The sequence below is a fragment of the Curtobacterium sp. PhB190 genome, assembly GCF_004365385.1.
Lineage (GTDB): Bacteria > Actinomycetota > Actinomycetes > Actinomycetales > Microbacteriaceae > Curtobacterium.
In genome coordinates this window covers 115,343-172,192 of the sequence record NZ_SODN01000001.1, presented here as the reverse complement: position 1 = coordinate 172,192, position 56,850 = coordinate 115,343, and the positions used below count along the sequence as shown (strand labels likewise).

53 protein-coding genes and 2 tRNA genes (2 of these 55 only partly in view) are annotated in these 56,850 nt (G+C 71.0%); 14 read left to right on the top strand and 41 right to left on the bottom strand.

The genetic code is table 11. The features are described 5' to 3' along the window. Nucleotides 1-227, top strand: the 3' end of a protein-coding gene (locus EDF47_RS00750) for an alpha/beta fold hydrolase (RefSeq protein WP_133938242.1). The gene continues 1,360 nt to the left of window position 1, outside the view; 227 of the gene's 1,587 nt are visible here — the last part of the coding sequence; its start codon lies off the left edge, out of view; it ends in the stop codon at nucleotides 225-227. A 174-nt stretch (nucleotides 228-401) separates the two neighbouring features. On the opposite strand, the gene EDF47_RS00745 is transcribed toward EDF47_RS00750, so the two are convergent. Together EDF47_RS00745 and EDF47_RS00740 are read right to left on the bottom strand one after the other, a co-directional pair. Beyond that, nucleotides 402-1,328, bottom strand: a complete 927-nt coding sequence (locus EDF47_RS00745; RefSeq protein ID WP_166673163.1) for an alpha/beta hydrolase — start codon at nucleotides 1,326-1,328, stop codon at nucleotides 402-404. A gap of 53 nt (nucleotides 1,329-1,381) precedes the next feature. Beyond that, nucleotides 1,382-1,870, bottom strand: coding sequence for a peroxiredoxin (locus EDF47_RS00740; RefSeq protein WP_111085695.1), 489 nt, complete (start codon nucleotides 1,868-1,870; stop codon nucleotides 1,382-1,384). A gap of 241 nt (nucleotides 1,871-2,111) precedes the next feature. Between EDF47_RS00740 and aceE the strand changes: the two genes are divergently transcribed. The 6 genes from aceE (at nucleotide 2,112) to EDF47_RS00710 (ending at nucleotide 9,826) form a co-directional block, all read left to right on the top strand. Then, nucleotides 2,112-4,856: a pyruvate dehydrogenase (acetyl-transferring), homodimeric type gene (gene aceE / locus EDF47_RS00735; protein WP_123292581.1), complete on the top strand. Its 2,745-nt coding sequence runs from the start codon at nucleotides 2,112-2,114 to the stop codon at nucleotides 4,854-4,856. A gap of 37 nt (nucleotides 4,857-4,893) precedes the next feature. Beyond that, nucleotides 4,894-6,108, top strand: a complete 1,215-nt coding sequence (locus EDF47_RS00730) for a helix-turn-helix domain-containing protein (protein WP_111085717.1) — start codon at nucleotides 4,894-4,896, stop codon at nucleotides 6,106-6,108. Nucleotides 6,109-6,186: 78 nt separating this feature from the next. Continuing rightward, nucleotides 6,187-7,128: an ACP S-malonyltransferase gene (locus tag EDF47_RS00725; protein WP_133938238.1), complete on the top strand. Its 942-nt coding sequence runs from the start codon at nucleotides 6,187-6,189 to the stop codon at nucleotides 7,126-7,128. Beyond that, complete coding sequence (locus EDF47_RS00720) at nucleotides 7,125-8,129, top strand: beta-ketoacyl-ACP synthase III (protein WP_111085698.1); 1,005 nt, start codon at nucleotides 7,125-7,127, stop codon at nucleotides 8,127-8,129. Before EDF47_RS00725 ends, EDF47_RS00720 begins: the two co-directional genes overlap by 4 nt. 120 nt (nucleotides 8,130-8,249) lie before the next feature. Then, complete coding sequence (locus EDF47_RS00715; protein ID WP_017886710.1) at nucleotides 8,250-8,498, top strand: acyl carrier protein; 249 nt, start codon at nucleotides 8,250-8,252, stop codon at nucleotides 8,496-8,498. Nucleotides 8,499-8,581: 83 nt separating this feature from the next. Next, complete coding sequence (locus EDF47_RS00710) at nucleotides 8,582-9,826, top strand: beta-ketoacyl-[acyl-carrier-protein] synthase family protein (protein ID WP_133938236.1); 1,245 nt, start codon at nucleotides 8,582-8,584, stop codon at nucleotides 9,824-9,826. A 202-nt stretch (nucleotides 9,827-10,028) separates the two neighbouring features. Here EDF47_RS00710 and EDF47_RS00705 read toward each other — a convergent pair whose 3' ends face one another. The 6 genes from EDF47_RS00705 to EDF47_RS00680 form a co-directional block, all read right to left on the bottom strand. After that, the gene (locus EDF47_RS00705; protein ID WP_111085700.1) at nucleotides 10,029-10,508 is read right to left on the bottom strand and encodes a DUF3145 domain-containing protein; all 480 of its coding nucleotides are present in this window, start codon (nucleotides 10,506-10,508) and stop codon (nucleotides 10,029-10,031) included. Nucleotides 10,509-10,699: 191 nt separating this feature from the next. Then, a complete protein-coding gene (locus EDF47_RS00700; RefSeq protein WP_133938233.1) occupies nucleotides 10,700-11,530 on the bottom strand; it encodes a DUF1684 domain-containing protein in 831 nt (276 codons plus the stop codon). Continuing rightward, a complete protein-coding gene (locus tag EDF47_RS00695; protein WP_207896192.1) occupies nucleotides 11,527-12,651 on the bottom strand; it encodes an AI-2E family transporter in 1,125 nt (374 codons plus the stop codon). The genes EDF47_RS00700 and EDF47_RS00695 overlap by 4 nt, the downstream gene beginning before the upstream one ends. 7 nt (nucleotides 12,652-12,658) lie before the next feature. After that, nucleotides 12,659-12,733 (bottom strand) — tRNA-Ile (locus tag EDF47_RS00690). Between the two features lie 10 nt (nucleotides 12,734-12,743). Next, on the bottom strand, nucleotides 12,744-13,955 hold the full coding sequence (locus EDF47_RS00685; protein ID WP_131846208.1) for a glycosyltransferase: 1,212 nt from the start codon (nucleotides 13,953-13,955) through the stop codon (nucleotides 12,744-12,746). 148 nt (nucleotides 13,956-14,103) lie between these two features. Continuing rightward, entirely contained in the window at nucleotides 14,104-15,015 is a 912-nt protein-coding gene (locus EDF47_RS00680) for a DMT family transporter (RefSeq protein WP_181437562.1), read from the bottom strand. A gap of 39 nt (nucleotides 15,016-15,054) precedes the next feature. On the opposite strand from EDF47_RS00680, the gene def reads away from it, so the two are divergent. Further along, nucleotides 15,055-15,627, top strand: a complete 573-nt coding sequence (gene def / locus EDF47_RS00675; RefSeq protein ID WP_133938231.1) for a peptide deformylase — start codon at nucleotides 15,055-15,057, stop codon at nucleotides 15,625-15,627. Nucleotides 15,628-15,686: 59 nt separating this feature from the next. Here the strand turns inward: def and EDF47_RS00670 are convergent, their stop codons facing one another. Then, nucleotides 15,687-16,175 (bottom strand): hypothetical protein, encoded by a 489-nt coding sequence (locus tag EDF47_RS00670; protein WP_133938230.1) that lies wholly within the window; start codon nucleotides 16,173-16,175, stop codon nucleotides 15,687-15,689. A 141-nt stretch (nucleotides 16,176-16,316) separates the two neighbouring features. Here EDF47_RS00670 and EDF47_RS00665 point away from each other — a divergent pair, with 141 nt between their 5' ends. Then, the gene (locus EDF47_RS00665) at nucleotides 16,317-17,735 is read left to right on the top strand and encodes a hypothetical protein (RefSeq protein WP_133938228.1); all 1,419 of its coding nucleotides are present in this window, start codon (nucleotides 16,317-16,319) and stop codon (nucleotides 17,733-17,735) included. Between the two features lie 113 nt (nucleotides 17,736-17,848). Here EDF47_RS00665 and EDF47_RS00660 read toward each other — a convergent pair. The 10 genes from EDF47_RS00660 to dusB all read right to left on the bottom strand — a co-directional run bounded on the left by EDF47_RS00660 (nucleotide 17,849) and on the right by dusB (nucleotide 30,635). Continuing rightward, nucleotides 17,849-17,921 (bottom strand) — tRNA-Asn (locus tag EDF47_RS00660). A gap of 126 nt (nucleotides 17,922-18,047) precedes the next feature. After that, entirely contained in the window at nucleotides 18,048-19,049 is a 1,002-nt protein-coding gene (locus tag EDF47_RS00655; protein WP_243833982.1) for a D-isomer specific 2-hydroxyacid dehydrogenase family protein, read from the bottom strand. After that, nucleotides 19,046-19,975, bottom strand: coding sequence for an ATP-binding cassette domain-containing protein (locus EDF47_RS00650; RefSeq protein WP_123292572.1), 930 nt, complete (start codon nucleotides 19,973-19,975; stop codon nucleotides 19,046-19,048). Before EDF47_RS00650 ends, EDF47_RS00655 begins: the two co-directional genes overlap by 4 nt. 175 nt (nucleotides 19,976-20,150) lie before the next feature. After that, entirely contained in the window at nucleotides 20,151-21,827 is a 1,677-nt protein-coding gene (locus EDF47_RS00645) for an ABC transporter ATP-binding protein (protein ID WP_123292571.1), read from the bottom strand. Next, nucleotides 21,824-22,828, bottom strand: coding sequence for an ABC transporter permease (locus EDF47_RS00640; RefSeq protein ID WP_123292570.1), 1,005 nt, complete (start codon nucleotides 22,826-22,828; stop codon nucleotides 21,824-21,826). Before EDF47_RS00640 ends, EDF47_RS00645 begins: the two co-directional genes overlap by 4 nt. Nucleotides 22,829-22,830: 2 nt before the next feature. Continuing rightward, nucleotides 22,831-23,907: an ABC transporter permease gene (locus EDF47_RS00635; protein ID WP_123292841.1), complete on the bottom strand. Its 1,077-nt coding sequence runs from the start codon at nucleotides 23,905-23,907 to the stop codon at nucleotides 22,831-22,833. A 117-nt stretch (nucleotides 23,908-24,024) separates the two neighbouring features. Beyond that, nucleotides 24,025-25,656 carry an ABC transporter substrate-binding protein gene (locus EDF47_RS00630; protein ID WP_123292569.1) on the bottom strand — a complete coding sequence of 544 codons (1,632 nt, stop codon included), beginning with the start codon at nucleotides 25,654-25,656 and terminating at the stop codon, nucleotides 24,025-24,027. Nucleotides 25,657-26,207: 551 nt separating this feature from the next. Then, the gene (gene dnaG, locus EDF47_RS00625; RefSeq protein ID WP_123340415.1) at nucleotides 26,208-28,121 is read right to left on the bottom strand and encodes a DNA primase; all 1,914 of its coding nucleotides are present in this window, start codon (nucleotides 28,119-28,121) and stop codon (nucleotides 26,208-26,210) included. Between the two features lie 40 nt (nucleotides 28,122-28,161). Next, complete coding sequence (locus EDF47_RS00620) at nucleotides 28,162-29,484, bottom strand: deoxyguanosinetriphosphate triphosphohydrolase (RefSeq protein ID WP_133938226.1); 1,323 nt, start codon at nucleotides 29,482-29,484, stop codon at nucleotides 28,162-28,164. Then, nucleotides 29,481-30,635 (bottom strand): tRNA dihydrouridine synthase DusB, encoded by a 1,155-nt coding sequence (gene dusB, locus EDF47_RS00615; RefSeq protein ID WP_123292566.1) that lies wholly within the window; start codon nucleotides 30,633-30,635, stop codon nucleotides 29,481-29,483. Before dusB ends, EDF47_RS00620 begins: the two co-directional genes overlap by 4 nt. A gap of 47 nt (nucleotides 30,636-30,682) precedes the next feature. On the opposite strand from dusB, the gene EDF47_RS00610 reads away from it, so the two are divergent. Further along, complete coding sequence (locus tag EDF47_RS00610; RefSeq protein WP_133938225.1) at nucleotides 30,683-31,168, top strand: YbaK/EbsC family protein; 486 nt, start codon at nucleotides 30,683-30,685, stop codon at nucleotides 31,166-31,168. Between the two features lie 119 nt (nucleotides 31,169-31,287). Here the strand turns inward: EDF47_RS00610 and EDF47_RS00605 are convergent, their stop codons facing one another. From EDF47_RS00605 to EDF47_RS00590, 4 genes are all read right to left on the bottom strand, one after another. Next, entirely contained in the window at nucleotides 31,288-31,497 is a 210-nt protein-coding gene (locus EDF47_RS00605) for a hypothetical protein (RefSeq protein WP_123340411.1), read from the bottom strand. Beyond that, a complete protein-coding gene (locus EDF47_RS00600; protein ID WP_133938223.1) occupies nucleotides 31,494-32,228 on the bottom strand; it encodes a DsbA family oxidoreductase in 735 nt (244 codons plus the stop codon). The genes EDF47_RS00605 and EDF47_RS00600 overlap by 4 nt, the downstream gene beginning before the upstream one ends. A gap of 125 nt (nucleotides 32,229-32,353) precedes the next feature. Further along, nucleotides 32,354-33,739, bottom strand: coding sequence for a glycine--tRNA ligase (locus EDF47_RS00595; RefSeq protein WP_123938268.1), 1,386 nt, complete (start codon nucleotides 33,737-33,739; stop codon nucleotides 32,354-32,356). Between the two features lie 107 nt (nucleotides 33,740-33,846). Continuing rightward, a complete protein-coding gene (locus tag EDF47_RS00590; protein WP_133938221.1) occupies nucleotides 33,847-34,902 on the bottom strand; it encodes an aminotransferase class V-fold PLP-dependent enzyme in 1,056 nt (351 codons plus the stop codon). Between the two features lie 70 nt (nucleotides 34,903-34,972). Between EDF47_RS00590 and EDF47_RS00585 the strand changes: the two genes are divergently transcribed. Further along, entirely contained in the window at nucleotides 34,973-35,923 is a 951-nt protein-coding gene (locus tag EDF47_RS00585) for a LysR family transcriptional regulator (protein WP_133938219.1), read from the top strand. Nucleotides 35,924-35,931: 8 nt separating this feature from the next. Here EDF47_RS00585 and EDF47_RS00580 read toward each other — a convergent pair whose 3' ends face one another. The 15 genes from EDF47_RS00580 to hrcA form a co-directional block, all read right to left on the bottom strand. Next, on the bottom strand, nucleotides 35,932-36,729 hold the full coding sequence (locus EDF47_RS00580; RefSeq protein ID WP_133938217.1) for an isoprenyl transferase: 798 nt from the start codon (nucleotides 36,727-36,729) through the stop codon (nucleotides 35,932-35,934). Continuing rightward, nucleotides 36,726-37,592: a DNA repair protein RecO gene (recO, locus tag EDF47_RS00575; protein WP_131920522.1), complete on the bottom strand. Its 867-nt coding sequence runs from the start codon at nucleotides 37,590-37,592 to the stop codon at nucleotides 36,726-36,728. Before recO ends, EDF47_RS00580 begins: the two co-directional genes overlap by 4 nt. Before the next feature lie 309 nt (nucleotides 37,593-37,901). Next, on the bottom strand, nucleotides 37,902-39,677 hold the full coding sequence (gene leuA / locus EDF47_RS00570; RefSeq protein ID WP_123292557.1) for a 2-isopropylmalate synthase: 1,776 nt from the start codon (nucleotides 39,675-39,677) through the stop codon (nucleotides 37,902-37,904). Nucleotides 39,678-40,086: 409 nt separating this feature from the next. Beyond that, nucleotides 40,087-41,487, bottom strand: coding sequence for an ABC transporter permease (locus EDF47_RS00565; protein WP_123292556.1), 1,401 nt, complete (start codon nucleotides 41,485-41,487; stop codon nucleotides 40,087-40,089). After that, nucleotides 41,484-42,236, bottom strand: a complete 753-nt coding sequence (locus EDF47_RS00560) for an ABC transporter ATP-binding protein (RefSeq protein ID WP_133938215.1) — start codon at nucleotides 42,234-42,236, stop codon at nucleotides 41,484-41,486. Before EDF47_RS00560 ends, EDF47_RS00565 begins: the two co-directional genes overlap by 4 nt. Before the next feature lie 111 nt (nucleotides 42,237-42,347). Next, on the bottom strand, nucleotides 42,348-43,037 hold the full coding sequence (locus tag EDF47_RS00555) for a response regulator transcription factor (RefSeq protein WP_111085737.1): 690 nt from the start codon (nucleotides 43,035-43,037) through the stop codon (nucleotides 42,348-42,350). Then, entirely contained in the window at nucleotides 43,034-44,368 is a 1,335-nt protein-coding gene (locus tag EDF47_RS00550) for a histidine kinase (protein WP_243833981.1), read from the bottom strand. The genes EDF47_RS00555 and EDF47_RS00550 overlap by 4 nt, the downstream gene beginning before the upstream one ends. Before the next feature lie 67 nt (nucleotides 44,369-44,435). Next, on the bottom strand, nucleotides 44,436-45,374 hold the full coding sequence (gene era, locus EDF47_RS00545) for a GTPase Era (protein ID WP_123292554.1): 939 nt from the start codon (nucleotides 45,372-45,374) through the stop codon (nucleotides 44,436-44,438). Continuing rightward, nucleotides 45,371-46,690, bottom strand: a complete 1,320-nt coding sequence (locus EDF47_RS00540) for a hemolysin family protein (RefSeq protein ID WP_133938213.1) — start codon at nucleotides 46,688-46,690, stop codon at nucleotides 45,371-45,373. The genes era and EDF47_RS00540 overlap by 4 nt, the downstream gene beginning before the upstream one ends. A gap of 3 nt (nucleotides 46,691-46,693) precedes the next feature. Further along, nucleotides 46,694-47,155, bottom strand: coding sequence for an rRNA maturation RNase YbeY (gene ybeY, locus EDF47_RS00535; RefSeq protein ID WP_111085740.1), 462 nt, complete (start codon nucleotides 47,153-47,155; stop codon nucleotides 46,694-46,696). Next, nucleotides 47,152-48,213, bottom strand: a complete 1,062-nt coding sequence (locus EDF47_RS00530) for a PhoH family protein (protein WP_228505182.1) — start codon at nucleotides 48,211-48,213, stop codon at nucleotides 47,152-47,154. The genes ybeY and EDF47_RS00530 overlap by 4 nt, the downstream gene beginning before the upstream one ends. A gap of 70 nt (nucleotides 48,214-48,283) precedes the next feature. Then, complete coding sequence (locus EDF47_RS00525) at nucleotides 48,284-48,637, bottom strand: histidine triad nucleotide-binding protein (protein WP_123292550.1); 354 nt, start codon at nucleotides 48,635-48,637, stop codon at nucleotides 48,284-48,286. Nucleotides 48,638-48,677: 40 nt separating this feature from the next. Beyond that, on the bottom strand, nucleotides 48,678-49,415 hold the full coding sequence (locus EDF47_RS00520; protein ID WP_133938211.1) for a 16S rRNA (uracil(1498)-N(3))-methyltransferase: 738 nt from the start codon (nucleotides 49,413-49,415) through the stop codon (nucleotides 48,678-48,680). After that, nucleotides 49,415-50,527 carry a molecular chaperone DnaJ gene (gene dnaJ, locus EDF47_RS00515; RefSeq protein WP_111085744.1) on the bottom strand — a complete coding sequence of 371 codons (1,113 nt, stop codon included), beginning with the start codon at nucleotides 50,525-50,527 and terminating at the stop codon, nucleotides 49,415-49,417. The genes EDF47_RS00520 and dnaJ overlap by 1 nt, the downstream gene beginning before the upstream one ends. A 49-nt stretch (nucleotides 50,528-50,576) precedes the next feature. Then, nucleotides 50,577-51,599, bottom strand: a complete 1,023-nt coding sequence (hrcA, locus tag EDF47_RS00510) for a heat-inducible transcriptional repressor HrcA (RefSeq protein ID WP_123340397.1) — start codon at nucleotides 51,597-51,599, stop codon at nucleotides 50,577-50,579. 88 nt (nucleotides 51,600-51,687) lie between these two features. Between hrcA and EDF47_RS00505 the strand changes: the two genes are divergently transcribed. After that, nucleotides 51,688-52,095, top strand: a complete 408-nt coding sequence (locus tag EDF47_RS00505) for a DUF4870 domain-containing protein (protein ID WP_243648794.1) — start codon at nucleotides 51,688-51,690, stop codon at nucleotides 52,093-52,095. A 45-nt stretch (nucleotides 52,096-52,140) separates the two neighbouring features. On the opposite strand, the gene hemW is transcribed toward EDF47_RS00505, so the two are convergent. Beyond that, nucleotides 52,141-53,382, bottom strand: coding sequence for a radical SAM family heme chaperone HemW (hemW, locus tag EDF47_RS00500; protein ID WP_123292547.1), 1,242 nt, complete (start codon nucleotides 53,380-53,382; stop codon nucleotides 52,141-52,143). Between the two features lie 28 nt (nucleotides 53,383-53,410). Here hemW and EDF47_RS00495 point away from each other — a divergent pair, with 28 nt between their 5' ends. Further along, the gene (locus EDF47_RS00495) at nucleotides 53,411-54,103 is read left to right on the top strand and encodes an HAD family hydrolase (protein WP_159574057.1); all 693 of its coding nucleotides are present in this window, start codon (nucleotides 53,411-53,413) and stop codon (nucleotides 54,101-54,103) included. 81 nt (nucleotides 54,104-54,184) lie between these two features. Here EDF47_RS00495 and EDF47_RS00490 read toward each other — a convergent pair whose 3' ends face one another. Further along, complete coding sequence (locus tag EDF47_RS00490; protein ID WP_111085748.1) at nucleotides 54,185-54,832, bottom strand: DUF1990 domain-containing protein; 648 nt, start codon at nucleotides 54,830-54,832, stop codon at nucleotides 54,185-54,187. 140 nt (nucleotides 54,833-54,972) lie between these two features. Between EDF47_RS00490 and EDF47_RS00485 the strand changes: the two genes are divergently transcribed. Then, entirely contained in the window at nucleotides 54,973-55,464 is a 492-nt protein-coding gene (locus EDF47_RS00485; RefSeq protein WP_131878942.1) for a hypothetical protein, read from the top strand. 131 nt (nucleotides 55,465-55,595) lie between these two features. Here EDF47_RS00485 and lepA read toward each other — a convergent pair whose 3' ends face one another. Next, nucleotides 55,596-56,850: the 3' portion of a translation elongation factor 4 gene (gene lepA / locus EDF47_RS00480; protein ID WP_123292544.1), read on the bottom strand. Its footprint extends 593 nt past the window's final position; 1,255 of the gene's 1,848 nt are visible here — the last part of the coding sequence; its start codon lies beyond the right edge, outside the window; the stop codon is at nucleotides 55,596-55,598.

The window sequence follows — 56,850 nt, the reverse complement described above, 5'->3', positions numbered from 1 at the left end:
ACGGCACCGACGTCGTCGTGATCGCCGCCCCGGACGACGCCGCGCTGTTCGACCGGCTCGGCGGACAGAAGGCCCTGCGCCGCTACGGCGGTGTCGGTCGGCGCGGTTCGGTGTCGATCGTGCGGGTCGAGGACGGCGACCACTCACTGTTCTCCCCCGTGATGCGTCGCGCCGTGCGCGCCGAGGTGCGTTCCAGCGTCGCGGCGACGTTCCCCGTCCCCGCCTGACCCGTCGACCCGCTCTGGTGCGTGTGCATCGAGCGACGTTCCACGAGCGGATCGACTCGTGGTCTGTCGCAGTGTGCGCACGCATCAGGTGCGTGTGCATGTTCCGACGGTGCACCGGTCGATCGACGCGTGCTTCGTCGGAACATGCGCGCGCAACGACAGCGCGCGCGAGCGTCAGGCGAGCCCGAGCTCCCGGGCCACGGCGTCCGGGTGCTCGACGTGCGCGAAGTGCCCGCAGTCGTCGAGCAGCACCGTGCGGGTCTGCGGCACGAGCTCCCGCAGGGCCTTGAGGTCCGAGACGCGCGCGAACACGTCGTCGCGCCCGGCGATCGCGGTGACCGGGCAGGTGATCCCCCGCCAGCGGCCGAGGTCGTAGCCCGCAGCGGTCCGCGCCGCGTCGGTGAACCGGGTCGGCCGGAGTTCCCGGACGAAGGCGTCGAGGACACTGCGGTCGAGGCGTCGCACGTGCGTGAACACCGGCGCGGCGAGCAGCGGCAGCAGCCCGACGCGGGACAGCGCCCGGAGCATCTGCCGCGCGGCCTCGCCGGTGATCGACAGGCCCGCACGCAGCAGGGTGAACGACGGCAACGTCCGGAGCCCTCGGAGCGGGTGCCGTGCGGCGTCCGCGGTCGCGACGGTCGTGCCGGACACCAGGGCGACCGAGCGCACGCGCCGGGGTGCGACGACCGCCAGGTGCATCCCGACGAAGGCCCCCATCGAGTGCCCGACGACGTCCACCGTCGTGATCCCGAGTGCATCCAGCACCGTGACCGGCGACACGGCGACGTCGTCGAGGTCGAACGCACCGCTCGGCGCCGGCGACGATCCCCATCCCGGCAGGTCGACGAGCACGAGGCCACGGTCACCGACGCCGTGCGCCGCGGTCAGCAGCGGGGTCCACGTCGACCAGGAGCCCGCGACGCCGTGCAGCAGCAGGAGCGGGTCGGGACCCGGGCGGTGGTGCACCACGACGGGTCCGGCGGGCGTCAGGACCTCGGTGCGCCGGAGGTGCCACGCGGCGGGCGTGGGCGACACCGGGGAGGGAGCGTAGGCCTCGGTGGTGACCACACGGTCACGTGCATCCGTGTCGATGGCGTGCACCGGGCCTCCTGTCCGCTGTCGACGCGGATGCGTCGCAGGAGGGATTCGGAACGCTAGCCGACCGGGACGGGTGCGGTGCAGGCGGCGAGGCGGTCGAGCGCGGCCTTGTACTCGGCGACGTCGCGCTGCAGGCCGGGCTCGGTGATGATCGAGGCCTTGATGCGGCCCTGCACGTCGATGACGAAGGTCGCGCGGGTGGCGAAGCCCTTGTGCTCGAGGAAGACGCCGTACTCCTTCGAGACCGCGCCGTGCGGCCAGAAGTCGGCGAGGAGCTCGAAGTCGTAGCCGTTGAGCTCGGCGAAGGAGCGGAGCGTCGCCTTGGAGTCGACCGAGATGCCGATCAGCTCGACGCGCTGGTCCTGGAACATCGCGACGTTGTCCTGCAGGGCGCAGAGCTCGTTCGTGCAGTTCGACGAGAACGCGAGCGGGAAGAAGACGAGTGCGACCGGGCGGTTGCCGCGGAAGTCGCTGAGTCGGACGTGCTCACCGAACTGGTTCGGGAGCTCGAAGTCCGGCGCGAGAGAGCCGATCTCGAGAGCCATCGGGACGTGTGCTTCTTCCTCGGGTGTGGGGTGTACCCGTCGGGTCCGTGCGCACGCGGGTCGCGTGTGCACGATCGGCCATGCTACGCCGACCGCACCCGAATGCAAGCACCCGCCACGTGCACCGCACCATCAGCATCACCGTCGGTGCTGGGGCCTAGAGTGGACGGGGCCCCATCCGGTCGTGACCCGACCACCGGAGCCACCATGTCCACCACCACGAGAACGAACGAGGTCAAGGGTGACGGTGAACGACCAGGACCCGTACAGCACCGGGGCGAACGACCAGGACCCGCAGGAGACCGCCGAATGGCGTGAGTCCCTCGACGGATTGGTCCAGACCCACGGACACCAGCGCGGTCGCGAGATCATGCTGAGCCTGCTCAAGCGGTCCAAGGAACTGCACCTCGGTGTGCCGATGGTCCCGACGACGGACTACGTGAACACCATCGCGCCGGAGAACGAACCCGAGTTCCCCGGCGACGAGGAACTGGAGCGCCGGTACCGCCGGTGGATCCGCTGGAACGCGGCCATCACGGTGCACCGCGCGCAGCGTCCGGGCATCAGCGTCGGCGGCCACATCTCGACGTACGCGTCGAGCGCCGCGCTGTACGAGGTCGGCTACAACCACTTCTTCCGCGCGCAGGACCACGCGTCCGGCGGCGACCAGGTGTTCTTCCAGGGACACGCCTCCCCCGGCATGTACGCCCGCGCCTACATGGAAGGGCGTCTCGGCGAGGACCAGCTCGACGGGTTCCGGCAGGAGAAGTCCCACGCCGGTGGCGGACTGTCGTCGTACCCGCACCCGCGGCTCATGCCGCACTTCTGGCAGTTCCCGACCGTGTCGATGGGCATCGGCCCGATCAACGCGATCTACCAGGCGCAGCAGGCCAAGTACCTGACCAACCGCGGCATCAAGGACGCCTCCGACCAGCAGGTCTGGGCGTTCCTCGGCGACGGTGAGATGGACGAGGTCGAGTCGCGTGGACAGCTCCAGGTCGCCGCGAACGACGGCCTCGACAACCTGAACTTCGTGATCAACTGCAACCTGCAGCGGCTCGACGGTCCGGTGCGCGGCAACGGCAAGATCATCCAGGAGCTCGAGGCGTTCTTCCGCGGTGCGGGCTGGAACGTCATCAAGGTCGTCTGGGGGCGTGAGTGGGACGACCTGCTCGCCCGCGACACCGAGGGCGCGCTGCTCAACCTGATGAACCAGACGCCGGACGGCGACTACCAGACGTACAAGGCCGAGAACGGCGCGTACGTCCGCGAGAACTTCTTCGGGCGCGACCCGAAGGCGCTCGAGCTCATCGAGGGCTACAGCGACGACCAGGTCTGGAACCTCAAGCGCGGTGGCCACGACTACCGCAAGGTCTACGCCGCGTTCAAGGCCGCGACCGAGCACAAGGGCCAGCCGACGGTCATCCTGGCGAAGACGGTCAAGGGCTACGGCCTCGGCCCGAGCTTCGAGGGCCGCAACGCGACCCACCAGATGAAGAAGCTCACGCTCGACAACCTCAAGCAGTTCCGCGACGAGATGCGCATCCCGATCTCCGACGCGCAGCTGGAGGAGAACCCCTACACGCCGCCGTACTACCACCCGGGCAACGACGACGAGGCGATCCAGTACATGCACGAGCGTCGTCAGGCGCTCGGCGGCTACGTGCCGGAGCGTCGGACCAAGTACACCTCGATCACCCTCCCCGAGGACGCGAAGTACCAGGTCGTCAAGAAGGGCTCCGGCAAGCAGGAGATCGCCACCACCATGGCGTTCGCCCGACTGCTGAAGGACCTGCTCCGCTCCCCCGACTTCGGCAACCGCGTGGTGCCGATCATCCCGGACGAGGCGCGCACGTTCGGCATGGACGCGTACTTCCCGACGGCGAAGATCTACAACCCGAACGGCCAGCACTACACCTCGGTCGACCGCGAGCTGCTCCTGGCGTACAAGGAGAGCCCGCAGGGGCAGATCATCCACGTCGGCATCAACGAGGCCGGGGCCATGGCGGCGTTCACCGCGGTGGGCACCTCGTACTCGACGCAGGGCGAGCCGCTCATCCCGGTCTACGTCTTCTACTCGATGTTCGGGTTCCAGCGCACGGGTGACGCCATCTGGGCCGCCGGCGACCAGATGACCCGTGGCTTCATGATCGGCGCCACCGCCGGTCGCACGACGCTGACGGGCGAGGGACTGCAGCACGCCGACGGCCACTCGCTGCTCCTCGCGACGACGAACCCGGCCGTGGTGTCCTACGACCCCGCGTACGGGTACGAGATCGGGCACATCGTGCAGGCCGGCCTCGACCGGATGTACGGCACGAACGAGGACGGCTCGCCCAAGCACAGCGACCCGAACGTCATGTACTACCTGACGGTCTACAACGAGCCGATCGTCCAGCCGGCCGAGCCCGAGGGCATCGACGTCGACGGCATCGTCAAGGGCATGTACCTGCTCAAGCCGAGCGAGCACGACGGCCCGAAGGCCCAGCTGCTCGCTTCCGGGGTGGCCGTGCCGTGGATCCTCGAGGCGCAGCAGCTCCTCGCCGAGGACTGGGGCGTCTCCGCCGACGTGTGGAGCGTCACGAGCTGGGGTGAGCTGTACCGCGACGGTCTCGACGCGGAGCAGCACGCGTTCCTCAACCCGAACGAGTCGCCGCGCACGCCGTACGTCACCGAGCGACTGCTCGCCACCGAGGGGCCGGTCGTCGCCGTCAGCGACTTCATGCACCAGGTCCAGGAGCAGATCCGCCCGTTCGTGCCGACCGACTACGCCACGCTCGGCGCCGACGGCTTCGGCTTCTCGGACACCCGTCCGGCCGCTCGCCGCTTCTTCCACATCGACGGCCCCTCGGTCGTCGTGCGGACGCTGCAGCAGCTCGCCCGCCAGGGCAAGGTCGACGGCGCACTCGTCCAGCAGGCGATCGACAAGTACCGCCTGCACGACGTGACCGCCGGCACCACGGGCAGCGCGGGCGGCGAGAGCTGATCAGCAGGTGACGCCCGTCCAGCCGGACACCGAGGGCCTGTCGAAGGCCCAGAGCCAGGAGAGCGCGCGCGAGCGGGCGCTCTCCTGGCTCCGTCAGGTGTCCGGAGAACTCTCCACCGCCACGATCAAGCGGCTCGAGGACACCCTCCCCTGGTACAGCGAGATGCCGCCGGGGCGCCGCTCCGCCGTGGGCCTCGTCGCCCAGGCGGGCATCACCTCGTTCATCAGCTGGCTCGAGGGCACCGCGTCGACGCCGTGGATCGCCGCGGCCGACGTCTTCGGTTCGGCGCCACGTGAGCTCCTGCGCTCGGTGAGCCTGCAGCAGACCCTGCAGCTCATCCGCGTGGTCGTGACCGTGGTCGAGGAACGCGCCGCCGACGACGAGATGCTGCAGGAGGCAATCCTCAAGTACTCCCGCGACATCGCCTTCGCGGCGGCCGACGTCTACGCCCGTGCGGCCGAGGCCCGCGGGCTGTGGGACGCCCGGCTCGAGGCGCTCGTGGTCGACTCGATCCTGTCGGGCGAGTACGACGACGAGCTGCCGTCCCGCATCGCCGCCCTCGGGTGGCACGGGCACGGCGAGGTCGCGGTGCTCGTCGGCACCGCGCCGAAGCAGCTCGAGGTCGACCAGGTCCGCCGCACCGCCCGTCACATGGATGCCGACGTGCTCGTCGGCGTGCAGGGCTCGCGGCTCGTCGTGGTGATCGGCCGCTCGACCCCGCGGGACGACGTGCCCGAGGGCGAGGACCCGGTCTCGTTCACGGCGATCGCGCAGGCGCTCGAGCCGCTGTTCGGCGAGGGCCACCTGGTGCTCGGCAACGAGGTCCCCGGGGTCGTCGACGCCTCGACCAGCGCGAAGGCAGCCCTCGCCGGGTTCGCCGTCGCGCGGGCATGGCGCGGGGTCCCCCGTCCGGCGCTGGCCGACGACCTGCTGCCCGAACGCGCCCTGGCCGGCGACCCGCTCGCCCGGTCCGCCCTGGTGCAGCGCATCTACGTGCCGCTCAAGGACCAGTCCACCGAGCTCCTGCAGACCCTGTGGTGCTACCTGGACACCGGACGCTCGCTCGAGGCCACGGCACGCGAGCTCTTCGTGCACCCGAACACCGTCCGCTACCGCCTGCGCCGCGTCGCGGACATCATCGGGTGGGACGCCACGCACGCTCGGGACGCCCTGATCGTGCAGTCGGCCCTGATCCTCGGCGCGATGTCCGAATCGGCCACGGGTCGTCGCCGGATCACCCCACGCCGGTAGGGAACCGACAATGTCACGCGGGGTTTCGTGTGGGAAGCCCACACGGGCCCCGCGGTGCATGAGCGACAGGATTGTCCGGTGATCGTCGTCGTCGCGCCCGGACAGGGCTCCCAGACCCCCGGCTTCCTCGCCCCCTGGCTCGAGGACGCCGCCGTTCGTGAACGTGTCGGGCAGTGGTCCGAGTCGATCGGGGTGGACCTCGCCGCACACGGCACCACCTCGGACGCCGACACCATCAAGGACACCGCATTCGCGCAGCCCCTCATCGTCGCCGCCGGTCTCGTGACCGCCGACGCGCTGCTGGCCGACGGCCGCCGTGCGCTCGTCGGCGGGGTCGCCGGGCACTCGGTCGGCGAGTTCACCGCCGCTGCGGTCGCCGGGGTCCTCGAGCCGACCGACGCCGTGTCGCTCGTCGCCGAGCGCGGCCGGGCGATGGCGGACGCCGCTGCCCTCGAAGCGACCTCGATGGCCGCCGTGCTCGGTGGCGACGCCGAGGCGGTCGCCGCAGCACTGCAGTCCCACGGGCTCGTCCCCGCGAACCACAACGGCGGCGGCCAGACCGTCGTCGCCGGCACGGCCGCCGGCATCGCCGCGCTCGTGGCGGACCCGCCCGCCAAGGCCCGCGTGGTCCCGCTCGCCGTCGCCGGTGCGTTCCACACCCACTTCATGGCCCCCGCGGTCGAGCGCGTGGCCCCGGTCGCCGCGGCCGCCACGGTGCACGACCCGACCCTGCCGATCTGGACCAACGCCGACGGTTCACGGGTCGACGACGGTCGCCGGTTCGTCGACCTGATGGTCCAGCAGATCGCGAGCCCCGTGCACTGGGACGCCGTGATGGAGTCGTTCGCGGCCGCCGGCGTCACCGGCATCATCGAGCTCGCGCCGGCCGGCGCCCTGGTCGGGCTCGCCAAGCGCGGCCTGCGCGGCACGCCGTCCGTCGCCATCAAGACCCCCGAGGACCTGCCCGCAGCGATAGACCTGCTGCAGCGCGCAGACCAGGAAGCAGACGCCACCGCATGACCGAACGTCCCGCACTCTCCCAGCGCCGCGGCCACGAGTTCACCCGCATCCTGGCCTTCGGCGCAGCCCGCGGCGAGAACGTCGTGCCGAACGACGACCTGGTCGGCCCGATCGACTCGTCCGACGAGTGGATCCGCCAGCGCACCGGGATCATCACGCGCAAGCGTGCCGGCAAGGACGTCGAGGCCGTCGACCTCGCCGAGACCGCCGCGCGCGAGGCGATCGAGAAGGCCGGCCTGTCCCCCGACCAGATCGGTGTCGTGCTGGTCAGCACCGTGACGCACACCGTCGCGACCCCGTCGATGGCGTCGCTGCTCGCCGAGCGGATCGGCGCGACGCCCGCCGCCGCGTACGACATCAGCGCCGCGTGCGCCGGGTACGCCTACGGCATCGCCCAGGCCGACTCGTTCATCAAGTCCGGCCTCGCCGACCACGTCCTGGTCGTCGGTGCCGAGAAGCTCAGCGACGTCGTCGACCCGACCGACCGCTCGATCTCGTTCCTGCTCGGTGACGGTGCCGGCGCAGCCGTCGTCGGCCCGAGCGACTTCCCCGGCATCGCCCCGACCATCTGGGGCTCGGACGGCTCGAAGTGGGACGCCATCGGCATGACGGCGACCTACAACGAGTGGGAAGCCGGCGCACCCCGCCCGACCATGCGCCAGGCGGGCCAGACGGTCTTCCGCTGGGCCGTGTGGGAGATGGTGAAGGTCGCCCGCGAAGCGCTCGAGACCGCCGGTGTCCGACCGGAGGACCTCGCGGCGTTCGTGCCGCACCAGGCGAACATCCGCATCATCGACGAGTTCGCGAAGCAGCTCGGCCTGCCCGAGTCGGTCACGATCGCCCGTGACATCACCACCACCGGCAACACCTCCGCCGCGAGCATCCCGCTCGCCACCCACCGCCTGCTCGAGGAACACCCCGAGCTGTCCGGCGGGCTCGCCCTGCAGATCGGCTTCGGTGCCGGGCTCGTGTTCGGCGCCCAGGTCGTCGTCCTGCCCTGATCCCACCCGGCCGCGCATCCCGCGCGACCAGCGACCACCCCGACGAGTCTCCGGGCGCGAGCACGCTGCGTGCCCTAGGCTGGTCCACGGTCAAACGACACCCCCCTCAAGGAGAAACTCATGGCCCTGTCCAACGAAGAAGTCCTCGCCGGCCTGGCCGAGCTGATCAACGACGAGACCGGTATCGCCACCGACACCGTCGCCGCCGACAAGTCCTTCACGGACGACCTCGACATCGACTCCATCTCGATGATGACCATCGTGGTCAACGCCGAGGAGAAGTTCGACGTGAAGATCCCGGACGAAGAGGTCAAGAACCTCAAGACCGTGGGCAACGCGGTCGACTACATCGTCAAGGCCCAGGCCTGACACGAGCTTCCTGAGCGCCGCGGCCAGCGGTCACCGTCGGCCGCGGCGCTCATCTTGTTCCCCAACGAAAGAACCGTCGTTCCATGACCAAGAAGACCGTCGTCGTCACCGGGATCGGTGCGATCTCACCCCTCGCCGCGACTGCCCCGGAAACGTGGGACGCGCTGCTCGCCGGCAAGTCCGGCATCACCCGCATCGAGGACCCGCGCTACGCCGAGCTCGAACTCCCCGTGGAGTTCGCCGGCCAGGCACGTCGGTTCCTCACCGACCAGCTCACCCGCCCCGAGTCGAAGCGCCTGGACCCCTCGTCGCAGCTGTCGCTCGTCGCGGCGCGTGAGGCGTGGGCCGACGCCGGCATCGACGCCGAGTCCGTCGTCCCCGAGCGCCTCATCGTCGACTGGGCGACCGGCATCGGTGGCGTGAACACCCTGCTCGACGCCTGGGACACCCTGCGCGAGAAGGGCCCGCGTCGGGTCCTGCCGATGACGGTCCCGATGCTCATGGCGAACGGTCCGGCCGCTGCCATCGAGATGGAGTTCGGCGCCCGTGGCGGCGCCCGCACCTACCTGTCGGCCTGTGCCTCGTCGACCGAGTCGCTGGCCGAGGCGTACCGCCACGTCGCCGACGGGGACGCCGACATCGTCATCACCGGTGGCGCCGAGGCCGCACTGCACCCGCTGCCCCTGGCGGCGTTCGCGGCGATGCAGGCCCTGTCGCGCCGCAACGACTCCCCCGAGACCGCGTCGCGTCCGTACGACGTCACCCGTGACGGCTTCGTCCTCGGTGACGGCGCCGCGGCGCTCATCCTCGAGTCGAAGGAGCACGCCGAGGCCCGCGGTGCGACCATCTACGCCGAGGTCGCCGGCGCCGGCATCACCTCGGACGCGTTCCACATCACGGCACCGGACCCCGAGGGCAGCGCGGCCGCCCGTGCGGTCCTGCAGGCCCTCGACCACGCCGGAGCCAGCCGCGAGGACGTCGTGCACGTCAACGCGCACGCCACCTCGACCCCGGTCGGCGACGTCGCCGAGTACCACGCCATGCGCCGAGTGTTCGGTGACCACGTCGACGACATCGTCGTGTCGGCGACCAAGGCGTCCACGGGGCACCTGCTCGGTGGCGCCGGTGCGATCGAGGCCGCGTTCACGGTCCTCGCGCTGCACAACCGTGTCGCACCGCCGACGATCAACCTCAACGACCAGGACCCGGAGATCGTCATGGACGTCGCGCGCGAGCCGCGCGCGCTGCCCGACGGCGACCTCCTCGCGGTGAGCAACTCGTTCGGTTTCGGCGGCCACAACGCCGTGGTCGCGTTCCGCAGCGTCTGACCCGTCGCACCCTGCCAGGAGGCCCGTCCCGCGTCGTCGGGGCGGGCTTCCGTCGTGTGTGTTGCCGGCTTCAGTGCCGCGAAGGCGACAGTTCGCGGCCACACGTTCACGACCGCACCGCCAAAGCGACAGTCTGCGGCCGAATGTTGGCGGCACAGTGTCGCTTTCGCGAAACGGCGGAGACGCCAGCGCGGCCCGAGTCTCAGCCGACGCGGTGCAGCCAGACGACGGGGTTGCCCTCGGCCGCGTGCCGGAAGGGCTCGAGCTCGTCGTCCCAGGCCTGTCCGAGCGCGAGCCGGAGCTCACGGTGGAGTTCGAGCGCGTTGCTGCCCGCGACCTCCATCGCGTAGCGGACGCGGTCCTCGGGGATGACCATGTTCCCGGTGACGTCGGTCTGCGCGTAGAAGACTCCGAGGTCTGGCGTGTGCATCCAGCGACCGCCGTCGGACTCGGTCGTCGGTTCCTCGGTCACCTCGTAGCGCAGGTGCTCCCAGCCGCGCAGCGCGGAGGCGATCGCGGCACCGGCACCGACCGCACCGGTCCAGGTGAACTCGGTCCGCCGGGCACCGTCCTGTGCCGGCTGGTCGAGCCACGAGAAGTTCACGGCGCGGTTCATGGCGCGACCTGCTGCCCATTCGACGTGCGGGCAGAGCGCGCGGGGTGAGGAGTGCACGTAGAGCACTCCTGTCGTCGTTCCGTTCACGGTTCCTCCGATACGTCAGGTGCGACTTCCCCATCGACCTGGTGCGGAGGATCCGAGTGGCTGCGAGCCACGGAACCATTCGGTATGCGATTGTGATGTCCTGACAGGACACGCCCATTATGCAGCGTTCCGGCTGGGAACGGCAAGGACCCCGCCGAGCGCGGTCCGGTTCAGTGCAGGACGGTGCCCGCAGCGTCGACGGGGTGCCGCTCGCCCGCCGTGATCGGTACGGGCACGCGGTTCTCGGCCGGCGGGATCGGGCAGGCGAACTGGTACGAGAACGCGCAGGGCGGCAGCACGAGCAGGTTCCAGTCGAGCTCGACCGGGCCCGCGGTGCCGGGGTCGTCGAGGTACAGGAAGCGGCCCATCGAGTAGGTGCTGCCGGGGTCGTCCTCGGCGAGGACGCTCGTGGCGTCCTGCACGATGAGCTGCAGCCGCGGCGCACCCCGGAACGCCGCGGACCGGACCGCGACGAACCGCATGGTCGTGCTGCCGACGGCCGTCTCGATGTGCCCGGCGACCGGCAGGGCGTCGCCGGCGGCGTCGAGGACGCTGCCACGGGCCTCCCGGTCGTCGCCCGCACCGGCGTCCAGCGGGACGTACGTGCCGGAAGCCACCCAATCGTCGGACCGGTCGAACCGGGCGATGCGCGCGAAGCGGTGGATCGGCTCCGCTGCGGGGTCCCAGACGCGCAGCGTCGAACCGGACACCGTGCCCGCGAAGCCGTCGGGGAACGCGACGGCGGACGGGACCACGGCGGTGTCACCGGCGACGAGCACCGTGCCGTCCACCGGGACGCCGTCCACGACGACACCGTCGGTGGCGGCGGCCGTGACCGTGAGGCCGCCGACCGTCGGTGCCCAGGTACCGGGGACCGGCCACACCGGCTGCGGGTGGTCGACGTGCTGGGCGTTCACGAGGGCCAAGGGGCCACGAGGCCCGCGTGCCCAGCGATCGCGTTCGGCGACGTGATCGGCGAAGCCGGCGGCGGCGTCCGTCACGCCAGCTCCTGCCGCGGGTAGATGACCTTCTGCACGATGATGATGATCGACGCGGCGACGGGCAGGGCGACCAGGGCGCCGAGCACGCCGCCGATCGTGCCACCGGCCACCGCGGCGATGACCACGAGGGCCCCGGGCACCTGCACGGCACGCGACATGATGCGCGGCGAGATGAGGTACGCCTCGACCTGCATGTAGACGAGGTAGTAGATCGCCGCTGCGAGGGCGGTCGCGGGCGACGCGAACAGGCAGAGCAACGAGATGACGACCGCGGCGCCGAGGGTGCCGACGAGCGGGATGAGCGAGCCGAGGAACGCGAACGAGGCCAACAGCACGGGCAGCGGCGCACCGATGATGAGCAGGAACACCAGGCTCAGGATGCCGTTGATGAGCGCCTGCGACACCTGGCCGACGACGTACCGACCGACCGCCTGGGTGATCTGCTCGCTCACGTCGATGAAGTTCTCGCGGCGGGACGCCGGCACGAACCGGTACGCCGCACGCTTCATGCCCCGCATCGACGCGAGGAAGTAGAGCATCAGGATGAGGACGATCAGCACGCCGGTGAGCCCCGACAGGATGCCGCTGCCGACCGCCAGGATGCCGCCGCCGACGCTGAGCAGGTTGCCCGGGTTCTCGACGAACGACTGCACCGACTCGAGCGCGTGGTCGATGTCGAACGACCCGGCGAACTGCTTCGACAGGTCCTGCACCCACTGCTGCTTCGAGATGTCGTCGACGACCTCGGGGAAGTTCTGGATCAGGTTCGTCGCCTGCTCGACCAGGATCGGGACGACCGCGAAGACGACCCCGGCGAACGCCGCAAGGACCCCCACGACGACGACGGTGATCGCCGCCCACCGCGGGATGAGCCGCTCGAGGAACGAGACGAGCGGGTCGATGCCGAGCGCGAGGAAGAGCGCGACCCCGATGTAGACGAGGACGGTGCTGAGCTCGCCGATGATGGTGCCGGCGAGCAGCGCGACGAGCACACCGATGGCACCCATGAACCCGATGCGGAAGGCGTTGACGCGCACGCCGGTGCCACCACGGTTCACCTGGAACGTGACGTTCGGCGTCGGACCAGCTGCGTCGTGGTCGTCCTCGCGCTTGCGTTTCATCTGCACGTAGGGCGGGCGGGACTTGAACCCGCGAATCGTTCGGTTATGAGCCGACTGCCTTGACCAGCTTGGCTACCGCCCCTCGACGACCGTCAGGCCACCGGTTCCCCACGATACAGCGCCTCGAACGTCGTGAGCGTGCGGTTGATGTCGTGTGCCTCGATCATGGCCGAACTGCGCTCCCGCATGGCCGTGTACTCCGCTTCCGACGCCGTGAGCACCGCCTCGAGCTTGGCGGCGAGGTCGTGTTCGTCGCCGGGGGCGAACAGGTACCCGTTGCCGTCGATGAGGTGGGGCAGCGCCATCGAGTCGGCGGCGACGACCGGCAGCCCGGACGCCATGGCCTCGAGCGAGGAGATGCTCTGCAGCTCGGCGGTGGAGGGCATCGCGAACACGGTGCCGTTCGTCAGGGCGGTGCGCTTGACCTCGTCCGAGACGAACCCGAGGAACCGGACGCGGTCCTCGAGCCCGAGCTCCTTCGCCAGGGCGGTCAGCTTCGGGATCATCTCGCCGTCGCCGACGATCGTCAGGGTCGCCGCGAGCGAACCGGGCAGCAGCGCCACGGCCCGGACCAGCACGTCGAGGTTCTTCTCCGGCGCCACGCGGCCGACGAACACGATGTCGTTGTTGACCGGACGGCCCTCGCGCGCGACGTACCGCGACGCGTCGATCCCGCACGAGATCGCCAGCACCCGCTGACCGGCGATGGCCTTGCGCAGGTAGTCGGCGGCCAGGTTCGTCGGCGTCGTGATGGTGTCGGCGAGCCGGTAGGTCTTCGCGGCGTCGCTCCACGCGATCTTCAGCGCGATGGGCAGCGTCCACTTGCCGAACGGCGTGTACTCGAGCAGGTTCTCGGGCATGAAGTGGTTCGTCGCGATGACCCGGATGCCGCGCGCGTTCGCCTCGGGAACGATCCCGCGACCGATGACGACGTGCGACTGGATGTGCAGGACGTCGGGCTTCACGGCGTCGAGGATCGGGCCGGTCCACTTCTTGACGCTCCACGGCCACACGAAACGGAGCCAGGCGTGCAGCGGCCACTTGTACGACTTCAGGCGGTGCACGACGAGGGTCACGCCCTGGTGCTCCTCGTCGAAGGTGCCGTAGTTGCGGCTCGAGGCCGGGGCGACGACGTGGACCTCGTGCCCGCGCTCGGCCAGGCCGACGGCGAGCTGCTCGGCGAAGGTGGCGGCGCCGTTGACGTCCGGCGGGAAGGTGTCCGCGGCGATCAGGATGCGCAAGGGTCGGTGTCCGCCCGTCGCACCCGTCGGTTCGGCGGTGGCGGTGGTGACATCTCCTGACACGGCTGGCGTCGTCCTCTCGTGGGCGATTGCTGGTCGGACTGCCGACGGTACCGCACCTGGTTCCGCGGCCGCGTCAGCCGCGCGGAGGACCCCGTGCTCCCGCGGGGTGACGGGGCGACGGCGCGGCGCCGCCCCGCGGCCCGCGCGGTCAGGCGCGCGTCTGCGGGTGGTGCTTGGCGAGCAGGAACACCCCGGTGATGGCGATGCCGGCCGCGACCACGAACCCGGCGACCGCACCCCACGGTGCCCCGGACGCCTCGTCGAGCACGACCACGCCGATCCCGACGGCGACGATCGGGTCGATCACGGTCAGCCCCGCGATGACGAGGTCCGCCGAACCGGCCGAGTACGCGTTCTGCACGAAGTACCCGCCGAGCGACGCCGCGACGACCACCCCGATGATCGCCAGGACCGTCAACCAGTCGAACGTGCCGTTCACGAACCGGTTCAGCACGACCTTGGCGAGCGTCGCGACGAACCCGTAGAGGATGCCCGCGCCGACGATGTAGTAGAGCGCGCTCTTGTGCTTGGCCACGAGTCGGAACGACACCAGCACCAGCACGAGCACCACCGCCAGGATGATCAGGACGGTCACCAGCTGCTGCCGGGTGATCGCGCTCTCGTGGCCGACGAACGCCGCGATGCCGACGAAGATCGCGACACCGATGATGCAGGTCCACACCGCACGCTTCGCCCGACGGCCCAGCGGCACGCCCGACGACCGAGAGGAGAACCACGTGGTGATCACGAGCGCGACCGCCCCGAGCGGCTGCACGACGATCAGCGGCGCGTACGTGATGCTGATGAGCTGCAGCACGACGGCGATGCCGAGCATGAGCGTGCCGAGCACCCAGTAGCCGCTCGAGACCAGCCCGACGACGTGCCGGACGCTCAGCCCCTTCGACTGCCGCCCCAGCCGTGCCTCGACCCGCTGCACACCCCGGCTCTGGAACTGCGCTCCCAGCGACAGGAACACCGCACCGATGAGCGCGACGGGGATCATGAGGGCCTGGAACGGCGTCAGGTTCACTGCGTCGGGCAGCTGGAGGTCCGTCGTCACGCGTCGAGGCTACCGTCCACCGCCGGATAACCTGGGTGAATGGCCGTTCTCCCGATCCGCATCACCGGCGAACCCGTCCTGCACGAGCGTGCAGCCGAGGTCACCGAGTTCGATGACGACCTCCGTTCCCTCGTCGCCGACATGTTCGAGACCATGGACCTCGCCCCCGGCGTCGGGCTGGCCGGACCCCAGGTCGGCGTCGGCAAGCGCCTGTTCGTGTACTCGTACACCGACGACGACGTACTGCACCGCGCCGCGGCCGTGAACCCGGTCCTCTGGATCAGCCCGCCGGTCCCCGAGTCGGTCGACGAGCTCGACGAGGACGACGAGTCCGAGGGCTGCCTGTCCGTGCCGGGCGAGCGCTTCCCGCTCCGACGCTCCGGCAGCGCGCTGCTCCGGGCGTTCGACGAGCACGGCGAACCGTTCGAGGTCCGGGCCGACGGTTGGCTCGCGCGCATCTTCCAGCACGAGTACGACCACCTGGACGGCTGGCTCTACGCCGACCGCCTGGTGCACCCCTACGGCAAGCAGGTCGCCAAGGCCATCCGCAAGAACAGCTGGGGCGGCCCCGGCCAGTCGTGGCTGCCGGGTCGCGACCACCCCGAGGGCTGACGGGCCGGTCCGGCCGGCGCGTCGCCTGCCGTGGTCGGCTGACGGCCGGGAGGCCCGGCTCAGCTCCGGTACGTCGACAGCGCGTCGCGCAGGTGGTCGGTCTCCGGGTGCCCCGGGCAGTACTGCAGGAGGCCGGCGGCGACGTGCGCTGCGCCGTCGTCGGCGACGGCCGACGTCCACGGGTCCGTGCCGGTCACGGCGCAGGTGCTCGCGAGCTCGACGAGGGTGGCGTCGCCCCGGGTCGCATCGACCGCGGCCTGCTGCTGCGTCGACGGCACCGAGCCCGTGAGCCGCTTCGCGGTGCACGAGGTCCGCTCGTCCTCCCACACCGCAGAGTAGGTCGTGTAGGTCTCGGGGTCGCCGTCGTCGCACACGAAGGCGAAGACGACCGGCGAGGCACCCGACCCGAGCCCGGTCTCCGAGCTCGTGGGCTCCTCTGACGCATCGGTGTCGGGTCCGGCACCGCTGCACCCGACGAGCACGGGCGCGATGACCGCCGCGAGCATCACGCCGAGGAACACGGCGCGGGGCGGACGGGATCGGTGCACCTGTGAACGCTAACAGCAACTGCCCGGCAGGACCCGCACGGTCGCTCCTGCGATGATGGTCGGGCACGCCCCGCCCTGGAGGTCCTCATCCCCCGCCTGCACTCCCGCCCCGTCCGCGTCGCCGCCCTCGTGGTCGTCGCCGTGGCTGCCCTGTTCGTCGCCTTGTGGCACCTCGGCCGCCCGACCATCGTCAACGACGAGTTCGTCTACCTCCGGGCGAGCTGGGCGTACGTGCACGGCAACTTCTCGCTCAACCTCGAGCACCCGCCGACGGCGAAGTACCTGTACGGCATCGCGCAGCTCGTCGTCGGACAGGGGCCGCTCGGGCCCCGCCTGGTCGCCGCGACCGCGATGCTCGGCACCGGCGTGGTCCTGTTCGTCTGGTTGCGCCGCGAGGTCGGCTTCTGGACGGGACTCCTCGCCGCCGGTGCGTGGTGGCTGACGCCGCGCGGTTCCGGCGCCTCCTGGGCCGAGGCCGGTTCGGTGATCGGTGCGCGGATCGACCGCTTCGCGATGCTCGAGCCCCTCATGGTCTTCTTCGCGGTCGCCTCGCTCGCCGCCGCCTGGACCTGGATGCGGACCGGCAACCGGTGGTGGATCGCCGCAGCAGGGGCGCTGCTCGCGATGTCCGTGACGTCCAAGGTCTCGACCGCCGTGCTCGTGCTCGCGATCGGCGCCCTGCCGCTGCTGTTCCGCCGCTGGCGCGACCTGGGCGTGGGCGCACTGTACGGCGGCGTCGCGTTCGTGGTGGTCTTCGTGCTCCTGTACCTGCCGGTCGGGCTGTTCACCGCCATCGGGCACATGCTGAAGTTCCAGGCACAGCAGAACGCGCACGGACACCCGACGACGATCCTCGGCACGATCTACCCCCAGGCACCGTGGTGGGCGAACTTCGCGTTCCTGGCGGCGGGCACCGGCTGGTTGCTGCTCGCGGTGCTGGTCATCGGCGTCGTGTGCGCGGTGGCGATCCGGCCGGACCGGCTCGTCGCGTTCCTCGGCATCGCGCTCGGTGTCTTCCTCGTCTTCTACGTCATCGTCGCGAACGTCTCGCTCCCGTACTACTACGACGCCTGGATGCCGCTGATCATCGCCCTGGCCGCCATCGGGTACGGCCGGCTGGCATCGGTGCGGCCACCCGTCGGACGCATCGCGGCGGCCGTCCTCGTCGCCTGCCTGCTCGTGCCGGCCGTGCGGCTCGGGGTCGCGGTGGCACAGTCCCGCCCGAGCGGCATCGCCCTGCTCTCCGACGCCCTGCACGTCCGCGGCAAGGACTCCGAGGGCGTGCTGTTCGCCCGCTTCAGTGCGAACACCTGGCGCATCTACCTGCCCGACCGGGGCACGCAGAAGCCGCAGTACGGACCGTTCGACGCGATCGTGGTCGGCCACGACGACCGTCGGGCCATGCCCCACCAGGTCACGGAGTTCCTGTCCGAGTACGCCGATCAGCTCGACCATTTCCGGCTCGACTACCTCGACGTCTACGTGCCGAAGACCGGCACGATCGACGACAACAACCGCGACGGCACGCTGCACATCGAGCCGAGCACCCCCGCGTCCTGACCGGCGCGCCTGTGCGGCGCGCGGCTGTGCGGCGCGCGGCCGTGCGGCGCGCGGCCGTGGGCATCGCCCCGGGAACGCAAAAGGCCCGGATCCGTGAGGATCCGGGCCAGACGCTCCCCGAGTTGGACTCGAACCAACAACCTGCCGGTTAACAGCCGGCTGCTCTGCCAATTGAGCTATCGAGGATCACTGTCCGCTGGCGAATGTCGTGCGAACAACGGGTAACAGCATAGCAGCACCGCAGCGCCCCTCACCGCATCGGACACGCCGCCCGGGCGCGCCGCGCTGTGGCCCCCGGTGCAGCACTGCTCCTCAGTACCCGGCGACCGGGTCGACGACACCGACGAAGCCCTCGCCGCTGCCGTCGAGGAACGCCGTGGTGTTGAGTCGCACCCGCTCGGCGAGCAGCGGCGCGACCATCTCCGGGGTGTCCGCCTGGTGCGGCGTGATGACCGCGCCGGGCTCGGACCAGAGCGGGTGGCCGTCCGGCAACGGCTCGGGGTCGGTGACGTCGAGCCCTGCGGCGGCGATCGCACCGCTGCGCAGGGCCTCGACCAGGGCGTCGGTGTCGACGAGTCCCCCGCGGGCGATGTTGACGAGCCGGGCGGACGGCTTCATGATCGCGAACTGATGACCGCCGAAGAGCTTCGCGGTGCCCGAGGTCATGGCTGCTGCGATCATCACGACGTCGGCGTCGGGCAGGACCTCGTCGAGCTGGTCGGTGGTGACGGTGCGCGATGCGCCGGCCACCGGGTCGGCCGAGCGACGCACCACGGTGACGTCGACGTCGAACGGGGCGAGCAGGCGGATGTACTCGAGCGCGATCCCGCCGGCGCCGATGACGACGACGTTCCGGCCGTAGAGCGACACACCCTCGGGCTCGGTGGCCCACGAGTGTGCACGGGCACGCTTCTGCAGGACCCGCAGCGTCCCGAGCGTCAGCGCCAGGGCGTGCTCGGCGACGGGCTCCGCGTACGCGCCCTTCGCCGAGGTGAAGAGCACGCGGTCCCCGTGCTCCTGGATGAGGTGCGCGAAGGCGTCGACCCCGGCGAACGGCAGCTGCACCCAGCCGATCCCCGGTGCCGCGTCGAGCGCGTCCGCCAGGCCGGACGGGTCGCGGGGGTCGAGCCAGACGAGCCCGCGGGTGTCCGCGTCGAGCGGCGCGACGGTCCCGCCGGCCTCGGTCACGGCGGTGACGTGCAGGTCGGTCGGCTCCGGCAGCACGGCGACGGGGCCGGACTGCGGTGCGTCGATCGGCAGCGGGGCGCCGGAGGTGGGGACGACGGCGCGGTGGCCTCGGGTGGCGGTGCTCACGGGTTCTCCTGTCGGTCCGTGCGGGGGCCGGTGCCGGCGGCGACCGGTCGGCGTGGCGCCGTCGAGCGGCGCGGGGCGGTGGGTGCCGGGCGACGCTTCACGCCTCGGGCCGCGGTCGCGGCCAGGGTCTTGACGTAGGGGTCGACGGGGTTGTCGAGGACCTCGTCGAAGGTGCCGAGCCCGACCAGCCGGGCATCGGCCATCACGGCGACGCGGTCGGCCAGGGCCCCGGCTTCGCGCAGGTCGCTGGACACCACGACGGCGGAGAACTGCCGGTTGCGCTGCAGGGTCGCCAGGGCCTCGAGCACCGACTGGCGCACGAGCACGTCGACGCCGCGGGCGGGTTCGTCGGCAACCAGGAGCTGGGGTTCGAGCACGAGGGCCCGCGCCAGGGCGACACGCTGCCGCTGCCCGCTGGAGAGCTCCCAGGTGTTCAGCCGCATCACGCCGAGCGGCAGGTGCACGGCGTCGACCAGGCGCGCGACGATCAGGCCCGCCTCTTTCCGGTCGAAGCGGCGGTCGCGCTGGTAGATCGGTTCGGCGATGGCCTCGCCGACGGTGAGGTCCGGACTGAGTCGATCGGCGCCGTCCTGCGGCAGGTAGCCGATGCGGCCGCTCAGCCGCTCGAGCTTGCGGGACGAACCGCGCAGCCCGCGGGTCTTCTGGCCGAGGACGGTCAGTTCGCCCCCGACGATGTGCCGGCGCAGCGCACCGTCACCCTCGCCGTGTGACCCGAGCTGCCCCGCGATCGCGGCGGCGAAGGTCGACTTGCCCGACCCCGACTCTCCGAGCAGCGCGAGGATCTCGCCCTGCCGCACCGTCAGGCTGACCCCGTCGACCGCTCGGATCGACTCGGACCCCCGTCCGCCCCGGTACTCGATCGACACGTCGTCCGCGACGACCGCCGGTCCGTTGACCGCGATCATGGGTCCCCTTCCACGCCGCCCCCTGGCGGCGGTTCGCGACGGACCGCGCTGGCAGGACCGTCGTGCGTACAGCTGTGGAGGCGACCGTCCAGGAGGCCCGGCGTGCGTCGACGACGCTGGACGGGCCTCCTGGGCGGGTCGCGCCGGGTCGGGACCAGACGCGGGTCGCATCGGGTCAGGACCCGACGTTCTCCAGTTGCTCCAGCGTACGCCGTCGCTCGGCCTGCTCCGCAGGGTCCGGCACCGGGAGCGACGCCAGCAGGCGCTGCGTGTACGGGTGCTGCGGGGCGCCGAGGACCTGCGCCGTCGTGCCCACCTCGACCAGGTCGCCGCGGTACAGCACCGCGATCCGGTCGGACAGCGCGCCCACGACCGCCAGGTCGTGGCTGATGAACAGCGACGCGAAGCCCAGGTCCTGCTGGAGCTCGAGGAAGAGCTCGAGCACGCGGGCCTGCACCGACACGTCGAGCGCACTCGTCGGCTCGTCGGCGATGAGCAGCTTCGGCCGGAGTGCGAGCGACCGGGCGAGCGAGGCGCGCTGGCGCTGCCCGCCGGAGAGCTCGTGCGGGTAGCGGTCCCCGTACGCCTTCGGCAGCTGGACCGCCTCGAGGAGTTCGTCGACCCGCTTACGGGCCGCACGCGGGCTCGACACCTCCTTGTGGACGACCAGCGGCTCGGCGACGCACTCGGCGATCGTGAGCAGCGGGTTGAACGACGTCGCCGGGTCCTGGAACACGAACCCGATGTCCTTGCGCAGGTGCTTGAAGTCGCGCTCCCGGTAGCCGAGCATCTCGGCGCCCAGGACCTTCAAGGACCCGCCGGTGACCTTCGTCAGACCCGCCATGGCGCGACCGATCGTGGTCTTGCCGGAGCCGGACTCCCCCACCAGCCCGAGGACCTCGCCGGGACGGATCGCCAGGTCGACGCCCTTCACGGCGCGGAACGCGGGCGAACCGAGGCGGCCGGGGTACTCGATCTCGAGCCCCTTCGCCTCGACCAGCGGGGTGACGTCCTCGGTGATCGCGGCGCGGCGGGCGGTGCCCGTCGACGCCTCGAGCCGGGGCACGGCGGCGAGCAGCCGCTTCGTGTAGTCGGCCTGCGGACGCGCGAACAGGTCCGTCGCCGAGGCCTCTTCGACGATCTCGCCCTGGTACATCACGGCGACGCGGTCGGCCAGGTCGGCCACCACACCCATGTTGTGCGTGATGATCACGATCGCCGTGCCGAACTCGTCGCGGCAGCGGCGGAGCAGGTCGAGGATCTCGGCCTGCACCGTGACGTCGAGCGCCGTGGTCGGCTCGTCGGCGATGATCACCGACGGCTCGAGTGCGAGCGCGCTCGCGATGACGACACGCTGCTTCTGGCCGCCGGAGAACTGGTGCGGGTAGTGGTCGACGCGGGTCTCGGGGTCGGGGATGCCGACGCGGCCGAGGTAGTCGATGGCCTTCGCCCGCGCCTCCTTCTTGGACATGCCACCGTGGGCGCGGAGCCCCTCGGCGATCTGCCACCCGACGGTGAAGACCGGGTTGAGGGCGGTCGACGGCTCCTGGAAGACCATCGCACCGGCGGTCCCCCGCAGGCTGCGGAGCTTCTGCGCGCCGACGGTGACGACGTCGGTGCCGTCGAGCAGCACCGCGCCGCCGAGCGTCGCCGTCTCGGGCATCAGCCGGAGCATGGCGCGAGCCGTGACGGACTTGCCGGACCCGGACTCGCCGACCAGGGCGAGGACCTCGCCGGGGCGGACGTCGAGGCTGACGCCCTTCACCGCGTCGACGGCGCCGCCGTCGGTGGCGAAGGTGACGGTGAGGTCGTCGACGACGACCACGGGTGCGTTCTCGGTGTCGGTCGTCATGCGCCCGATCCTTCCGCGGTGGCCGTGTTGCGCGCGTCGCGCGTGGACACCAGCTGCTTCAGCCGTCGGCGCGCACGCAGACGGGGGTCGGAGATGTCGTTGAGGCTCTCGCCGATGAACGTCACACCGAGCACGAGCACCACGATCGCGACACCCGGGTAGACACCGGTCCACCAGACGCCGCTCGCGACGTCGGACAGCGCACGGCTGAGGTCGTAGCCCCACTCGGCGCCGGACGTCGGCCCGATGCCGAACCCGAGGAAGCCGAGGCCGGCCAGGGTCAGGATCGCGTCGCTGGCGTTCAGCGTCAGGATGAGCGGCAGGGACCGCGTCGAGTTCCGCAGCACGTGGCGGGTCATGATGCGCCACGGGTTCGTGCCCATCACGCGCGCCGACTCGACGAACGCGTCGTTCTTCAGACGCACGGCCTCGGCACGGACCACCCGGAAGTACTGCGGCACGTAGACGACGGTGATCGAGATCGCCGCCGCGATGATGCCGCCCGAGTAGCTCGAGTTGCCACCGGAGATCACGATCGACACGACGATCGCGAGCAGCAGCGAGGGGAACGCGTAGATCGCGTCGGCGACCACGACGAGGACCCGGTCGAGCCAGCCGCCCAGGTAGCCGGAGACCAGCCCGAGCAGCACGCCGACGATGATCGACACGACGACCGCGACGATCACGACGAGGACCGCGGTCCGGGCGCCGTAGACCACCCGGCTGAAGACGTCGAACCCGCCGACGGTGGTGCCCCAGATGTGCTCGGCGCTCGGTGCGCCCGTGCGCGGGAAGCTCTCGCCGTCCGCGCCCTGCAGCTGGCCGAAGCCGTACGGGGCCAGCAGCGGCGCGAAGACCGCGACGAGCAGGTACAGGGCGCAGATGACCACGCCGACGATGAGCATGGCGCGCTGCCAGCCGGTGCTCTTGCGGAGCTGGACCACCACGGGCAGCCGCTTCCAGAGCGGCTCGTGGCGGTCGACGAGGGTGGTGTCGGCCATCGTCAGAACCTCACTCTCGGGTCGATCAGGGCGGCGACGACGTCGACGATGAAGTTGGTCACCGCGACGATCACCGCCAGCATCGCGACGATGCCCTGGACCGCGACGAAGTCACGGGCCGACAGGTACTGGTTGAGCTCGAAGCCCAGGCCGCGCCAGCCGAAGGTGGTCTCGGTCAGGACCGAACCGCCCAGCAGCATCGCGATCTGCAGGCCCATGACCGTGATGATCGGCACGAGAGCGGGGCGGAACGCGTGCGTCCGCACCAACCGCGACTCGCGGACACCGCGGGAGCGGGCCGCGTCGACGTACTCGGAGCCGAGCGACCCGATCATGTTCGCGCGCACCAGGCGCAGGAAGATGCCGGCGGTCAGCAGTCCGAGGGTCAGCGCCGGCAGGACGGCGTGCTGCAGCACGTCGCCGATGACCGCCGCGTTGCCGGTCCGCAGTGCATCGATGATGTAGATGCCGCTCGCGCCGGGGATGCCGTCGAGGATGAGCTCCACCCTGGTCGACGCGCGGTCGCCGAGCGGCAGCCAACCGAGCCACACCGAGAAGACGAGCTTGAGCAGCAGGCCGCCGAAGAACACCGGGGTCGCGTACGTCAGGATCGCGAGGGCACGGAGCAGCACGTCGGGCCACTTGTCGCGCGTGTACGCGGCCAGCATGCCGAGCGGGATGCCGAGCACGAGCGCGACGACGAGGGCGTAGAAGACGAGCTCGGCGGTCGCGCCGCCGTACTGCAGGATGATCTCGGTGATCGGCCGGTTGTCGGTCGACGCGTTGCCGAAGTCACCGCGCAGGATGCCGCCGAGGTACTCGAAGTACTGCACGAGCACGGGACGGTCGTACCCGGCGGCGTGCAGGCGTTCCTGCAGCTGCGTCGGGGTGAGTCGGCCGCCGACCGACGCGGTGATCGGGTTCCCGATGACGCGCATCAGGAAGAACACGAGCGTCACCAGGATGAAGACGGTCGGGATGATGAGGAGGAACCTGACGAGGACGTACCGGCCGAGTCCGCCGCCACTGCTCTTGGCACGACGTTGTGCCTGTGGCTTGGTCGGATCGGTGCCGTTCACGTCCTGGGTCGCCTCTGGGGTGCTCAGGGTCACGGGGAGGGGTGCCTTTCATGCCGGTGCGCAGGCACGCGGGCGTTCCTCGTGGGAACGCCCGCGGCCTGCGCGAGGGGCGTGGTGCTACTTGCTGAGGGTGGCGTACCGGAACTTGAAGGAGGCGTCGAGGGTCAGGCCCTTGACGTCCTTGCCGGCGACGGCGACGGACTTGCCCTGCAGCAGGGGCAGCGTCGAGATCTGCGATGCCTCGCGCTCCTGGGCCTGCTCGATCAGGTCGGCACGCTTGTCCGGGTCGGACTCCGCCTGCTCCTTCGCGATGAGGTCCTGGATGACCGAGTCGTCGTAGTGGTTCTGGACGAAGTTCTCCTTGGTGAAGAACGGCGACAGGTAGTTGTCGGCGTCGGAGAAGTCCGGGAACCAACCGAGCTGGTACTCCGGGTACGCGTCCTTGGTGCGCTCCTGGGCGTAGGTCGTGTAGACCGTCGACTGGATGTTGACGGTGAACAGACCCGAGTCCTCGAGCTGCGTCTTCAGCAGCGCGTACTCGTCGTCCGAGGCCGAACCGTAGTGGTCGGGCGCGTACTGGATGTCGAGCTGCACCTTGCCGGAGACACCGGCGTCGGCGAGGGTCTTCTTCGCCTTGTCGACGTCGGGGCCACCGTCGCCGTCGCCGTACATGTCCTTGAACGGCTGGACCGCACCGGTGAGGCCGTCCGGCACCATCGAGTACAGCGGCGTGAAGGTGTCGTTGTAGACCTCCTTCGCCAGGGCGGCGCGGTCGACCACGTCAGCGGCGGCCTGGCGCACGGCGAGGGCCTTCGCCTCGTCGGCGTCGTCCTGACCGGTGCCGAACGGCTGCGTCTTGAAGTTGAAGACCACGTAGCGGATCTCGCCGCCGGGGCCGTCGGTGACCTTGAGCTTGTCGTCCTTGCGCAGGTCCGAGATGTCGGTCGGCGTCAGGGAGCGGTACGCAACGTCGACGTCGCCCTGCTGCACGGCGAGCTTGAGGTCGGTCTCCTTGGTGTAGTAGTTGGCCGTCACCTCGGAGGTCTTCGCCTTGCCGAGCAGGCCGTCGTACTTCGGGTTCGTCTTGTACTGGATCAGCTGGTTCTCCTTGTAGGAGCTGATCTGGTACTGCCCGGCGAACGCCTTGCCCTTGACGATGTCGTCGGCGCTGGTGAGCTTCGTCGCGCTGAAGACGTCCTCGTCGACGATCGGGCCGGCGGGGCTCGAGAGCACCTGCGGCCAGGTCTGGTCGGCGTGGTCGAGGTTGAACACCACGGTCGTGTCGTCCGGGGTGTCGATGCTCTTGAGGTTGGCGAGCAGCGACTGCGGGCCGTTCTCGTTGTTGATCTTGAGTTCACGGTCGAACGAGAACTTCACGTCGCTCGAGGTGAGCTTGTTGCCGTTCGCGAACTCGAGGCCGTCCTTGAGGGTGACCTCGTACGTGGTCGGGCTCGTGAACTCCGCCTTCGTGGCGATGTCCGGCTCGACGTCCGGGCTGCCCACGGGCGTGTTCATCAGGAACGGGAAGACCTGGTTCTGCACGGCGAAGGAGCCGTTGTCGTAGGAGCCGGCCGGGTCGAGGGACGTGATCTTGTCCGTCGTCCCGATGCTCAGGCCGTTCAGCTCGGTGTCGCTCACGCTGCTGCTCGCGCAGCCGGTCAGCACCAGCGCCGTCGCTGCTGCTCCGGCGCCGAGCGCGATGCCGCGCCTGCCCCACGTGGCTGTGTGCTTCTTGAACACGGATGCCATGTTCGATGCCTCTCTTGAAGTTGGGTGCAAGTGTCCGGACCGGCGGGTGGTACGTCTGTGTGCCCGGCCAGGAACGCTCATTGGTATCACCCTGTCACGGAACAGATCGAACCGGGAGCGATTTGTTTACACCGCTGTAATGCAAGCACCCGTCGCGTGATGCATCATTCGTGCGCATCGACCCGGCGCGCCGCACACGAAAGTTGCGCCGTGCAACCTGGGTGGTCGCCCCCGCCGACCGGTCACGACACACCGCCCGTCCCACCCCGAGCGGTCACGTCCCGTCGGCCGGACCCCGGCCAGCCGACGCCTTGCGACCACTCGACGCCCGACACGCGGCACGTCGTGCGGCCACACCGTCGGCCTGGAGGCTCGCCCCACGTCGGCCCCGTCCCTCGCCCCCGCCGACCGGTCACGACACACCGCCCGTCCCACCCCGAGCGGTCACGTCCTGTCGGCCGGACCCCGGCCAGCCGACGCCTTGCGACCACTCGACGCCCGACACGGCCGCGCGGCAGGCGCCCCGACACTCGGGCGGCGAGAGCGAGGGGCTAGGACGCCTCGGCGTCGGCGCGGAGCCGCATGCGCTGCGCGTCGATGTCCACGAGCTGCCGCTGGATCTCGGCGCGTCGCTCGGCCTGCTCGTGCGGGTCCGCACGCTGCAGTTGTCCGAGCAACGAGGCCTTGCGGGCGAGCAGGTCCCGCTCGACCAGGGCGACGACGATGCTCCGGCAGTACGCGGCGAGGTCCTCGGCGTTGCGAGCGGGGATCGGCGCGAGGGCCAGCTCGTGCGTCAGGGTGCGCAAGGGGGTCGGCACGTCGGCGAGCAACCGGTCGAGCCAGTCCCCCGCCCCGATGACGTCGACGTTGGCGACCACGGCGTCCCGCACGACGGCGAGCATCGGCGCCGAGAACGTGGCCGATGCGGCGAGCCCGAGCAGCGGCGCTCCGACCGAGGTCGGCTGCTGCACCATCGCCATGACGGCGTCGCGCTCCATGCGGCTGATCGGGTCGTTCGGCAGCGAGCGGATCCCGGCGACGGGCTCCTCGACCACACCGGCCCCGTCGGTGGCGTGACCGGCGCGGCCGTCGCGCCCCGGGCCTCCTGACCGATCGTCCGTCGACCCCGCACGCCGACGCGCGGTCTCGACCGATCGACGGACCTCTGGCATGTCCATGCCGAGCCAGCCGGCGAGCTCGCGGACGTAGCCCTGCGTGAGCGAGCGGTCGCGGATGCCGGCGAGCACGGGCGCGGCGGCGCGGAGGGCACTGACGCGGCCCTCGACCGTCTCGAGGTCGTGGCCCTCCAACGTGCGGCGGATCATGAACTCGAACATCGGGCGCTTGTTCGTGATCAGGCGGCGGATGGCGTCGTCGCCGCGGGCAAGCCGGAGGTCGCACGGGTCGAGGCCACCGGGCGCCACGGCGACGAACGTCTGCGCGGCGAACCGCTGTTCCTCGGCGAAGGCGCGGGATGCGGCACGCTGTCCAGCCTCGTCCGGGTCGAAGGTGAAGACGACCTCGCCGTTGGCGTTCGGGTCGGCGCCGGCCAGGTCGCCGAGCATCGGGCGGAGCACCTTGATGTGGTCGACGCCGAACGAGGTGCCGCACGTGGCGACCGCGGTGGTGATGCCGGCGACGTGGCAGGCCATGACGTCGGTGTAGCCCTCGACGATCACGACCTGCTTCTGCTTCGAGATGTCGCGGCGGGCCAGGTCGAGCCCGTAGAGCACCTGGCTCTTGTGGTAGATCGGGGTCTCGGGCGTGTTGAGGTACTTCGGGCCCTTGTCGTCGTCGAGCAGGCGACGGGCACCGAACCCGATCGTCGCTCCGGTGACGTCGCGGATCGGCCACATCAGGCGACCACGGAACCGATCGTACGGCGACCGGTCGCCCTGGCTGACGAGCCCGGCCGAGGTGAGTTCCTCGAGCGTGAAGCCCCGACCGCGCAGGTGGTCCTTGAGCATGTCGAACGACTTCGGGGCGAAGCCGACACCGAAGTGCTGCGCCGCCGAGGGATCGAACCCGCGCTCCCCCAGGAACCGCCGTGCGGGGTCGGCCGCGGCGGTGGTGAGCTGCGCCGTGTAGAACTCGAGCGCGGCTTCGTTGGCGGCGATCAGCCGGGCGCGGGTGTTGTAGTCGGTGCGCGGCCCGTCGCCCTCTTCGTAGTGCAGGGTGAAGCCGATCTTCGCGGCCATGCGCTCGACGGCCTCGGCGAAGGTGGTGTGGTCCTGCGCCATGATGAAGCTGAAGACGTCGCCGTCCTCGCCGCAGCCGAAGCAGTGGTAACGCCCGACCTGGGGCCGGACGTGGAACGACGGGGAACGTTCGTCGTGGAAGGGGCAGAGCCCCTTCATCGACCCGACGCCCGCGTTCTTCAGCGTGACGTAGTCGCCGACGACGTCGGCGATGTTGACACGCGAGCGGACCTCGTCGATGTCGTTCCGCGCGATCCTGCCAGCCACCCTCTGATCCTAGTTCGTGGGACCGACCTCGGCCGACCGCTCACACCGGGATGTGGACCGCTTCCCGCTCGCCGACGACCAACCGCCGGTGCCAGGCGATCGCCCCTTGGTCCGTCAGGCTCGCGACCTGGTCGACCACGGCGCGGAGTCGGCCGTCGTCGTCAGACGCCGCACGCCAGTCGGCGGCGAAGCCGGGCTCGAGATCCGATGCACCCGATGCTGCCAGGGCGTCGAGCAGCTCCGTCAGGATCCGACGCTGGTCTTCGTACACGGGCTGCCGGTCGCCCTGCGTCATCACGAATGCCGCCACGATCCCCTTGAGGACCGCGATCTCGCCGATGATCTCCGGCGGCGTCACGACGGACGCCGCGAACCGGACCAGGGACCCGGAAGCGTAGGACTCGCGGGTCGCGGCCGTCGCCGTCCGCGCGAAGCGTCCGATCAGCTGCGAGGTCAGGTTCTTCAGGTGCGCTGCGTCACGCCGGGACCCGTCGTACGAGGTCATCCAGAGCGGCAGCGCCCGGAGGCGGTCGAACGCCTCGAGCAGTTCGTCACGACTCAGGTCGTCGCCCACCCACGCGTGCATCGCGGTGACGATGTCGTTCTCGCCGACGCGGTCGCCGAGCGCTGCGACGTCGATGAACCCGGCGACGACGGCGTCCTCGAAGTCGTGCACCGAGTACGCGATGTCGTCGGACAGGTCCATGACCTGCGCCTCGATGCACCGCTGCCGACGGGGCGCCCCGGCACGGAGCCACTCGAAGGCGTCGTGGTCGTCGTCGTAGAAGCCGAACTTGGTCCGACCCGATGACGACTCGGAGACGCCCTGCGCCGCCGGCCACGGGTACTTGCAGCTGGCGTCCAACGACGCACGGGTCAGGTTGAGACCGAAGGGACGCTCGACGCCAGCGCCGGCCCCCGCGCCAGCGGCGCCTGCCCCCGGCCGCAGCCCGTACACCTTCGGCTCGAGCCGGGTGAGCAGCCGCAGCGTCTGCGCGTTGCCCTCGAACCCGCCGATGCCGGCGGCCCAGGCGTTGACGGCGGTCTCACCGTTGTGGCCGAAGGGCGGGTGGCCGATGTCGTGCGCCAGGCACGCGGTGTCCACCACGTCGGGGTCGAGGCCCAGCGAGTCCGCGAGCTCTCGACCGACCTGCGCCACCTCGAGCGAGTGGGTCAGGCGGTTGCGGGCGAAGTCGAGCCCGGTCGTCGGGCTGAGCACCTGGGTCTTCGCGGCGAGGCGACGGAGCGCGCTGGAGTGCAGCAGGCGTGCGCGGTCACGGGCGAAGTCCGATCGGCGGTTGCCGTGCTCTTCCGGGAGCCAGCGCTCGGCGTCGGCCGGTCCGTACGAGGCGGTGGCGCTCATCCGCCGCTGTGGTGCAGCTCGGCGGCGGCGAGGACCTTGCGGAACTCGCTGTCGACGTCGCGGGACTCGAGCCAGCGGTCGGGCAGTGCGGTGCGCTTCGGGTTGCCGGAGCGACCACGGGGGCCCTCGGCGCCCTCGCCCGGGTACGGTGCGTCGCGGTCGAGCTGCCCGAGCAGGTCGTCGATCTCCTGCAGGCTCGACGACAGTGCGAGACCGGACCGCACGTCGCTGCCGATCGGATACCCCTTGAAGTACCAGGCCACGTGCTTGCGGGCGTCGCGGCAACCGTGGTCCTCGGACCCGAAGAACTCGACGAGCAGTTCGGCGTGCCGACGGAACCCGTCGGCGACCTCGCCCAGGGTCGGCATGTACCGCAGCCCTTCGCCGCGGAACGCCGCCGCCAGGTCGCCGAACAGCCACGGGCGCCCGAGGCACCCGCGTCCGACGACGACGCCGTCGACGCCGGTCTCGTCGACCATGCGCAGGGCGTCGGCTGCCGACCAGATGTCCCCGTTGCCGAGGATCGGGATGTCGGTGACGGTTTCCTTCAGCGTCGCGATCGCCGACCAGTCGGCGTGACCGGAGTAGTGCTCGTTCGCCGTGCGGGCGTGCAGCGACACCGCGGCGACGCCGGCGTCCCGCGCGATGCGGGCGGCGTCGAGGTAGGTCAGGTGGTCTTCGTCGATGCCCTTGCGCATCTTCACGGTGACCGGCACGTTGCCTGCGGCGCGGACGGTCTTCGTGACGAGTTCGCGGAACAGCTCGAGCTTCCAGGGCAGTGCCGCGCCGCCGCCCTTGCGGGTGACCTTGGGCACCGGGCAGCCGAAGTTCAGGTCGATGTGGTCGGCGCGGTCCTCGCCCACCAGGATCGAAGCGGCCTCGGCCACGGTGTTCGGCTCGACGCCGTACAGCTGGATCGACCGCGGGGTCTCGGACTCGTGGTGCTGGATGAGCTGCATCGACACGGGGGTGCGTTCGACCAGTGCGCGCGAGGTGATCATCTCGCAGACGTAGAGACCGGCGCCGTACTCGCGGCAGAGCCGGCGGTACGCCATGTTCGTGATGCCCGCCATGGGCGCGAGCACGACCGGCACGTCGACCTCGATCGGGCCGATGCGCAGAGGCCGTGCTGGGGCTTGTGTGATCGTCATACCTGGTCCATCCTCCCACGTCGGTGCTCGCCGGTAGCGTTCTCCACATGACGATCGACGCCAGCACCCGCTTCGACACCGACGCAGCAGCCCGCGGCCTGTCCGTCGAGGTCGTCGAACGCCCCGCCGCGGACTCCCTGCAGCAGGCCGCCGAACTGCTCGGCATCGACCCCGGCGACATCGTGAAGACGCTGGTCGTCAAGCGGCACGACGGCGGCTTCCTGCTCGCGCTCGTTCCGGGCGGCCGGAGCATCGCGTGGAAGAAGCTCCGCTCCGTGGTCGGCGTGAACAAGCTCTCGATGCCCGACGCGGCGACCGCGCTCCAGGCGACCTGCTACGAGCGCGGCACCATCACGCCCATCGGCGCGACCGGCGACCTGCCCGTCTACGCCGACGAACGCATCGTCGGTCGACTCGTCGCCCTCGGCGCGGGCCGCCACGGCGCGAGTGCCTTCGTCGACGCCGACGACCTCGTCGCCGCGTACGGCGCGACGGTCGCCGACATCACCGACGAGGAACCGCAGCGCGCCTGACCGGTCCGGCGACCGACGGATCGCGCCCCCGCACAGCTGTCGCGCCCCGCGGAATCGGGGCGCAACGACCACACGGGGGCGCGGGACCAGCAGCGCGCGACGCGCGACCGACGAAACCGTCAGTCCGGCACCTCGGTCCAGTCGCCCTCGGCACCGGCGAACGATCCGGCGTCGATCAGGCACGAATCACCGTCGCAGACCGGCGCACCGCCGGGCGTGACCAGCGTGAGCAGGCCGGGGCGCGCCTCCAGACCGGAGATCGCATCCGGGACCGACGGGGCGGACGGGAGGCCCGCCCCACCCCCGACGGTGACCGTCGCGCCCGTCATCGGGTCGCCGCCACGTCGGCGCTCGCGTCGTCCGCAGCGCGTTCGGTCGCCGAGGCGACCTCGTCCGGAGTCGTCCCGCGCAGCGCGACGACCTGCGTCAGCACCTGCTCGAACGCTGCCGGGTCCTGCGCGCCCGAGACGCCGTACTTGCCGTCGATGACGAAGAAGGGGACGCCGTTGATGCCGAAGGCCTGCGCCTGGGCCTGGTCGGCGCGGACGGCTGCGAGCTGGGAGTCGTCGCGGAGCGTGGCGAGGACCTCGTCGCGGTCGAGCCCGATCTCGGCGGCCAGGTCGGCCAGCGTCGCGTCGTCGCCGACGTGCTCGCCGCGCTCGAAGTAGGCGGTGAACAGGCGCTCGACCATGTCGAGCTGCTTGCCGTGCTGCTTGGCGAGGTGGATGACCTGGTGCGCCTTCACGGTGTTCGTGTGGTGCATGGCCTCGAAGTCGTAGTCCAGCCCGACCGAAGCCGCGATGCCGGTGACCTGGTCGAGCATCTGCTGCGCCTGCTCGACGGGCATGCCCTTGTGGCTCGACAGGAACTCGGCCTCGGTGCCCTCGAAGTCGACAGGGGTGTCCGGGCTGAGCTCGAAGGAGTGGTACTCGACCTCGACCGGGCGGCCGTCCGCCGAGGCGCCGAACGCGGCGACGCCGGCCTCGAACTTGCGCTTGCCGATGTAGCACCAGGGGCAGGCGATGTCCGACCAGACATCGACCTTCACGGAGTCGTTCATGCTGATCCCAACGCGGACGTTGCGCTTGCATTCCCGCAGAACCTGGTTCCGGACACCGCACCGTGGATCTTCGTGGTGCTGTGTCCGGAACCTGGTTCCGACGCGCCGCGCCGCCCGCGAGGTCCCTACGCGCCGAGCAACCGCTGCGCCAGGTAGCCCTGCAGCTGGTCGAGGGCGACCCGCTCCTGCGCCATGGTGTCGCGCTCGCGCACCGTCACGGCCTTGTCCTCGAGCGTGTCGAAGTCGACCGTGATGCAGAACGGCGTGCCGATCTCGTCGTGGCGACGGTAGCGACGGCCGATCGCACCGGCGTCGTCGAAGTCCACGTTCCAGTTCTTGCGCAGGTCGTCGGCCAGGCCGCGGGCGACCGGCGACAGCTGCTCGTTGCGCGACAGCGGCAGCACCGCGGCCTTGACGGGCGCCAGGCGCGGGTCGAGTCGCAGCACGGTGCGCTTGTCGACGCCGCCCTTCGCGTTCGGTGCTTCGTCCTCGTGGTACGAGTCGAGTAGGAACGCCATGAGCGCACGGGTCAGGCCGAAGGACGGCTCGATGACGTACGGCACGTACTTCTCGTTGGCCGCCTGGTCGAAGAAGCGCAGGTCCTGGCCGGACGACTCGATGTGGTTGTTGAGGTCGAAGTCGGTGCGGTTCGCGACGCCCATGAGCTCGCCCCACTCCGATCCGGTGAACCCGAAGCGGTACTCGATGTCGGCGGTGGCGTCGGAGTAGTGCGCCCGCTCGCCGTCCGGCACGTCGAAGCGGCGAAGGTTCTCCGGGTCGATGCCGAGCTCGGTGTAGAACGCGATCGAGTCGGCGATCCACTGCTCGTAGTGTTCCCCCGCCTCGGCCGGCGGCACGAAGTACTCGATCTCCATCTGCTCGAACTCGCGGGTGCGGAAGATGAAGTTGCCGGGCGTGATCTCGTTGCGGAACGCCTTGCCGACCTGGCCGATGCCGAACGGGGGCTTCATGCGGCTGGTCGTCACGACCTGCGCGAAGTCGACGAAGATGCCCTGCGCGGTCTCGGGGCGCAGGAAGTTCAGGCCCTCTTCGGACTCGACCGGGCCGAGGTACGTCTTGAGCATCCCGGAGAACTCGCGGGGCTCGGTCCACTCGCCGCGGGTGCCGCAGTTCGGGCAGGCGATCTCGGCCATGCGGCCCTCGGGGTCGCGGCCCTTCTTGGCGACGAACGCCTCGATCAGGTGGTCCTCGCGGAACCGGTGGTGGCAGTGCAGGCACTCCACGAGCGGGTCGGTGAAGGTCGCGACGTGGCCGGAGGCCTCCCACACCTTGCGGGGCAGGATGACGGCGGAGTCGAGGCCGACCATGTCGCCACGGCCGCGGACGAACCGCTGCCACCACTGACGCTTGATGTTCTCCTTGAGCTCCACACCGAGGGGCCCGTAGTCCCACGCGGAGCGGGAGCCTCCGTAGATCTCACCCGACTGGAAGACGAAGCCGCGGCGCTTGGCCAGGGCGATGACGCTGTCGAGACGGGTGGGCTGTGCCAAAGAGTGCTCCAGAGGTCGCCGAGCTGGGTGCTCGGTGCGGAAACGGTCCGGGCAAGACTACCGGCGATCGTCGGCCGGGAGGCCCGCCCCGCGTCCGCCCGTCACGCTCACCTCGCCGACGTGGTCGCCCCCACCCCGCGCAGTGCGGCCGCCACGTCGGTCACGTCGGACTCGTCGTTCCACAGGTGGAACGCGATCCGGAGTCGCCCGGCACGCCCCGACGCGGTGAGCCCGGCGGCGGTGAGGGCCCGGAGGGCCGACCCATCGGCGTCCGCGAACGTCACGATCGCCTGCCCGTCGCCCTGCCGAGGCGACCCGAGGGCGTCGCACAGCCGGTCTGCGAGACCGGTGGCGTGCCTCCAGACCGCCTGCTGGTCGAGCGCGACCGCGTGTTCGAGCGCGGCCACGGCACCGGGCCACGCCTGCCAGGCCGGCGAGACGTCGAAGCGACGGGCGTCGTCGGCCAGGCGCATGTCGGGGCCGTAGCAGGACGACCACACGTCCGCGCCGGCGTACCAGCCGGCCTGGACCGGGCGGAGCCGACCGAGGGCGGTGTCGGAGAGTGTCATGAAGGCGACGCCGCGCGGCGCGCAGAGCCACTTGTAGGCGTGCGTGAGCGTCACGTCGAACAGTGCCGCGTCGACGGGCAGGACGCCGGCTGCCTGCGTGAGGTCGCAGAGGGTGAGGGCACCGACCCGCCGGGCCGCGGCGACGATCGGGTACGGATCCGTGACCGCGCCGGTGGCGGACTGCACCGCGGACCACGCGACGAGGGCGGTGTCGGGCCCGACGGACGCGGCGAGCCGGTCGAGCGGGACGCTCCGGACCCGCACGCCGCGGTGTGCCTGGGCGAGGAACGGGAACACGACCGAGCTGAAGTCACCGTCGGGGACGACCACCTCGGCACCGTCCGGTAACGCATCGGCGACGACCGCAGCCATCACCGAGGTCTGCGAGCCGGTCGCCACGTGGGACACCGGCACTCCAACGAGGGCGGCGAACAGCGCGCGGCCCTCCTCGACCAACGCCCCGTAGTGGGCCGGCGAGTTCTCGGCGCGGGACCACGCGTCGAGGTCGGCCCGCTGTGCGGCGAGCGTGGCCCGGGTCGGCAGACCGGCGGTGCACGCCGCGAGGTAGCCACGGCCGGCGGGGAAGGAGTCCATGCGGACAGCGTCCCGGCTCGTGCCCCATCACACCAGGCCGGGTTCGTTGTGCAGCCGATAACATCGCGTGATGGACGACATCGATCTCCAGCTGCTCCGGATCCTCCGCGCTGTGGCCGACGGTGGGTCGATCACCCGCGCCGCCGCAGCGCTCGGGTCGAGCCAACCCGCGGTCAGCCAGTTGCTCGCCCGGGCCGAACGTCGGCTCGGGCACACCCTGGTGCTGCGGTCCGGGCAGGACGGTCGCGGCGGGCGCGGTGCCACGCTGACGGACGCCGGTCGGGTGCTCGCGGACCACGCCCTGCACGTGCAGGCCGCTCTGACCGCCGCGCGTGAGGACCTCGACGCCGTCGGGGGCCTGACCCGCGGCCGCGTGCGCCTCGCCGGGTTCCCGAGCGCGTCCTCGGCCCTCGTGCCCGCGGTGCTCGCCCGGCTGGCGTCGACGGCTCCGGGCGTGACGACCTCGTACGTCGAGGTCGAACCGCCCGAGGCGCTCGACCTGCTGCGGAGCGGGGAGGTCGACGTCGCCCTGACCTTCACCTACGTCGGCGACGAGGTCGGGTCTGCCCCGGACCCCGGGCTCGTCACGCGGGCACTCGGGCGGGATCCGCTCGCCCTGGTGACGCCGGTCGGAGGCTCGGGCACCGCGGACGCCGGTGTCGTGGACCTCGCGTCGCACCGCGACGCCCGCTGGATCGGCGGCTGCCCCCGGTGCCGCGGCCACCTGCTCGCCTCGTGTGCGACCGCCGGGTTCACCCCGGACATCGTGCTCGAGACCGACAACGCGGCTGCGGTGGTGGGGCTCGTCGCCGCCGGACTCGGCGTGGCGCTGCTCCCCCGGCTGGCGCTCGCGACGACGGTGATCCCCGCCGACGTCCGGGTCGACCCCGTGGACGACGACCTGGCCCGCCGGGTCGAGGTCGTCATCGCCCGAGTGGCCGAGCGCGTCCCGAGCGTCCGTGCGGCCCTGGACGCGGTGCGGTCGGCGGCGCACCTGCTCGACGGGCCGCTGCCCGGCTGACGGGTGCGTCAGGCGGTCGGGGCGTCGACCGCACCGCCGTAGCGCCGGTCGCGGCGTGCGTACTCCTCGATCGCGCCCCACAGGTCCGTGCGCCGGAAGTCCGGCCACAGGCGGTCCAGGAACACCATCTCGGCGTACGCCGACTGCCACAGCAGGAAGTTGCTCGTGCGCTGCTCCCCCGAACTGCGCAGGAACAGGTCGACGTCGGGCATCTCGGGCACGTAGAGCCGCTTCGCCAGTGCCTTCTCGGTGACCTGGCTCGGCTTGAGGCGTCCGGCGGCGACCTCTTCGGCCATCCCCCGCACGGCGTCGACGATCTCGTTCCGGCCGCCGTAGTTGACGCACATCGTCAGGGTCAGCACGTCGTTGCGCGCGGTCATCTGCTCGGCACGGTCGAGCTCGTCGATGACGCTCCGCCACAGCCGCGGACGGCGTCCGGCCCACCGCACCTTGACGCCCCACTCGTTCAGTTGGTCGCGCCGACGACGGATCACGTCGCGGTTGAAGCCCATCAGGAACCGGACCTCTTCCGGCGAACGCTTCCAGTTCTCGGTGGAGAACGCGTACGCCGAGATGTGCTTGACGCCGATCTGGATCCCGCCGGCAACGACGTCGAGCAGCGATGCCTCGCCCGCCTTGTGCCCCTCGATCCGGGTGAGCCCGCGGCCGTTGGCCCACCGGCCGTTGCCGTCCATCACGATCGCGACGTGGTCCGGCACGAACCGGGCCGGGATCGCCGGAGGCGTCTCACCGGTCCAGTCGATCGGGCGGAACGGCGCGGCGTCGTCGGGGCGGCGGGGGCTCATGCGGTGGGGGTTCCTTCCACGGTGCGGGTTCCTTCCGCGGCGGGATCGGGGTCAGGGAGTGCGGGTGCCGGGGTGGAGGCCACCGCGCGTGCTGTCGCCTCGGGTCCGTCGTGGGTCAGCGGCACGGGCAGCGGGTGCTCCGAGCGGTCGACGTGCGGCAGGGACCGGAGCGATCGTTCCAGGTGCCACTGGGCGTAGGCCGCGACCACGCCGGAGGCCCGCGACCGCGTCCGTTCGTCGGTGGCGTCGACGCTCGCCCAGTCGCCGGCGAGCAGCGAGCCGAGCACGCCGAGGGTCGCCGGGTCGAGCCGCGGCGTGCCGGGAGGCGCAGCCCGGTCGGCGACGACCCCGCCGAGCTGCACCACGAACGCGGAGTGCGGCCCGGGCTCCCCCGTGACCGCGCAGTCGCTGAACGAGGGCGCCCACCCCGCGATGCTCATCGCACGGAGCAGGTACGAGTCGAGCGTCGCGCTGGAGTGGTGCTCACCGCGCGACAGCGACCGCAGCGCGCCGACGAGCAACAGGTACTGCTGCAGCCCGGCGTCGGCCTCGCTCAGGCGGTCGGCGGTCTCGACCATCGCACTGGCTGCCGTGTAGGCGCCGTAGTCCGCGACGATCTGCGCCCCGTAGGCCCCGAGCGACTCGGCCTGCGTGACGATGTCGAGCGAGCGGCCCTCGTAGAACTGGGCGTCGACGACCATGAACGGCTCGAGCCGACTGCCGAACTTCGACGCCGTCCGCCGCACGCCCTTGGCCACCGCGCGGATCTTGCCGTGCTGCCGGCTGAGCATGGTGACGATGCGGTCGGCTTCCCCGAGCTTGTGGGTGCGCAACACGACGCACTCGTCCCGGTACAGCGGCATGCCCCCAGTATCCCCCGCCCCGCCGACACCGCGTGCGGCGCGCAGCGCGTGCGCGGGGGCGTACTTGGCGGAATCGGGCGTACCTGGTCGAAAGAAACGACCAGGTACGCCCGATTCGACTTGCCATCGCGCGTGACGGGGGAAGGACCGGGCACAGACGGGAGGCTCCCCACCGGGCACGGCCGGTCCGCCGCTGGCGCGTCGGCCCGGAACCGGCCGGCGTGGGCCCAGGTGCAGGACGGACCTGCACCGCGCCTCCCGGCCTGGTCGCGTCTCAGGCGGAGACGAGCCTCCCGGCCTGGTCGCGTCTCAGGCGGAGACGAGCTCCGGCGAGTCGGCGCCGGCAGCAGCACCGGCGCGCACCGCGCGGTTCACCGCGGACACGATCGCCTTGAGCGAGGCCGTCGAGATGTCGGCGTCGATGCCGACGCCCCACAGGCGCACGCCGTCGACGTCGAGCTCGACGTACGACGCCGCCTTGGCGTCACCGGAGGCGCTCATCGTGTGCTCCGAGTAGTCGTACAGCGTGACCTGGACGCCCTGCTCGGCGAGGACCTTGAGGAACGCGTCGATCGGACCGGTGCCCACGGCGTCGGCGGTGACGGAGCCCTCGTCGACGCGGAGTGCGACCGACAGCGAGGTCGTGCCGTCGAAGTCGCTCGAGGTCGCCGTCTTGGTGAGCTCGTACCGGCCCCACTTGTCGTCGTCGGTCGAGGCGGGCAGGTACTCGTCCTGGAACACGTCCCAGATGCGCTGCGACGAGAACTCGCCACCCTCGGTGTCGGTGTGCCGCTGCACGACGCCGGAGAACTCGATCTGCAGCTTGCGGGGCAGGTCGAGGGCGTGGTCGGTCTTGAGGAGGTACGCGACGCCGCCCTTGCCGGACTGCGAGTTCACACGGATGACGGCCTCGTACGACCGGCCGATGTCCTTCGGGTCGACGGGCAGGTACGGCACCGCCCACTCGATCTCGTCGATGTCCTTGCCCGCGGCGGCAGCCTTGGCCTTCATCGCCTCGAAGCCCTTGTTGATGGCGTCCTGGTGCGAGCCGCTGAACGCCGTGTAGACGAGGTCGCCCGCCCACGGCTGACGCTCCGGCACCGGCAGCTGGTTGCAGTACTCGACGGTGCGCTTCACCTGGTCGATGTCCGCGAACGAGATCTCCGGGTCGATGCCCTGCGTGAACAGGTTCATGCCCAGCGCGACGAGGTCGACGTTGCCGGTGCGCTCACCGTTGCCGAACAGGCAGCCTTCGATGCGGTCCGCGCCGGCCATGTAGCCCAGCTCGGCGGCGGCGACGGCGGTGCCGCGGTCGTTGTGCGGGTGCAGCGAGAGGATGACGTCCTGGCGGTGCGCGAGGTTGCGCGACATCCACTCGATCGAGTCGGCGTAGACGTTCGGCGTCGCCATCTCGACGGTGGCCGGCAGGTTGATGATGACCTTGCGGTCGGGGGTGGGCTCGAAGACCTCGAGCACGGCGTTGCAGATCTGCAGCGCGACCTCGAGCTCGGTGCCCGTGTAGGACTCCGGCGAGTACTCGTAGTAGACCGTCGTGTCGTGCTGCAGCGTCGCCTCGGCCGCCTTGCACAGCTTCGCGCCGGCCACCGCGATGTCGACGACACCCTGCACGTCGGTGCGGAAGACGACCTCGCGCTGCACGATCGACGTCGAGTTGTACAGGTGGACGATGGCCTGCTTCGCGCCGTCGATCGCCTCGTACGTGCGCTGGATGAGGTGCTCACGCGCCTGGGTCAGCACCTGGATGGTGACGTCGTCGGGGATCGCGCCCTCGTCGATCAGGCTGCGGACGAAGTCGAAGTCGGTCTGCGAGGCGCTCGGGAACCCGACCTCGATCTCCTTGTAGCCCATGCCGACGAGCAGGTCGAACATGGCGCGCTTGCGCTCGGCGTCCATCGGGTCGATGAGGGCCTGGTTGCCGTCACGCAGGTCGACCGCACACCAGCGCGGGGCCCGCTCGATGCGTTTCGTCGGCCAGGTGCGGTCGGGCAGTTCGACCGAGATCTGTTCGTGGAAGGGGACGTACTTGTGGATCGGCATCCCGGAGGGCTGCTGCGTGTTCTGCATCGTTCGTCGCTTTCGTCGCGTGTTCGTGTGCTCTGGTGAGTGCGGCCACGACGGACTCCGCGACGAGGTGGGCCGGTGTGTCAGGCCTCGTCGCGGCAGCGAAGGAGGAGGAGTGCCGAGTACATCGAGTCCACGGTAGCACCGGCGGGCTGCTGTGTGACAAGCGCGTCGGTGGTCGACGCCCGAGTGGTCACGACATGCCGTCGGTCGGTCGCCGAGGTTCCACGAAGCGTCGCCAGCGCCGCCGAGCGCTGCGGATCGTGGAACCTCGACGAACGCGAGCGGCGTGGCGGGCGCGGGTGTGGCGGGCGCCGGCGCGGCAGTGGACGCACGGAACGACGGACGGGAGGCACGGTGCCAGCTGGCACCGGGCCTCCCGTCCGCCGCGTGGTGCGACCAGAGCGCGGCGTCAGTCGACCGCGAGCGCCTCGGTCGGGGGCACGCGCATCGCGCGCCGCACCGGCGCGATCGTCGCCACGACCGCCAGCACGAGCGCCCCGACGACCACGATCCCGATCGTGAGCGGGGGCAACACCGGCGTGACCGGGTGCCCGAGCGACCCGAGCAGCGTCTGCCCGCCGACCCAGCCGTAGAACGTGCCGAGCACGAGCCCCGAGACGACGGCCGCGACGACCATCTGCACGGCCTCGGTCACGATCATCCGGCGGACCTGCGCCCCGGTGAGTCCGAGCACTCGCAGCAGCCCGAGCTCGCGACGACGCTGCAGGACCCCGAGTGCCAGCGCGTTGACGACCCCGACGGCGGCGATCACGGCCGAGAACCCGACGATGACGCTGACGACGGCGTTCAGCTGGACGAAGAAGTCGCGCTGCGCCTGCACCATCTCGGTCGTCATCTGGCCCTGTCCCATCTGCTCGAGCTGGGCCTCGAGCACGTGCTGCATGATCCCCAGTGCGACGGCGAAGGTGACGAGCAGGGTGACGCCGATGACGAGCCCGATCGTCGCCCGCGAGGACCGACCCGGCGCACGCATGGCGTTGCGGCCGGCGAGCAGGACGACGGGGTCGTGCGAGCCGATCCGACCGATGAGCTGCAGCACCGGCGGCATCACGATGGTCGCTCCGACGGCGACGCCGGCGAACGACACGAACCCGCCGAGGGCAGCCGGCAGCACCGCGATCGGCGAGCTCGCGCTGACCGCGAGCCCGATGAGCATGAGCGCCGCGCCGCCGGCCATGAGCACGATGGCCCAGACCTTTCGGGCGGTGCCCGAGCGGACGTCGTCGTGGCTCGGTTCGACGCTCGAGGAGAGCGCCTCGAGCGGGGTGACGGTCAGCACCCGGCGGGAACCCGCGGCGAACGCTCCCCAGGTCGCCAGGACCACGGCGACGACCGGCAACACGAGTTCCCACGGCAGGAGCGTGTAGTCGGTGTCGGGCAGGAACCCGTTGCCGCGCAGGACGACCACGAACACCGCGGACAGCCCGGTTCCCACGACGGCGCCGATCAGTCCGCCGAGCACCCCGACGACCAGTCCGGTCCGGGTGATCCGGGCCCGGAGCGTGGCGCCGGTGGCACCGACGAGCCGCTGCAAGGCGATGATGCGGGTCTGCCCGGCGATGAGGGTCGCGCAGGTGTTGGCGGTGACGATCGCGCCGACGTACAGCGCGATGCCGAGGAACAGCCACCCCACGACGGACAGGATCGCCCTGACCGGGCCGAGGTCGGCGAGCCCGGCGGCGCCGAGCGCCTCGGTCACGATGCCCGGGGCGATGACGAGTGCTGACCCGAACGTGGTGCCGAGCGCCGCGACCAGCACGGTCGGGGCGAAGGAGCGGACGCCGTTCACGCTGCCGCCTCCATCCCCAGCATCGTGGTGGAGATCGCGCCGGCGTCCATCGCCGGGCGGTCGGCGACGACCCGGCCGTCAGCGAGGAACAGGATCCGGTCGGCGTTGGCGGCAGCGACGGGGTCGTGCGTCACCATGACGACGCTCTGGCCCCACTCCTGCACGGCCCCGCGCAGGATCGCGAGCACGTCACGGCCGGTGCGCGAGTCGAGGGCACCGGTCGGCTCGTCGGCGACGACGACTGCCGGACGCGAGGCGAGTGCCCGGGCGATGGCGACGCGCTGCTGCTGCCCACCCGACAGCTGGTGCGGCCGGTGCGAGAGCCGGTTGCCGAGTCCGAGCTGGTCGACCAGGCGGTCGATCCACGCGCTCTCGTCCTTCGACGGCTTGTGCCCGCCGAGCAGGAACGGCAACCGGATGTTCTCGCTGACGTCGAGCGTCGGCACCAGGTTGAACGACTGGAACACGAACCCGAGCCGGCGGCGACGGAGCTCGGTCAGGTCTTTGTCACCGAGCCCCGTGATGTCGACCCCGTCGATCTCGATGCGGCCCGCGGACACCGCGTCGAGTCCCGCGGCGACGTGCATGAGCGTCGACTTGCCGGACCCGGACGGCCCCATCACTGCGGTGAACTCCCCCGTGCCGATGTCGACGCTGACGTCGTCGAGCGCCGTCACCCGGCGCGCGGCGTCGCCGTAGTGCTTGGACACGTGGTCGAGTCGGATGATCGGAGCGTGGCTGGTGGTCATGCACCAACGATGGCGTCCGGGAGGCCCGCCCCGCGTCCGTCGGGCGGCTCCTGTGGATGAGCCGCTCGGCTCGACTTCCTGTGGACGGGTCATCCGATCGGATGACGTCCGTCAGTCGGCCTTGCTCACCAGCCCGTGCTCGTGCGCGAACACGACGAGGCGCACGCGGTCGCGGAGTCCGAGCTTCGTGAGGACCCGCGAGATGTGGGTCTTCACTGTCGCCTCGCTGACGTACTCGTGCTGCGCGATCTCGCTGTTGCTGAAGCCGCGGGCCGCCAGGTCGAAGATCTCGCGCTCGCGCGGGGTGAGGTCGTCGAACGTCGCCGGCACGGTGGCGGCCTGCTCGACGGAGTCGTCGTAGCGCCGCAGGAGTTCCCGCGTCGCCGAGGCCGCGAAGACCGCGGTGCCGGCGTGCACGGTCCGCACGGCGGCGAGCAGGAACTCGGGGTCGGCGTCCTTCAGCACGAAGCCGCTCGCCCCGGCCCGGATGGCCTTCGCCGCGGCCTCGTCGAAGTCGAACGTGGTCAGGACGAGCACCTTCGCGCCGTCGGTACCGGCCTGTTCGACGATGTGCGCGGTCGCCGTGATGCCGTCCATCACGGGCATCCGGACGTCCATGAGCACGACGTCCGGCCGGGTGCGCCGGACGAGTTCGACGCCCTCGGCGCCGTCGCCCGCCTCGCCCACGAAGTGCAGGTCCGGCTGGGAACCGATGAGCATCCGGATGCCGGTGCGGAAGAGTGCCTGGTCGTCGACGAGGGCGACGCGGATGCGGCCGTCGGCCGGCGGGGTGGTGGTCATCGGGCGGTGCGCTCCTGCTCGGTCGGACTGATGGTCGGGGCGGGGGCCGACTCGGCGGTCGGGCCCGCAGCCGGGCTCGCGGCCCGGCTCGCGGTCGGGCTCGCGGTCGGGCTCGCGGTCGGTGTGATGCGCCCGCGGGGCATCTGCCCGCTCGCGGGGACGGCGGGCATGCGGACGGCGACCTCGAAGTCGGGGCCACGGACACCGGCGGTCATCGTGCCGCCGGTCATGGTGGCACGCTCGCGCATGCCGACCAGGCCGTGCCCGGTGCCGGGACCCCGGGTGCCGTCGTCGGCGCGGCGGTTCACCACCGCGATCTCGACGGTGTCCGGGCGGTAGGTCAGTGATGCGTGCACCGGCGTGCCGGGCTCACCGTGCTTGTAGGCGTTCGTCAGGCTCTCCTGCACGATCCGGTACACCGCGAGCTGCGTCGTGGTGGGGAGGCCGGTCGGGTCGCCCTCGCGCTCGACCCGGACGTCGAGGCCGACCTGGCGCATCTCGCCGACGAGCCGGTCGATGTCGTCGATCTCCGGCGTCGGGACGGTCCCCTGCTCGTGCCGCAGCGCGCCGAGGAGCTCGCGGACGTCGCCGAGGGCCCGGCGGGCGGTGGTCGAGATGGTGCCGAGGGCCTGGTCCGCGACGGCGGGGTCGGCCTTCAGTGCGTAGCGGGCACCGTCCGCCTGGGCGATGACGACCGCGAGCGAGTGCGCGACGATGTCGTGCATGTCCCGGGCGATGCGCACACGCTCCTGTTCGACCGCGACCGCTCGGTCGGCACGGGCGGCGTCGCGCTCGGCGAGCAGCTGGGCCTCGCGGCTCATGCTCGCCGACCGGCGGGTGCGGACCACGAGGCCCGCCAACCACGGCAGGAGCAGCAGGAGCAGGACGACGGCGAAGTACGAGACCGTGACCTGCACCGACTCCTGGAACGGGGTCGAAGCGGTGTCGATCGTCAACCGGTTGCGGTAGTCGTCGACGCCGATGTACAGGGCCGCGGTGACGGACCCGACGATCGCCGAGACGAGTCCTGCCAGCCGCACCCGCCGGCTGCCGTAGGCGCTCGTCGTGTAGAGCACCGCGGCGATGAAGGCGTTCGACAGGTCGGGCATCTGGCCCGTGACCATCTCGAAGACCGCGAACACCCACGCGACGGCCAGTGCGAGTCCGGGCGACAGCCGTCGGAGCGCGAGGGCAGCGGTCATGCCGACGACCGTGACGATCGCGAGCGGGGAGTCCATGCCCCGCGCCGAGGTGATCAGCACGAGCGAGCCGAGCACCACGGCGATGACGACGTCGGTGATGACCTGCGCGCGCAGCATGGGACGGAACACGCGTCCACGGTACGGCGCTCGGCTCACGGGCGCGTCCCTCGTGTGGATGACTCCTGGCGCCGGACGCTCAGAAGCCGAGGCGTCCGAGCTGCTTGGGGTCACGCTGCCACTCCTTGGCGACCTTCACACGGATGTTGAGGTACACGTGCCGACCGCCGAGCAGCGACTCGATCTCGACCCGGGCGCGGGAGCCGACGTCCTTCAGGCGCTCCCCCTTGTGGCCGATGACGATCGCCTTCTGGCTGTCGCGCTCGACGAACAGGTTCGCGAAGATGCGCAGCGGCCCGTCGGCGTCGTCGTCCTCGTCCGGCTCGACGATGTCCTCGATCACGACGGCGAGCGAGTGCGGCAGTTCGTCGCGGACACCCTCGAGCGCGGCTTCGCGGATGAGTTCGCTGATGCGCTCCTCGTCGGTCTCCTCGGTAACGGCCGACGAGTCGTACAGCTGGGGCGACTCCGGCAGCAACGAGGTGATCTCGCCGAGGAGGTCCTCGAGCTGCAGGCCCTTCGTGCCCGACGTCGGGATGATCGAATCCCAGTCGCGGAGCCGGGAGACGGCCAGCAGCTGCTCGCCGACCTTGTCCTTCGAGGTGCGGTCGATCTTGGTGACGATCGCGACCTTCTTGGCCCGCGGGTACTGGTCGAGGGTGTCGTTGATGAAGCGGTCGCCCGGGCCGATCGGCTCGTTGGCGGGGACGCAGAACCCGATGACGTCGACGTCACCGAGCGTGGACTGCACCAGGTCGTTGAGCCGCTCGCCGAGCAGGGTGCGGGGACGGTGCACACCCGGGGTGTCGACGATGATGACCTGGCCGTCGGGCCGGTGCACGATGCCGCGGATCGCGCGACGGGTGGTCTGCGGCTTCGACGAGGTGATCGCGACCTTCTGGCCCACCAGCGCGTTCGTCAGCGTGGACTTGCCCACGTTCGGACGCCCGACGAACGAGACGAAGCCCGCGCGGTAGGGCTTGCCCGAGGCGGTGGGGGTGGAGTCGGAGTCGGTCATGCGTGCGTGGTTCCCGTCGTGGTGGTGGCGTCGTCGAAGGCGTCCTCGACACCCGCGAGGGCGTGAGTGCGTTCGGCGAGCACGGTGATGAGGTGGCGGCGCTTGCCCTCGACCCGGTCGGCCGTCAGGACGACGCCGGACACCGTGACCGTGTCGCCGGACACCGCCAGGTGGCCGAGCTCCTTGGTGAGCAGACCGCCGGCGGTGTCGACGTCGTCGTCGTCGAGCTCGATGCCGAACAGGTCGCCGAGCTCGTCGACGGGCAGTCGGGCCGAGATGCGCCAGAGGCCGGGCTCGACCTCGACCCGGTCGACCACGGCGCGGTCGTACTCGTCGGAGATGTCCCCGACGAGCTCTTCGATGAGGTCTTCCATCGTGACGAGACCGGCGACGCCGCCGTACTCGTCGACGACCAGGACCAGGTGGTTCTTCGCGACCTGCATGTGCCGCAGGGTGTCGTCGGCGGCCTTCGACTCCGGCACGAACTCGGCCGGACGCAGCAGCCGGGTGACCCGCTCACTGCCGGACCCCGGTCGCTCGTACAGCGCCCGCGACACGTCACGCAGGTACAGGACGCCGAGGACGTCGTCGCTGTCCTTGCCGGTGACGGGCATGCGGGACACCCCGGCGGCGAGGAACTGCTCCATGCCCGCGGCGAGCGTGTCCGAGCCGTCGACCGTGAGCATGTCGGTGCGCGGCACCATCACCTCGCGCACGAGGGTGTCGCTGAACTCGAAGACCGAGTGGATGAGTTCGCGGTCCTCGTCCTCGAGCACGTTGCTCTCGGTGGCCTCGTCGACGAGGGACAGCAGTTGTTCTTCGCTCGACACCGTCGAGGCGCTGCGGCCGCGGCCCGGGGTCACGCGGTCACCGATCCTGACGAGCAGACCGGCGAGCGGACCGAGCACGATCCGGACGGCGCGGACCAGGCCGCCGGTGGACGCCAGCAGCCGTTCGGCGTGCGCCCGTCCGACGCTGCGCGGACTCGACCCGACGAGCACGAACGACACGGCCGTCATGATCGCGGCGGAGACGAGGAGTGCCACCCACCAGCTGTCGAACGCCCGCACCAGGGCGATCGTGACGAGCACGGCCGCAGCGGTCTCGGCGAGCACGCGGAAGAAGTTCAGGGCGTTGACGTGCGCGCCGACGTCGTCCGCGATCGCCTCGAGCGCACGACGACGCTTGTTGCCGCGGGCGATCTCGTCGAGGTCGGCACGGGACACCACGGAGAGCGCGGCGTCGCTCGCGGCGAGGAGCCCGCCGAGCACGACGAGCCCGAGCGCGACCGCGAGCAGACCGACGACGACGAGCATCGGCTACCGACCCCGGCGCTGGGCCGCGAAGGCCGTCAGGATCTCGCCCTGCAGCCCGAACATCTCGGCCTTCTCGTCCGGCTCGGCGTGGTCGAACCCGAGCAGGTGCAGGATGCCGTGGCAGGTGAGCAGCAGCATCTCGTCGGTGCTGGAGTGCCCGGCGGTCTTCGCTTGTTCCTCGGCGACCTGCGGGCAGAGCACGATGTCGCCGAGCAGGCCGGCGGGCGTGGGGTCCTCTTCGGTGCCCGGTCGGAGCTCGTCCATCGGGAAGCTCAGGACGTCGGTGGGGCCGGGCTCGTCCATCCACCGCACGTGCAGCTGCTCCATCGCGCCCTCGTCGACCAGGACGATCGCGAGTTCGGCGTCCGCGTGCACGTGCATCGCGTCGAGGGCGAACGCGGCGAGGCGCTGGATGGCTGCCTCGTCCACCTCGACCCCGGACTCGTTGTTGAGCTCGATGCTCACCGGTTGCCTCCTCGGGCGTCGTTCTGGGGGTACGGGGGTCGCTGACGGTCCTGCGGCGGCCGACCACGGCGCTCGGCACGGTTGGCGCCGTCGGGGTTGCCGACCGGCGCGCTGCCACGGCCACCGGGACGGTGACCGGCCTGCTCGGCGAGGCGTTCCTCGTCGTAGACGGTGTAGGCGTCGACGATGCGACCGACGAGCGTGTGCCGCACGACGTCCTCGCTGCCGAGCCGGGCGAAGTGGATGTCCTCGACCGTCTCGAGGATCCGCGTCACGAGCCGGAGTCCGGACACGTTGCCCGGCAGGTCGACCTGGGTGATGTCACCCGTCACGACCATCTTCGAGCCGAACCCGAGACGGGTCAGGAACATCTTCATCTGCTCGGGCGTCGTGTTCTGCGCCTCGTCGAGGACGACGAACGAGTCGTTGAGCGTCCGGCCGCGCATGTACGCGAGCGGCGCGACCTCGACCGTGCCCGCAGCCAGCAGCTTCGGGACCAGCTCGGGGTCCATCATCTCGTTCAGGGCGTCGTACAGCGGCCGCAGGTACGGGTCGATCTTGTCGGTGAGCGTGCCCGGCAGGAACCCGAGCCGCTCGCCGGCCTCGACCGCGGGACGGGTCAGGATGATCCGGGTGACCTCGCGCCGCTGCAGGGCCTGCACGGCCTTCGCCATCGCCAGGTAGGTCTTGCCGGTGCCGGCGGGGCCGATGCCGAACGTGATGGTGTGCTCGTCGATGGCGTCGACGTAGGCGCGCTGCCCGTCGGTCTTCGGCCGCACGGACTTGCCGCGGCTCGACACGATCGGCGTGCCGAAGGTGTCGGACGGCTTGCGGTCGTCGTCGAGGATCCGTGCCGACATCGGGATGTCCGACGGGCCGATGTCCTGCCCGCGCTTGACCATGCCGACGAGTTCGTCGACGAGCGCCTTCGCCCGCGCGACCTCGCGCTCGGGCCCGGTGAGCGTGACCTCGTTGCCACGGACGACGACCTTGACGCCCGGGTACTGCCGTTCGACGGTCTTCAGCAGGCGGTCCTGGGGACCGAGGAGCTGGACCATGGCGATGCCGTCGACCTGGAGGGCGACGGAGACGACCTGGTCGTCGTCGGTGGTGGGCTGTGCTGGTTCGTTAGCCGGCAAGGGTGCCTTCCTGCAGTTCACCTGCGAGTACGTGCGCGTGCACGTGGAACACGGTCTGACCGGCGGCTTCGCCGGTGTTGAAGACGAGACGGAACTGGCCGCCGGCGCGCTCGTCGGCGATGCGCTGCGCGGTGGCGACCAGGTGGGCGAGGAGGTCGGGGTCACCGGCCGCGAGTTCGGCGACGTTCGCGTACTGCTCGGTCTTGGGGATGACCAGCACGTGGACGGGTGCCTTCGGGGCGATGTCCTCGATCGCGATCACGCGGTCGTCCTCGGCGACGACGGTCGCCGGGATCTCGCGCGCGATGATCTTGCTGAAGACGCTGGGCGTGCTGGTGCTCATGACTCCATCGTAGAACGCAGGACCGACCTCGGGCCTTCCCTCACCAGCGCCCGAGTCCGGCCTGCAGGATCGCGAGTGCCGCGGGACCGGCGGTCGACGTCCGAAGCACGCTGTCGCCGAGCCGGACCCTGATCGCTCCCGCGGCTTCGAGCCGCTCGAGCTCGGAGCCGTCGATGCCGCCCTCCGGCCCCACCACGAGGGCGATCTCGTCGAGGTCCGCCGTCGGTGCCCACGTCGCGAGCCGCACGGTCGCGGTGGGGTCGAGCACGAGCACCGCAGCACCGGCACCGAGCGCGGGGACGAGCTTCGCCGTCGTGACGAGCGGCCCGACCTCGGGCACCCGCGACCGGATCGCCTGCTTCGCGGCCTCGTGCGCGATGGCCGTCCAGCGCGATCGGCCCTTCTCGACCTTCGGGCCCTCCCACCGGGAGACGCTGCGCGCGGCGGACCACGGCACGATCCGGTCGACGCCGATCTCCGTCGACGCCTGCACCGCCATCTCGTCGCGGCCGCCCTTGGCGAGGGCCTGCACGAGCGTCAGCGACGGGACCGGCAGCGGGTCGACGGACAGCGATGCCACGGACAGCACCAGCGAGTCGCGGTCGACGGAGTCCACCGCACCGGACACGACGGTCCCCCGTCCGTCCGAGAGCCGCAGCGTCTCACCGACCCGCACGCGCGAGACGGTCACGGCGTGCCGCCCCTCTGCCCCGTCGAGCGTCACGGAGCCACCGACGGCGACCCCGTCGAGCGACTCCACGACGTAGAGCGATGCCATCAGAAGTTGAAGAAGCGGTCGCGGAGCTTGCCGAACATGCCCTGCTGGAACCGGGCGAGCTGCGGCGCCGACGCCTTGTGCGACTTCGCGAGCTGCTCGACGAGCTGGCGTTCCTTGTGCGACAGCTTCGTCGGGGTGACGACCTGCACGCCGACCCGGAGGTCGCCGCGTCCGCTCCCGCGCAGCTTCGTGATGCCGCGGTCCTTGATCACCAGGACGTCGGCGCTCTGCACCCCGGGACGGATCTCGAGCTCGACGGGCCCGTCGAGTCCGTCGATCGTCGTGGTGGTGCCGAGCACGGCATCGGTCATCGCGACCTCGAGGGTGGCGAGCAGGTCGTCACCGTCGCGGCTGAAGACGTCGTCGTGCCGCACCCGGATCTCCAGGTACAGGTCGCCGGAGGGGCCACCGGCGGGGCCGACCTCGCCCTGGCCGGGCATCTGCAGGCGCAGGCCCGAGTCGACGCCGGCGGGGACGTCGACCGGCACGGTGCGACGGGCGCGGACGCGACCCTGACCCTGGCAGGTCGGGCAGGGGCTCGGGATGACGGTGCCGTAGCCGCGGCAGGTGCCGCACGGGGCGCTCGTCACGACGTTGCCCAGCAGCGAGCGGACCTGGCGCTGGATGTTGCCGGAACCGCCGCAGATGTCGCAGGTGCGCGGGCTGGTGCCGGGTGCGCAGCACGACCCGTGACAGGTCTCGCACAGGACGGCGGTGTCGACCTCGACGTCCTTGTGGGTGCCGAAGACGACCTCGTCGAGGTCGACGTCGATGCGGAGCAGGGCGTCCTGCCCGCGCTCGGCACGGCTGCGGGGACCACTGCCCCGGCCACCACCGCCACCGCCGCCGAAGAAGGCGTCGAAGATGTCGCTGAACCCGCCGGCGCCGCCACCGAAGGGGCTGTCGGCCTGGGGCCCGGCGTCGTACCGGCGCCGCTGCTCCGGGTCGCTCAGGACGTCGTACGCGTGCGTGACGTCCTTGAACCGCTCGGCTGCCTCTGGGGCAGGGTTCACGTCCGGGTGGAGCTCACGCGCCAGGCGGCGGTAGGCCTTCTTGATGTCGGCATCGGAGGCGTCTCGCTGGACGCCGAGGACGTCGTAGTGGTCTGCCACGTATCCCTCAGTCGGTTGTGTTCGGTCGGTCGGTCGGTGTTGCAGTCGATCAGTGTTCGCCCAGCAGCTTGGACAGGTACCGTGCGACGGCCCGGACGGCAGCCATGTTCGTGCCGTAGTCCATCCGGGTCGGTCCCAGGACACCCAGGCGTGCCACCTCGCCGCCACCGGCGAGGTACCCGCCGGCGACGATGCTCGTGGCGTCGAGCCCGTACTCGGCGTTCTCGACGCCGATGCTCGCCGCCACCGCGATGTCGTCCACCTGCATCTCCCCGAACAACCGGAGCAGGGTGACTTGTTCCTCGATCGCTTCGAGCACCGGGAAGAGGCCGCCGGAGAAGTCCTGCTCGCTCTTCGCCAGGTTGGCGGCACCGGCCATCACCAGGCGGTCCTGACGGTTCGCCGCGACCTGCTCGATGAGGGTCGCCACGACGACCCCGCCGAGCGCCTGGGCGTCGGGCCGGAGCTGTTGCGGGACCGCACGGAGCGCGGTGGGCACGTCCTGCAGCAGGAGCCCCACGGCCGCGCCGTTCAGCACGGTGCGGAGTTCGGTCAGCAGCGGCTCGTCGAGCGCGACGTCGGTCTCGACGACGCGTTGTTCGACCCGGGCGGTGTCGGTGATGAGCACGACCATGAGCCGGGCGTCGCCGAGGCGCACCAGCTCGACGTGCTGCACCCGGGCGCGCACCATCGAGGGGTACTGCACCAGGGCGACCTGGTTCGTGAGCTGGCTGAGCAGGCGCACGGTGCGGCCGAGGACCTCGTCGAGGTCGTTCGGGGCGCCGAGGAAGGTCTCGATGGCGTGCCGCTGGGCGCTCGTCAGCGGCCGCGCCGCGGCCAGGTGGTCGACGAACAGCCGGTAGCCCTTGTCGGTCGGGACGCGCCCGGACGAGGTGTGCGGCGCGACGATGAGCTGCTCGTCCTCGAGCAGGGCCATGTCGTTGCGGATCGTGGCGGCGCTGACGCCGAACGCGTGCCGTTCGACGATCGTCTTGGAGCCGACCGGTTCGCGCGACGCCACGTAGTCGCGCACGATGGCCTTCAGGACCTCGAGGCTGCGTTCACTGACCACGAGCGCTCCTTCCTGGTCGACCTGGCACTCGGACGTGTCGACTGCTGATCCTACGCCCGCACGACTGCACCCCCGATACGCTTCCGGCATGACCTACGGACAGCAGCCCGGTGGCCCGCAGAACCCCAACGGGCCCCAGTACCCCAGCGGGTACACGCCGCCGCAGCCGATGAGCCCGGAGGACCAGCGCCTCTGGGCCACGCTGACGCACATCGGCGGGATCTTCTTCAACTTCGTCGCCCCGCTCGTGGCGTACCTGGTGCTGCGCGACCGCGGCGGCTTCATCCGCGAGCACACCCGGGTCGCACTGAACTTCCACATCACCGTGGCGATCGCGTACGTCGCGTGCGGCGTGCTGAGCGTCGTGGTCATCGGACTGGTGCTGTTCCCGATCGTCGCCGTCCTGACCGTCGTCTTCGGCATCCTGGCGGCCGTCGCGGCGAACCGGGGCCAGTTCTACCGCTACCCCCTGTCGATCGAGTTCATCAAGCAGTAGCAAGCACAGTGCAGTAGCAAGCACAGTGCAGTAGCAAGCACAGCGTCAGTCCAGCAGCTCCCGCACCACCGCGTCGGCGAGCAGGCGACCCTGCAGGGTCAGGTCGATGCGTCCCCGCACCGCGGCCGACCCGTCCACGAGACCCCGTGCGATGAGTCCCGCGACCCGGCCACGGGCCTCCTGGCGGATCTCGCTCGTCGCGAGCTCCCCGCGGACGCGTGCGGCGAGGAGCAGGCGCTCGACGTAGCGGGTCTCGTCGTCGATGACCTCGCGCCCGGCGGCCGGCGACTCGCCGGACAGCACCCGGTTCGCGTACGCGGCCGGGTGCTTGACGTTCCACCAGCGGGTGCCGGCGACCGCGGAGTGGGCACCGGGGCCGACACCCCACCAGTCGTGGCCCTTCCAGTACGACAGGTTGTGGCGACTCGCGTGCGCGTCGCCGCGCGCCCAGTTCGACACCTCGTACCAGGAGTACCCGGCGTCGCCGAGCACCTGGTCGGCGAGCTCGTACATGTCGGCGGCCAGGTCGTCGTCGGGGGCCGGGAGCTCCCCGCGCGCCACCATGCGGCCCATCGCGGTGCCGTCCTCGACGATGAGCGAGTACGCCGACACGTGGTCGGGCTCGCAGGCCAGCGCGGCGTCGAGCGAGGTGCGCCAGTCGTCGAGGGACTCCCCCGGTGTCGAGTAGATGAGGTCGAGGGAGACGTCGAGGCCCTGCTGCTTCGCGAGGTCGACGACGACCGGCACGCGCAACGGGTCGTGTGTGCGGTCGAGGGTCGCGAGGACGTGCGGGACCGCGGACTGCATGCCGTAGCTGATCCGGTTGAACCCACCCTCGCGCAGCGTCTGCAACGAGGACGCGTCGACCGAGTCCGGGTTCGCCTCGGTCGTGACCTCGGCGCCGGGCAGGATCCCCCACGTGTCGTCGATGGCCCGCAGGATCATCGCCAGGTCGGACGCCGGCAGCATCGTCGGGGTCCCGCCACCGAAGAACACGGTCGACACGGGCCGGCGCGGGACGCCGGAGCGGTCGAGCACGGTCGCGGCCCACTCGATCTCCCGCACGGCGTGGCCGGCGTAGTCGTCGCGGCGCACGCCGCGGAGCTCGGACGCCGTGTACGTGTTGAAGTCGCAGTAGCCGCAGCGCACCCGGCAGAACGGCACGTGGACGTAGACCCCGAACGGCACGGCCGCAGGGTCGGAACCGGCGGCGGAGCCCGCCGCGGCTCGCGGCACGATCAGTCCGTCAGCGGGTGCCGGATCGGCGATCGGGAGAGCACTCGGCATGGAGTCCATTGTCCGTCATGATGGACGCATGGAGCACCACCCCGTCCCCACCACGGTCCTGTGGGACATCGACGGCACCCTCGTGATGAACGCGTCGTCCCCGGGCAACCTCTACCACCTCGCGCTCGAGCGTGCGGTCGGCCGCGACCTCACCCTGCGCGTCGGGCACCAGCACGGTCGGACCGATGCCGGGCTCATCGCCGAGCACGTCCGTGCGCACGCGTTCGAGGACACGATCATCCCGACGGTCAGCCGCCACCTGCGCGACCTCACCGCCGAGCGGCACGCCTCAGGCGACCACCGGTCCCCCGTCCCCGGCGCCACCGCGCTGCTCACCCGCTTCGCGGAGCTCGGGTGGCGGAACGGCCTGCTCACCGGGAACTCCGAGTACCGCGCACGCGTCAAGCTGGCCGGTGCCGGGTTCGACGAGGGCCTGTTCGACTGGGACCACTCCTACTTCGGCGACACCGAGGTGGAGCGTGCGGACGTCACCACCCGCGCGGCGGCGGAGCTCGCCGGCACCCGTGCCGTGATCGTCGGCGACACCCCGCGTGACGGCGAGGCCGCGGACGCCGCCGGCATCCCCTTCCTGGCGGTCGCCACCGGGGTGTTCGACGTCGAGGCGCTGCGGGTCACCAACGCGGTCACGGTCGCGCGGGACTGCCGGGTCGACGCCGCGCTGATCGAGGACGCCATCGCGGCGTTGCCGCCACTGCGCTGACCCAGCGTGCAAGCGCACAAAGCACACGCACGCAAGCACGCGCACGCAAGCACGCGGGCGCTCGCCAGCACGCGCTCCCCGCTAGTCGCCCCGCAGCGCCGCCAGGTACTGCTCCGCCATCACCTTCTGCTGCCGTCGCAGCAGTGGCGCGACGAACTGCCACTTCCGGCTCGACGGCTGCGAGAACTGCCGGATCTGCAGCCACACGGAACCGTCCGACGTGCGCTCGACGACGAACGACTCCTCGCCGGAGAGCGGGTGCCCCTCGAGCGTGCCGTACGCGAAGCCCTTGCGGTCGTGCTCGTCGATGATCGACACGACCCGCACGGGCGCCTGCACGGTCCGCCCGAAGGCGTGCATCGTGAGCGTCGCCGACGTGCCAGCGGTCACCAGCGGGGTGCCGTCCGGCGCGAACTTCTCGACCCGGGGCGTGCCGATCGAGGCCGGGGCGATCGGGACGCCGTCGTCGTCGAAGGTCACCGGGTTGTACCGGACCTCGTCGTCGTCGGGCTGTTCCTCGACGCGCACGCGGATGCCGCTGCGCTCCTGGATCTGCCACGTCAGGGCCTGCGTCACCGCAGTCTCGAACCGCTGGTCGCCGTGCCCGATCCGGGCACGCGACTCGGTGGGGGTGAACCCCTCGGGCGGGTACGTCATGAGGTCCGACGCCTGGGTCGCCCCCACCGCGCCGTAGGTCAGGGCGGTCCGGTAGCTCCCGCGGATGCTCATGCCGTCAGCCTACTTGCGCCTGCCCCGTCGGATCGAACCGATCACGGCTCAGGTCGCGTCGTCCGGGTCGCGTCGTCCGGTTCGCGTGCACCCCGAACTGGAGGCCCGACTCGCGGCCGCCCCGCCCCTATCGTTGCAGCGTGCCCCGCTCCACCCCCGCGCCCTGGCGGTCCGTCGACCGTCGGACCACGACGCTCGCCGCGCTCACGCTCGTCGCCTTCGGCGCCGCCGCACTCGCGCGTGTCCTGGTCGACGCGACGACGGCGAGCATCGGCTCGTCGACGCGGTACGTCACAGTGCCGGCCGCGCAGTGGGACACCTTCGACACCGCGAACGCGATCGCCGGCGTCGGTGCGTGCTGCGCCGGGGCGGGTGTGCTGCTGTTCGGAGCCACCCTGGTCGTGGCGGTCCGTCGGCACCGCGCGGCGCGACTGCCGCGCCTGCTCGCCGCCGTGACGCTCACGATGGTCGTCGGTGCCGTGCTCGCCGGGATCGCCGCGGGGGCGCAGGACGACTTCGCAGCGGCTGCGGGCTGGACCATCGTGCGGACCGCACTGGCGGGACTGGCCGCCGCGAGCCTCCCGGCCCTCTGCCTGGCCGCCTTGCGGACCCGCGCCGCGCGCCTTCGCTGACGGCGCCCGACCGCGGCTGCCGGCGCCGACCGGCCCGGGCGAACTCTCGCGCCCAGCGACACTTCACGGCCGCCCCGGCGCGTGCGGTGTCGCTCAGCGCGAAACGTCGGAACCCGGCGCGACGCGCGCTACTACTTCTTCTTCTCTTCCACGTCGCCGGAGAGCGCGGCGATGAAGGCTTCCTGCGGGACCTCGACCCGGCCGATGGTCTTCATGCGCTTCTTGCCCTCCTTCTGCTTCTCGAGGAGCTTGCGCTTGCGGGTGATGTCACCGCCGTAGCACTTCGCCAGGACGTCCTTGCGCATCGCGCGGATGCTCTCGCGGGCGATGATCCGCGCGCCGATGGCCGCCTGGATCGGGACCTCGAACTGTTGGCGCGGGATGAGCTTGCGCAGCCGCTCGGTCATCAGCGTGCCGTAGGCGTAGGCCTTGTCGCGGTGCACGATCGCGCTGAACGCGTCGACCTGGTCGCCCTGCAGCAGGATGTCGACCTTGACGAGGTCGGCCGCCTGGTCGCCGATGGGCTCGTAGTCGAGCGACGCGTAGCCCTGCGTCTTGCTCTTCAGCTGGTCGAAGAAGTCGAACACGATCTCGCCGAGGGGCATCTCGTAACGGATCTCGACGCGGTCCTCGCCGAGGTACTCCATGCCGAGCAGCGAGCCGCGGCGCGACTGGCACAGCTCCATGATCGCGCCGACGTAGTCCTTCGGCGCGAGGATCGCCGCGCGGACCATGGGCTCGCGGACCTCGACGATGCGGCCGCCGGGGAACTCGGACGGGTTCGTGACCTCGGTCACGGAGTTGTCCTCGTTCGTGACCTCGTAGATCACGCTGGGCGCGGTCGTGATGAGGTCGAGGCCGAACTCGCGCGAGAGCCGCTCGGTGATGATCTCGAGGTGCAGCAGGCCGAGGAACCCGCAGCGGAAGCCGAAGCCGAGCGCCACGGACGTCTCGGGCTCGTAGACCAGCGCCGCGTCGGAGAGCTTGAGCTTGTCGAGCGCGTCACGGAGGTCCGGGTAGTCCGACCCGTCGATCGGGTACAGGCCCGAGAACACCATCGGCTTCGGGTCCGTGTAGCCGGGCAGGGCCTCGGTCGCGGGCTTCTGCGCACTCGTGACGGTGTCGCCGACCTTGGACTGGCGGACGTCCTTCACGCCGGTGATCAGGTAGCCGACCTCGCCGACGGAGAGCCCCTTCGTCGGGATCGGCTCGGGGCTCGACACCCCGATCTCGAGGATCTCGTGCGTCGACTTGGTCGACATCATCTGGACCTTCTCGCGCGGCTTGATCGAGCCGTCGATCATCCGGATGTACGTGACCACGCCGCGGTAGCTGTCGTAGACCGAGTCGAAGATCATCGCGCGGGGCGCGGCCTCGACGTCGCCG

What these genes read in the sequence shown, in the direction of transcription:
- EDF47_RS00740 (WP_111085695.1), bottom strand. Translation starts at nt 1,870, where the DNA reads ATGGCTCTCGAGATCGGCTCTCTCGCGCCGGACTTCGAGCTCCCGAAC.
- EDF47_RS00720 (WP_111085698.1), top strand. Translation starts at nt 7,125, where the DNA reads ATGACCGAACGTCCCGCACTCTCCCAGCGCCGCGGCCACGAGTTCACC.
- EDF47_RS00715 (WP_017886710.1), top strand. Translation starts at nt 8,250, where the DNA reads ATGGCCCTGTCCAACGAAGAAGTCCTCGCCGGCCTGGCCGAGCTGATC.
- EDF47_RS00710 (WP_133938236.1), top strand. Translation starts at nt 8,582, where the DNA reads ATGACCAAGAAGACCGTCGTCGTCACCGGGATCGGTGCGATCTCACCC.
- EDF47_RS00695 (WP_207896192.1), bottom strand. Translation starts at nt 12,651, where the DNA reads ATGAAACGCAAGCGCGAGGACGACCACGACGCAGCTGGTCCGACGCCG.
- def (WP_133938231.1), top strand. Translation starts at nt 15,055, where the DNA reads ATGGCCGTTCTCCCGATCCGCATCACCGGCGAACCCGTCCTGCACGAG.
- EDF47_RS00650 (WP_123292572.1), bottom strand. Translation starts at nt 19,975, where the DNA reads ATGATCGCGGTCAACGGACCGGCGGTCGTCGCGGACGACGTGTCGATC.
- EDF47_RS00645 (WP_123292571.1), bottom strand. Translation starts at nt 21,827, where the DNA reads ATGACGACCGACACCGAGAACGCACCCGTGGTCGTCGTCGACGACCTC.
- EDF47_RS00640 (WP_123292570.1), bottom strand. Translation starts at nt 22,828, where the DNA reads ATGGCCGACACCACCCTCGTCGACCGCCACGAGCCGCTCTGGAAGCGG.
- EDF47_RS00630 (WP_123292569.1), bottom strand. Translation starts at nt 25,656, where the DNA reads ATGGCATCCGTGTTCAAGAAGCACACAGCCACGTGGGGCAGGCGCGGC.
- EDF47_RS00620 (WP_133938226.1), bottom strand. Translation starts at nt 29,484, where the DNA reads ATGAGCGCCACCGCCTCGTACGGACCGGCCGACGCCGAGCGCTGGCTC.
- dusB (WP_123292566.1), bottom strand. Translation starts at nt 30,635, where the DNA reads ATGACGATCACACAAGCCCCAGCACGGCCTCTGCGCATCGGCCCGATC.
- EDF47_RS00610 (WP_133938225.1), top strand. Translation starts at nt 30,683, where the DNA reads ATGACGATCGACGCCAGCACCCGCTTCGACACCGACGCAGCAGCCCGC.
- EDF47_RS00605 (WP_123340411.1), bottom strand. Translation starts at nt 31,497, where the DNA reads ATGACGGGCGCGACGGTCACCGTCGGGGGTGGGGCGGGCCTCCCGTCC.
- EDF47_RS00600 (WP_133938223.1), bottom strand. Translation starts at nt 32,228, where the DNA reads ATGAACGACTCCGTGAAGGTCGATGTCTGGTCGGACATCGCCTGCCCC.
- EDF47_RS00590 (WP_133938221.1), bottom strand. Translation starts at nt 34,902, where the DNA reads ATGGACTCCTTCCCCGCCGGCCGTGGCTACCTCGCGGCGTGCACCGCC.
- EDF47_RS00585 (WP_133938219.1), top strand. Translation starts at nt 34,973, where the DNA reads ATGGACGACATCGATCTCCAGCTGCTCCGGATCCTCCGCGCTGTGGCC.
- EDF47_RS00580 (WP_133938217.1), bottom strand. Translation starts at nt 36,729, where the DNA reads ATGAGCCCCCGCCGCCCCGACGACGCCGCGCCGTTCCGCCCGATCGAC.
- recO (WP_131920522.1), bottom strand. Translation starts at nt 37,592, where the DNA reads ATGCCGCTGTACCGGGACGAGTGCGTCGTGTTGCGCACCCACAAGCTC.
- leuA (WP_123292557.1), bottom strand. Translation starts at nt 39,677, where the DNA reads ATGCAGAACACGCAGCAGCCCTCCGGGATGCCGATCCACAAGTACGTC.
- EDF47_RS00560 (WP_133938215.1), bottom strand. Translation starts at nt 42,236, where the DNA reads ATGACCACCAGCCACGCTCCGATCATCCGACTCGACCACGTGTCCAAG.
- EDF47_RS00555 (WP_111085737.1), bottom strand. Translation starts at nt 43,037, where the DNA reads ATGACCACCACCCCGCCGGCCGACGGCCGCATCCGCGTCGCCCTCGTC.
- era (WP_123292554.1), bottom strand. Translation starts at nt 45,374, where the DNA reads ATGACCGACTCCGACTCCACCCCCACCGCCTCGGGCAAGCCCTACCGC.
- EDF47_RS00540 (WP_133938213.1), bottom strand. Translation starts at nt 46,690, where the DNA reads ATGCTCGTCGTCGTCGGTCTGCTCGCGGTCGCGCTCGGGCTCGTCGTG.
- EDF47_RS00530 (WP_228505182.1), bottom strand. Translation starts at nt 48,213, where the DNA reads ATGGTCCAGCTCCTCGGTCCCCAGGACCGCCTGCTGAAGACCGTCGAA.
- EDF47_RS00525 (WP_123292550.1), bottom strand. Translation starts at nt 48,637, where the DNA reads ATGAGCACCAGCACGCCCAGCGTCTTCAGCAAGATCATCGCGCGCGAG.
- EDF47_RS00520 (WP_133938211.1), bottom strand. Translation starts at nt 49,415, where the DNA reads ATGGCATCGCTCTACGTCGTGGAGTCGCTCGACGGGGTCGCCGTCGGT.
- EDF47_RS00505 (WP_243648794.1), top strand. Translation starts at nt 51,688, where the DNA reads ATGACCTACGGACAGCAGCCCGGTGGCCCGCAGAACCCCAACGGGCCC.
- hemW (WP_123292547.1), bottom strand. Translation starts at nt 53,382, where the DNA reads ATGCCGAGTGCTCTCCCGATCGCCGATCCGGCACCCGCTGACGGACTG.
- EDF47_RS00495 (WP_159574057.1), top strand. Translation starts at nt 53,411, where the DNA reads ATGGAGCACCACCCCGTCCCCACCACGGTCCTGTGGGACATCGACGGC.
- EDF47_RS00490 (WP_111085748.1), bottom strand. Translation starts at nt 54,832, where the DNA reads ATGAGCATCCGCGGGAGCTACCGGACCGCCCTGACCTACGGCGCGGTG.